This is a genomic window from Streptomyces sp. Root431 (assembly GCF_001426585.1).
Lineage (GTDB): Bacteria > Actinomycetota > Actinomycetes > Streptomycetales > Streptomycetaceae > Streptomyces > Streptomyces stackebrandtii.
Genome location: NZ_LMEI01000011.1, coordinates 1 through 57,430, shown reverse-complemented (window position 1 = coordinate 57,430; position 57,430 = coordinate 1). Strand labels below are relative to the sequence as shown.

The 57,430-nt window shown below is 74.2% G+C and carries 48 protein-coding genes (1 of these 48 cut by a window edge); 27 read left to right on the top strand and 21 right to left on the bottom strand.

All coding sequences use genetic code 11. The features are described from left to right. On the top strand, window positions 1–247 hold the 3' end of the coding sequence (locus ASC82_RS19895) for a hypothetical protein (RefSeq protein WP_056649753.1). The gene continues 890 nt to the left of window position 1, outside the view; 247 of the gene's 1,137 nt are visible here — the last part of the coding sequence; its start codon lies off the left edge, out of view; the stop codon is at window positions 245–247. A gap of 9 nt (window positions 248–256) precedes the next feature. Next, a complete protein-coding gene (locus ASC82_RS19890; protein ID WP_056649748.1) occupies window positions 257–1,348 on the top strand; it encodes a phosphotransferase family protein in 1,092 nt (363 codons plus the stop codon). Between the two features lie 41 nt (window positions 1,349–1,389). Here ASC82_RS19890 and ASC82_RS19885 read toward each other — a convergent pair whose 3' ends face one another. Then, window positions 1,390–1,758, bottom strand: coding sequence for a hypothetical protein (locus tag ASC82_RS19885; protein ID WP_037645901.1), 369 nt, complete (start codon window positions 1,756–1,758; stop codon window positions 1,390–1,392). 226 nt (window positions 1,759–1,984) lie between these two features. On the opposite strand from ASC82_RS19885, the gene ASC82_RS19880 reads away from it, so the two are divergent. The 4 genes from ASC82_RS19880 to fxsA all read left to right on the top strand — a co-directional run bounded on the left by ASC82_RS19880 (window position 1,985) and on the right by fxsA (window position 6,063). Beyond that, window positions 1,985–2,425 carry an Lrp/AsnC family transcriptional regulator gene (locus ASC82_RS19880; protein ID WP_017242178.1) on the top strand — a complete coding sequence of 147 codons (441 nt, stop codon included), beginning with the start codon at window positions 1,985–1,987 and terminating at the stop codon, window positions 2,423–2,425. Window positions 2,426–2,504: 79 nt separating this feature from the next. Then, window positions 2,505–4,157, top strand: coding sequence for an amidohydrolase (locus ASC82_RS19875; protein ID WP_056649745.1), 1,653 nt, complete (start codon window positions 2,505–2,507; stop codon window positions 4,155–4,157). A 450-nt stretch (window positions 4,158–4,607) separates the two neighbouring features. After that, window positions 4,608–5,384 carry a polyprenol monophosphomannose synthase gene (locus ASC82_RS19870; protein WP_056649742.1) on the top strand — a complete coding sequence of 259 codons (777 nt, stop codon included), beginning with the start codon at window positions 4,608–4,610 and terminating at the stop codon, window positions 5,382–5,384. Between the two features lie 85 nt (window positions 5,385–5,469). Continuing rightward, the gene (fxsA, locus tag ASC82_RS19865; protein ID WP_056649738.1) at window positions 5,470–6,063 is read left to right on the top strand and encodes an FxsA family membrane protein; all 594 of its coding nucleotides are present in this window, start codon (window positions 5,470–5,472) and stop codon (window positions 6,061–6,063) included. A 152-nt stretch (window positions 6,064–6,215) separates the two neighbouring features. On the opposite strand, the gene ASC82_RS19860 is transcribed toward fxsA, so the two are convergent. The 4 genes from ASC82_RS19860 to ASC82_RS19845 form a co-directional block, all read right to left on the bottom strand. Beyond that, complete coding sequence (locus ASC82_RS19860) at window positions 6,216–6,590, bottom strand: RNA polymerase-binding protein RbpA (RefSeq protein WP_015032218.1); 375 nt, start codon at window positions 6,588–6,590, stop codon at window positions 6,216–6,218. A gap of 255 nt (window positions 6,591–6,845) precedes the next feature. After that, on the bottom strand, window positions 6,846–8,210 hold the full coding sequence (locus ASC82_RS19855) for an MFS transporter (RefSeq protein WP_056649735.1): 1,365 nt from the start codon (window positions 8,208–8,210) through the stop codon (window positions 6,846–6,848). Between the two features lie 56 nt (window positions 8,211–8,266). Beyond that, window positions 8,267–9,031 (bottom strand): glycerophosphodiester phosphodiesterase, encoded by a 765-nt coding sequence (locus ASC82_RS19850; RefSeq protein ID WP_056649732.1) that lies wholly within the window; start codon window positions 9,029–9,031, stop codon window positions 8,267–8,269. After that, window positions 9,028–9,768, bottom strand: a complete 741-nt coding sequence (locus ASC82_RS19845) for a hypothetical protein (protein WP_242427713.1) — start codon at window positions 9,766–9,768, stop codon at window positions 9,028–9,030. The genes ASC82_RS19850 and ASC82_RS19845 overlap by 4 nt, the downstream gene beginning before the upstream one ends. 64 nt (window positions 9,769–9,832) lie before the next feature. Between ASC82_RS19845 and ASC82_RS19840 the strand changes: the two genes are divergently transcribed. After that, window positions 9,833–11,335 (top strand): PLP-dependent aminotransferase family protein, encoded by a 1,503-nt coding sequence (locus ASC82_RS19840; RefSeq protein ID WP_056649730.1) that lies wholly within the window; start codon window positions 9,833–9,835, stop codon window positions 11,333–11,335. Window positions 11,336–11,402: 67 nt separating this feature from the next. Here the strand turns inward: ASC82_RS19840 and ASC82_RS19835 are convergent, their stop codons facing one another. Then, window positions 11,403–13,124: a hypothetical protein gene (locus ASC82_RS19835; RefSeq protein WP_056649728.1), complete on the bottom strand. Its 1,722-nt coding sequence runs from the start codon at window positions 13,122–13,124 to the stop codon at window positions 11,403–11,405. Window positions 13,125–13,190: 66 nt separating this feature from the next. Next, complete coding sequence (locus ASC82_RS19830) at window positions 13,191–13,385, bottom strand: hypothetical protein (protein WP_015032212.1); 195 nt, start codon at window positions 13,383–13,385, stop codon at window positions 13,191–13,193. 305 nt (window positions 13,386–13,690) lie between these two features. Between ASC82_RS19830 and ASC82_RS19825 the strand changes: the two genes are divergently transcribed. The 6 genes from ASC82_RS19825 to ASC82_RS19800 all read left to right on the top strand — a co-directional run bounded on the left by ASC82_RS19825 (window position 13,691) and on the right by ASC82_RS19800 (window position 22,966). After that, window positions 13,691–14,083, top strand: a complete 393-nt coding sequence (locus tag ASC82_RS19825) for an ankyrin repeat domain-containing protein (RefSeq protein ID WP_056649725.1) — start codon at window positions 13,691–13,693, stop codon at window positions 14,081–14,083. A gap of 254 nt (window positions 14,084–14,337) precedes the next feature. After that, window positions 14,338–15,753, top strand: coding sequence for a HEAT repeat domain-containing protein (locus ASC82_RS19820; protein ID WP_056649722.1), 1,416 nt, complete (start codon window positions 14,338–14,340; stop codon window positions 15,751–15,753). A gap of 256 nt (window positions 15,754–16,009) precedes the next feature. After that, window positions 16,010–17,131, top strand: a complete 1,122-nt coding sequence (locus ASC82_RS19815) for a glycosyltransferase family 1 protein (protein ID WP_056649719.1) — start codon at window positions 16,010–16,012, stop codon at window positions 17,129–17,131. 17 nt (window positions 17,132–17,148) lie between these two features. Further along, window positions 17,149–18,480 (top strand): glycosyltransferase, encoded by a 1,332-nt coding sequence (locus tag ASC82_RS19810; protein WP_079039385.1) that lies wholly within the window; start codon window positions 17,149–17,151, stop codon window positions 18,478–18,480. A gap of 11 nt (window positions 18,481–18,491) precedes the next feature. Then, window positions 18,492–19,370: an SGNH/GDSL hydrolase family protein gene (locus tag ASC82_RS19805; protein WP_056650781.1), complete on the top strand. Its 879-nt coding sequence runs from the start codon at window positions 18,492–18,494 to the stop codon at window positions 19,368–19,370. Continuing rightward, window positions 19,367–22,966, top strand: coding sequence for a hydantoinase B/oxoprolinase family protein (locus tag ASC82_RS19800; protein ID WP_056649716.1), 3,600 nt, complete (start codon window positions 19,367–19,369; stop codon window positions 22,964–22,966). The genes ASC82_RS19805 and ASC82_RS19800 overlap by 4 nt, the downstream gene beginning before the upstream one ends. Window positions 22,967–22,976: 10 nt before the next feature. On the opposite strand, the gene ASC82_RS19795 is transcribed toward ASC82_RS19800, so the two are convergent. From ASC82_RS19795 to ASC82_RS19785, 3 genes are read right to left on the bottom strand one after another with little or no spacing between them, the layout of a single operon-like run. After that, window positions 22,977–23,849 (bottom strand): biotin-dependent carboxyltransferase family protein, encoded by an 873-nt coding sequence (locus ASC82_RS19795; RefSeq protein ID WP_056649714.1) that lies wholly within the window; start codon window positions 23,847–23,849, stop codon window positions 22,977–22,979. Then, window positions 23,846–24,478, bottom strand: a complete 633-nt coding sequence (locus ASC82_RS19790; RefSeq protein ID WP_056650778.1) for an allophanate hydrolase subunit 1 — start codon at window positions 24,476–24,478, stop codon at window positions 23,846–23,848. Before ASC82_RS19790 ends, ASC82_RS19795 begins: the two co-directional genes overlap by 4 nt. A gap of 2 nt (window positions 24,479–24,480) precedes the next feature. After that, window positions 24,481–25,245 carry a 5-oxoprolinase subunit PxpA gene (locus tag ASC82_RS19785; protein ID WP_056649711.1) on the bottom strand — a complete coding sequence of 255 codons (765 nt, stop codon included), beginning with the start codon at window positions 25,243–25,245 and terminating at the stop codon, window positions 24,481–24,483. Window positions 25,246–25,404: 159 nt separating this feature from the next. On the opposite strand from ASC82_RS19785, the gene ASC82_RS19780 reads away from it, so the two are divergent. The 5 genes from ASC82_RS19780 to ASC82_RS19760 all read left to right on the top strand — a co-directional run bounded on the left by ASC82_RS19780 (window position 25,405) and on the right by ASC82_RS19760 (window position 34,105). Further along, the gene (locus ASC82_RS19780; RefSeq protein ID WP_056650774.1) at window positions 25,405–26,103 is read left to right on the top strand and encodes a GntR family transcriptional regulator; all 699 of its coding nucleotides are present in this window, start codon (window positions 25,405–25,407) and stop codon (window positions 26,101–26,103) included. Window positions 26,104–26,186: 83 nt separating this feature from the next. After that, on the top strand, window positions 26,187–27,713 hold the full coding sequence (locus ASC82_RS19775; RefSeq protein WP_056649708.1) for a hypothetical protein: 1,527 nt from the start codon (window positions 26,187–26,189) through the stop codon (window positions 27,711–27,713). After that, window positions 27,710–28,423, top strand: coding sequence for a hypothetical protein (locus ASC82_RS19770; protein WP_056649706.1), 714 nt, complete (start codon window positions 27,710–27,712; stop codon window positions 28,421–28,423). The genes ASC82_RS19775 and ASC82_RS19770 overlap by 4 nt, the downstream gene beginning before the upstream one ends. Then, window positions 28,420–29,331, top strand: a complete 912-nt coding sequence (locus ASC82_RS19765; protein ID WP_024759523.1) for a hypothetical protein — start codon at window positions 28,420–28,422, stop codon at window positions 29,329–29,331. Before ASC82_RS19770 ends, ASC82_RS19765 begins: the two co-directional genes overlap by 4 nt. 67 nt (window positions 29,332–29,398) lie before the next feature. Continuing rightward, the gene (locus ASC82_RS19760) at window positions 29,399–34,105 is read left to right on the top strand and encodes a hypothetical protein (RefSeq protein WP_056649703.1); all 4,707 of its coding nucleotides are present in this window, start codon (window positions 29,399–29,401) and stop codon (window positions 34,103–34,105) included. Window positions 34,106–34,162: 57 nt separating this feature from the next. Here ASC82_RS19760 and ASC82_RS19755 read toward each other — a convergent pair whose 3' ends face one another. Next, window positions 34,163–34,531: a hypothetical protein gene (locus ASC82_RS19755; protein WP_056650772.1), complete on the bottom strand. Its 369-nt coding sequence runs from the start codon at window positions 34,529–34,531 to the stop codon at window positions 34,163–34,165. A 416-nt stretch (window positions 34,532–34,947) separates the two neighbouring features. On the opposite strand from ASC82_RS19755, the gene ASC82_RS19750 reads away from it, so the two are divergent. From ASC82_RS19750 to ASC82_RS19735, 4 genes are read left to right on the top strand one after another with little or no spacing between them, the layout of a single operon-like run. Further along, window positions 34,948–37,728: a nitrate- and nitrite sensing domain-containing protein gene (locus tag ASC82_RS19750; RefSeq protein ID WP_056649700.1), complete on the top strand. Its 2,781-nt coding sequence runs from the start codon at window positions 34,948–34,950 to the stop codon at window positions 37,726–37,728. Further along, window positions 37,725–38,174 (top strand): roadblock/LC7 domain-containing protein, encoded by a 450-nt coding sequence (locus tag ASC82_RS19745; RefSeq protein ID WP_024759210.1) that lies wholly within the window; start codon window positions 37,725–37,727, stop codon window positions 38,172–38,174. Before ASC82_RS19750 ends, ASC82_RS19745 begins: the two co-directional genes overlap by 4 nt. 11 nt (window positions 38,175–38,185) lie before the next feature. Further along, the gene (locus ASC82_RS19740; RefSeq protein WP_056649697.1) at window positions 38,186–38,611 is read left to right on the top strand and encodes a DUF742 domain-containing protein; all 426 of its coding nucleotides are present in this window, start codon (window positions 38,186–38,188) and stop codon (window positions 38,609–38,611) included. Next, window positions 38,592–39,197: an ATP/GTP-binding protein gene (locus ASC82_RS19735; protein WP_056649694.1), complete on the top strand. Its 606-nt coding sequence runs from the start codon at window positions 38,592–38,594 to the stop codon at window positions 39,195–39,197. Before ASC82_RS19740 ends, ASC82_RS19735 begins: the two co-directional genes overlap by 20 nt. Window positions 39,198–39,222: 25 nt before the next feature. Here ASC82_RS19735 and ASC82_RS19730 read toward each other — a convergent pair whose 3' ends face one another. The 3 genes from ASC82_RS19730 to ASC82_RS19720 all read right to left on the bottom strand — a co-directional run bounded on the left by ASC82_RS19730 (window position 39,223) and on the right by ASC82_RS19720 (window position 41,871). Continuing rightward, complete coding sequence (locus ASC82_RS19730) at window positions 39,223–40,380, bottom strand: lipid-transfer protein (RefSeq protein WP_056650769.1); 1,158 nt, start codon at window positions 40,378–40,380, stop codon at window positions 39,223–39,225. 26 nt (window positions 40,381–40,406) lie between these two features. Further along, entirely contained in the window at window positions 40,407–40,889 is a 483-nt protein-coding gene (locus ASC82_RS19725) for a zinc ribbon domain-containing protein (RefSeq protein ID WP_056649691.1), read from the bottom strand. Between the two features lie 160 nt (window positions 40,890–41,049). After that, complete coding sequence (locus ASC82_RS19720) at window positions 41,050–41,871, bottom strand: M15 family metallopeptidase (protein ID WP_056649688.1); 822 nt, start codon at window positions 41,869–41,871, stop codon at window positions 41,050–41,052. Between the two features lie 61 nt (window positions 41,872–41,932). On the opposite strand from ASC82_RS19720, the gene ASC82_RS19715 reads away from it, so the two are divergent. Then, window positions 41,933–42,433: an NUDIX domain-containing protein gene (locus ASC82_RS19715; protein ID WP_079039384.1), complete on the top strand. Its 501-nt coding sequence runs from the start codon at window positions 41,933–41,935 to the stop codon at window positions 42,431–42,433. 47 nt (window positions 42,434–42,480) lie between these two features. On the opposite strand, the gene ASC82_RS19710 is transcribed toward ASC82_RS19715, so the two are convergent. Further along, window positions 42,481–44,940, bottom strand: coding sequence for a glycoside hydrolase family 31 protein (locus tag ASC82_RS19710; RefSeq protein WP_056650765.1), 2,460 nt, complete (start codon window positions 44,938–44,940; stop codon window positions 42,481–42,483). A 214-nt stretch (window positions 44,941–45,154) separates the two neighbouring features. Between ASC82_RS19710 and ASC82_RS19705 the strand changes: the two genes are divergently transcribed. Continuing rightward, window positions 45,155–47,125, top strand: a complete 1,971-nt coding sequence (locus tag ASC82_RS19705; RefSeq protein ID WP_056649681.1) for an acetoacetate--CoA ligase — start codon at window positions 45,155–45,157, stop codon at window positions 47,123–47,125. Between the two features lie 65 nt (window positions 47,126–47,190). On the opposite strand, the gene ASC82_RS19700 is transcribed toward ASC82_RS19705, so the two are convergent. Then, window positions 47,191–48,279, bottom strand: a complete 1,089-nt coding sequence (locus ASC82_RS19700; RefSeq protein ID WP_056649678.1) for a CU044_5270 family protein — start codon at window positions 48,277–48,279, stop codon at window positions 47,191–47,193. Beyond that, complete coding sequence (locus ASC82_RS31175; RefSeq protein WP_079039383.1) at window positions 48,276–49,049, bottom strand: RNA polymerase sigma factor; 774 nt, start codon at window positions 49,047–49,049, stop codon at window positions 48,276–48,278. The genes ASC82_RS19700 and ASC82_RS31175 overlap by 4 nt, the downstream gene beginning before the upstream one ends. 182 nt (window positions 49,050–49,231) lie before the next feature. Here ASC82_RS31175 and ASC82_RS19690 point away from each other — a divergent pair, with 182 nt between their 5' ends. Then, complete coding sequence (locus ASC82_RS19690) at window positions 49,232–50,863, top strand: serine protease (protein ID WP_107105928.1); 1,632 nt, start codon at window positions 49,232–49,234, stop codon at window positions 50,861–50,863. Between the two features lie 119 nt (window positions 50,864–50,982). Here ASC82_RS19690 and ASC82_RS19685 read toward each other — a convergent pair whose 3' ends face one another. Beyond that, the gene (locus tag ASC82_RS19685) at window positions 50,983–52,302 is read right to left on the bottom strand and encodes an aminotransferase class I/II-fold pyridoxal phosphate-dependent enzyme (protein ID WP_056650755.1); all 1,320 of its coding nucleotides are present in this window, start codon (window positions 52,300–52,302) and stop codon (window positions 50,983–50,985) included. Between the two features lie 45 nt (window positions 52,303–52,347). Here ASC82_RS19685 and ASC82_RS19680 point away from each other — a divergent pair, with 45 nt between their 5' ends. After that, complete coding sequence (locus ASC82_RS19680) at window positions 52,348–53,634, top strand: MFS transporter (protein ID WP_277914791.1); 1,287 nt, start codon at window positions 52,348–52,350, stop codon at window positions 53,632–53,634. Window positions 53,635–53,658: 24 nt separating this feature from the next. Then, window positions 53,659–54,552, top strand: a complete 894-nt coding sequence (locus tag ASC82_RS19675; protein WP_056649674.1) for a hypothetical protein — start codon at window positions 53,659–53,661, stop codon at window positions 54,550–54,552. Window positions 54,553–54,632: 80 nt separating this feature from the next. Here ASC82_RS19675 and ptsP read toward each other — a convergent pair whose 3' ends face one another. The 3 genes from ptsP to ASC82_RS30810 all read right to left on the bottom strand — a co-directional run. After that, entirely contained in the window at window positions 54,633–56,303 is a 1,671-nt protein-coding gene (ptsP, locus tag ASC82_RS19670) for a phosphoenolpyruvate--protein phosphotransferase (RefSeq protein WP_056649672.1), read from the bottom strand. Window positions 56,304–56,383: 80 nt separating this feature from the next. Then, window positions 56,384–56,830, bottom strand: coding sequence for a PTS glucose transporter subunit IIA (locus ASC82_RS19665; RefSeq protein WP_056649668.1), 447 nt, complete (start codon window positions 56,828–56,830; stop codon window positions 56,384–56,386). A gap of 251 nt (window positions 56,831–57,081) precedes the next feature. After that, a partial coding sequence (locus tag ASC82_RS30810; RefSeq protein WP_206779220.1) for a hypothetical protein occupies window positions 57,082–57,430 on the bottom strand: 349 nt, incomplete at its 5' end.

The following is a 57,430-nucleotide window of genomic DNA, read 5'->3' as shown; positions in this document are numbered from 1 at the left end:
CGTCGGCGCGGGATATCCGCCCGCCACCGACTGGCAGCACGGCACCTGGCAGGGCCGCGGCTGGACCGACCGGCGCGTCTACGACCTCAGCGACCCGTCCGCGCACCCCATGGCCGCCTACGGCGTCACCGACCACGCCGCCCGTTTCACCCTCGACGGCCACACCGGCTACGGCATATTCGAACACGGCTCCTTCGGCCGCCACGACCCCAGCGGCTTCGCCGATCACACCTCGACGGCCACCTGAGGAGGCCCCGTGACCACGGCACCCCGTCCCCGCACCACCACCCGCGACCCCGAGGAGCTCGGGCGGCGCCTCACCGCCTGGCTCGACCGCCACCTGCCCGGCGCCCGCGTCACCGGCCTCTCCGTGCCCGGCTCCAACGGCATGTCCAGCGAGACCCTGCTCTTCGACCTGGACCACCCCGACGCCCCCGTACGCGGCTGCGCCCTGCGGCTGGCCGCCGACCCCGCCGCGTACACCGTCTTCCCCGTCTACGACATGGCCCGCCAGCACCGCGTGATGGCGCTGGTCGGCGAGCACACCGACGTCCCCGTACCGCGCGTGCTCTGGCTGGAGGAGGACCCGGAGCCGCTCGGCGCCCCCTTCTTCGTGATGGCCCGTGCCGAGGGCAGGGTGCCGCCGGACGTCATGCCCTATACGTACGAGGGGAACTGGCTGCACGCCGCCACCGACGCCGAACGCGCCCTCCTGGAGGACGAGTCCGTCTCCGTACTGGCCCGACTGCACGACCAGTTTCCGGCGAAGGAGGCCGAGTTCCTGCTGCCGGACGGCGCGGGCACTCCGCTGCGGCGCCACGTCGATGCCCAACGCGCCTACTACGCCTGGGTGGTGGAGGGACTCTCACCCTCGCCGCTCATCGAGTCGGCCTTCGCCTGGCTGGAGGAACACTGGCCGGCCGACGAGGGCCCGGCCGTCCTCGGCTGGGGCGACGCCCGCATCGGGAACATCGTCTACGACGGGTTCACGCCCGCCGCCGTCCTCGACTGGGAGATGGCGGCCTGCGTGCCGCGCGAGGTCGACCTCGGCTGGACCGTCTACCTCCACCGCTTCTTCCAGGACCTCACGGTCTCCTTCGGCCAGCCCGGCCTGCCCGACTTCCTGCGCCGCGACGCGATCGAGCGGAGGTACGCCGAACTGACCGGGCACACCCCGCGCGACATGGAGTTCCACACCCTCTACGCGGCGCTGCGGCACGCGATCGTCATGCTGAGGATCGCGTACCGGCAGGCTCACTTCGGAGAGGTCGAGGTGCCCGGAGACCCGGACGGCCTGATCCTGCACCACGCCACGCTCGCGGCGATGGTGCGGGGAAGCTACTGGTGAGACGGGTGCCCCGAGAGGGCACCCGGAGGGCCTGACGGGTCCTAGGCGGCGCGCCGCATCTGGGGCACCCGCAGGGGGCGCGAGCCCGGACCGCCGACGTGCGAGAAGGGCTGCGTCCGCCAGTCGAGACCCTGGGGGAGCGTCAGGAGCAGCGCGGTGTCCTGCTCCTGGACCTCCAGGCTGTCGTCCGCCGGGCGGGCCGCGGAGGCCGCGAGCCCCGTCCCCGGGCAGACCGTCAGGACGAAGGGGTTCCACGGCGTGGGGCAGAGGGCGTGCTCCGGCAGCACGTCCTCGTCGGCGAGCAGCGCGATCGGCTGCACGCACTCCGGGCAGACGACCCGGAACATCTCAAAGGTGTCGTACGCGTCGAGCTCGTCGAACGTGTCGACGGATTCAACAGGATCCTGCATGGAGAATCTCCCCCTCGGGTGCGTCGGCCGGGTCTGTTACGGCCTCGACCACAGCAAGCACTTCCCATGCGGAACTCCGCATAACCGTGAGCCGGTCACCCGGGCCGGGCGCAAACCTGTGGCGTTCGTCACATGCCCGGCGCAGGTGCCCCGTGACGGCCCATAGCGGCCTATACGGGTCGCCCCCGGTTGACCCCGGGCGCTCGGGGCGGACTAGGGTCACCGCATGGAGGAGCTGGATCGTCAGATCGTGGAGTTGCTCGTCAAGGACGGGCGCATGAGCTACACCGACCTGGGCAAGGCCACCGGCCTGTCCACCTCGGCAGTGCATCAGCGCGTCCGCCGCCTCGAGCAGCGCGGTGTCATCCGCGGCTATGCCGCCGTCGTCGACCCGGAGGCCGTGGGCCTGCCGCTCACCGCCTTCATCTCGGTCAAACCCTTCGACCCGAGCGCCCCCGACGACACCCCCGACCGGCTCGCCGACATCCCGGAGATCGAGGCCTGCCACAGCGTCGCGGGCGACGAGAACTACATCCTGAAGGTCCGGGTCGCCACGCCGCTGGAGCTGGAGCACCTGCTCAGCCGCATCCGCTCGCAGGCCGGGGTCTCCAGCCGTACGACGGTCGTCCTGTCCACCCCGTACGAGGCCCGTCCGCCGCGCATCTGACCGCGCGTCCGGCCGCGCGCCCGACCCGATCGGGGACCTGCCGGACAAACCGGCCTCCGGAAGGTCCTAGCCTGGGCGCATGAGTGAGTCCATGTCCGGGGCGCCCGCCGCCTCCGCCGCCGAACACCGCACCGTGCTGCTGCGCGGTGGGGAAGTCCACAGCCCCGCCGATCCCTTCGCCACGGCCATGGTGGTGGAGCGCGGGCACGTCGCCTGGGTGGGCTCGGAGGGTGCGGCCGACGCCTTCGCCTCCGGCGTGGACGACGTGGTCGACCTGGAGGGCGCGCTCGTCACGCCGGCGTTCGTCGACGCGCACGTCCACACCACGGCCACCGGCTTCGCCCTCACCGGGCTCGACCTGTCCTCCGCCGCCTCCCTCACCGAGGCGGCGGAGCTGATCCGGGCCCACGCCGCCGCCCGTCCCGCGGACCGCATCCTCATCGGCCACGGCTGGGACGCCTCCCGCTGGCCCGAGCGCCGCCCGCTCACGCGCGCCGAGCTCGACGGCCTCACCGGCGGCCGCCCGCTCTACCTGACCCGGATCGACGTCCACTCGGCCGTCGTCACGACCGCCCTGCTCGACCTCGTCCCCGGCGTCCGCGACCTGGACGGATTCCACGACGGACAGCAGCCGCTCACCGGTGACGCACATCACGCCGTCCGCGCCGCGGCCTTCGCCGCCGTCTCCCCGGCGCAGCGCACGGAGGCGCAGCGCGCCGCCCGCAGCCACGCCGCCTCCCTCGGCATCGGCACCCTCCACGAGTGCGGCGGACCCCAGATCTCCTCGGAGGAGGACTTCACCGGCCTCCTGGACCTCGCCCGCGCCGAGGCCGGGCCCCGGATCGTCGGCTACTGGGCGGACCTCGACATCGAGCGGGCCCGCGCGCTGGGTGCCCTCGGCGCGGCCGGCGACCTCTTCGCCGACGGCTCCCTCGGCTCCCACACCGCCTGCCTCCACGAGCCGTACGCCGACCACGCGGACTCCGCCCACACGGGGGCCGCCCATCTGGACGCGCCCGCCGTCGCCGCCCACGTCGTGGCCTGCACCGAGGCGGGCCTCCAGGCCGGTTTCCACGCCATCGGGGACGCCGCCGTCACCGCCGTCGTCGAGGGCGTCCGCGCCGCCGCCGAGAAGCTCGGCCTGGCGCGCATCCGGGCCGCCCGGCACCGCGTCGAGCACGCCGAGATGCTCACCCCCGAGACCGTCGCCGCCTTCGCCGAGCTGGGCCTCACCGCCTCGGTCCAGCCCGCCTTCGACGCGCTCTGGGGAGGCGAGGAGGGGATGTACGCCGACCGGCTCGGCGTCGAGCGGGCCAGGGCCCTCAACCCGTACGCGGCGCTCCTGCGTGCCGGTGTGCCCCTGGCCTTCGGCTCCGACAGCCCGGTCACCCCGCTCGACCCGTGGGGCACCGTCCGGGCCGCCGCCTTCCACCGCACCCCCGAGCACCGGATCTCCGTCCGGGCCGCCTTCACCGCCCACACCCGGGGCGGCTGGCGGGCCGTGGGCCGGGACGACGCCGGGACGCTCGTCCCCGGCGCCCCCGCCGACTACGCGATCTGGCGTACCGGCGAACTCCTCGTCCAGGCGCCCGACGACCGGGTGGCCCGCTGGTCCACCGACCCCCGCTCCGGCACGCCGGGTCTGCCCGATCTGTCGCCCGGCGCGGAGCTCCCCGTGTGCCTGCGCACGGTGGTGTACGGACAGACGGTGTTCGTACGGCCGAACGAGTGATGTAGGGATATTTCCGACCACGGATCACTGCTCCGTACGCTTGTCCCCGACCTGCGGATCTTCCCCTCCGGCCTGGCCTTTCTTGGAGTCTCCGCAGGTCAAGCGGGTGTTGACAGTCGACGGTCGGGGGCGGGTAGGTTCTCCGCGTCCACCACAGGACGTCCGACCGTGTGAAACCGCCCCGCAGTCGCCGACCGCCGCCCGCGCCTCGGCCGCGAGGGAAGGTTTCTCCGGCGGAAGGTGCGACCCGGGTGGGGCCCGGACGTTCAGTAGACAACGGCTCTCGGTCGACCCGCAGCCAGCGGATCCCAGGTCGGACCGAAGGACGTCGGGCCCCGCACCGCACGGCAACCGCCCCCATATGTCCCTTCCCCGCACGACCACCCGCGCCGGAGCACTCCGAGGACCTCGCTATGGTGGGGTTCTGCGTATGTATCCGAAGGGGCAGTAGTGAACGACGGTGGCCAGAGGCGTTACGGCCCGCTCGGCAAGGCCTTGGTGATCATTCCGACCTACAACGAGGCGGAGAACATCAAGCCGATCGTCGCGCGGGTGCGGGAGGCCGTACCCGAGGCGCACGTTCTCGTCGCCGACGACAACAGCCCTGACGGTACGGGCAAGTTCGCGGACGAGATCGCCTCCGAGGACGATCACGTCCACGTCCTGCACCGGAAGGGCAAGGAGGGGCTCGGCGCCGCCTACCTCGCCGGCTTCCGCTGGGGCATCGAGCAGGGCTACGGCGTCCTCGTCGAGATGGACGCGGACGGCTCGCACCAGCCCGAGGAGCTGCCGCGGCTGCTCACCGCGCTCAAGGGCGCGGACCTGGTCCTCGGCTCCCGCTGGGTGCCGGGCGGCCGGATCGTGAACTGGCCGAAGTCCCGCGAGTTCATCTCCCGCGGCGGCAGCCTCTACTCCCGCGTGATGCTCGACGTGCCGATCCGCGACGTCACCGGCGGCTACCGGGCCTTCCGCAAGGAGACCCTGGAGGGCCTGGGCCTGGAGGACGTGGCCTCCGCCGGCTACTGCTTCCAGGTCGACCTGGCCCGCCGCGCGGTCGCCGCCGGCTTCCACGTCGTCGAGGTCCCGATCACCTTCGTCGAGCGCGAGATCGGCGACTCCAAGATGAGCCGGAACATCGTCGTCGAGGCGCTGTGGCGGGTCACCGGCTGGGGCCTGACGGCCCGGGCGGAGAAGGTCGGCCGACTGCTCGGCCGCAAGTCCTCCTGACGGCTCCACGGCAGGCCTGCCCCCGTCGCGCGTACTGATCCTTTCTTTACGACGTTCCGGCGGGGTGCCAGGCACACTGGGAGCCATGACGACCGGCGCACCGCCTCCCCTCGCCCCCAAGCGCTCCCGCGCACGCACGTTCCTTCCCCTCGCCGTCGCCGCCTGGCTGGTCCTGGAGATCTGGCTGCTCACGGTGGTGGCGAACGCGACGGGCGCGCTGACCGTGCTCGCCCTGCTCGTCGGCGGCGCCGTCCTCGGCGCCACCGTGGTGAAGCGGGCGGGCCGGCGCGCCTTCCGGAACCTCAGGACGACCTTCCAGCAGGCCCAGGCGGCCGCGCAGGCCGGCGAGGCGCCCCCGGCGGACGCGCGGACCGGCGCGGAGGACCGCAACGGCTTCCTGATGCTCGGCGGCCTGCTCCTGATGATCCCCGGCCTCGTCTCGGACGCGGCCGGACTCCTGCTGCTGATCCCGCAGGTCCGCTCGCTCCTCGGGCGGTACGCGGAGAAGGCCGTCGAGCGGCGGATGACCGCCGCACCTCCCGGCAGCCTCCAGGACGCCTTCCAGCAGGCGCGCATCCACCGCCCGGACGGAAAGGTCGTCCAGGGTGAGGTCGTCCGCGAGGACGCGAGCCAGGGCCCCCGCCGGCCCGAGGAGCCGCGCCCGCCCCTCATGCCCTGACCGAGGCCGTACTCCGCGCATCCCTCCGGGGGTGCGCGGACGTCTGTCCGCTCCTCGGGGGTGTGCGCATCGCGTACGTACGCGAAAACGCCGCGGGGCCCGGTACACGGATCGTGTACCGGGCCCCGCGGCGTTGTTCGTCCGGCTGCCCGCTAGGCGGACTTGCGGCTGTCGCGCGGATGCACGGCGATGTTCATGGCGCCGGAGCGCAGGACGGCCAGCCTTTCGGCAAGGACCTCCTCCAGCTCCTCGCGGGTGCGTCGCTCCATGAGCATGTCCCAGTGCGTACGCGCAGGCTTGCCCTTCTTCTCCTCAGGTCCGTCCCCGTCCACCAGGAGTGCCTGGATTCCGCAGACCTTGCACTCCCACTCCGGCGGAATTTCCGCTTCCACCGAGAAGGGCATCTCAAAACGATGGCCCTTCTCGCATGCGTACTCCACGGCCTGGCGCGGGGCCAGATCGATGCCGCGGTCGGTCTCGTAGCTGGTCACCACGAGGCGCGTGCCGCGAAGAGCTCGCTCACTCATGAATCGTGCCTCCCGGGCTTGTCGCCCACAGGACAGGTGTCGCTGTCGTCGTTATCCGGTCAACGTCCGGTCGGCGGTAAAGATTCCCGTGCCGGGTCATGCGTCGCCCGTCGTGCCGCCCCTTGTTGTACCCACCAGTGCCCGTTTTGTCACATCTGACGGCAGATGTGACCCACTGTCTTCACCAAAGCAGCACGCAGTAACGGTCCGCCTGGCAGGCCAAAGGCGTACACTACCGGCCTTTCACTTCCGCGTCTAAATTCGTTCCGGCAGCGGGTTGCCCGCCTCCTCCACCGCGCGCCGCACCGGGACCCGGGCGAGCAGGGCGAAGCCGACAACGAAGAAGATCACGAGAGAGATGATGGCATCCCGATAGCTTCCGGTCAGCTGATACGCGAGACCGAACACAAGTGGACCCAGCCAGCTCAGTCCCCGATCGCTCATCTCGTACGCCGAGAAGTACTCCGCCTCCTTGCCGCGCGGCACCAGATGCGAGAACAGCGAGCGCGACAGCGCCTGGCTGCCGCCCAGCACCAGCCCGATCGCGGCCGCCAGACAGTAGAAGAACACGGGCGCGTCGGCCGGCAGGAAGTAGCCCGCCGCCAGGATCAGCGTCCAGACCGCGAGCGAGCCGAGAATCGTCCGCTTGGCGCCGTGCGTCCGGGCGAGTCGCCCCATCCCCAGGGCACCCACCACCGCGAGCACCTGGACCAGCAGCACCGCCGTGATCAGGGTCGTCTGGTCGAGGCCCAGCTCCTCCGAGCCGAACACCGAGGCCTGCGAGATCACCGTCTGCACGCCGTCGTTGTAGACCAGATAGGCCAGCAGGAAGGAGAGCGTCAGCGGATGCCGGCGCATGTCCTTCAGGGTCGCCCGCAGCTGACGCCAGCCGCTGCCGACCGAGCCGGCCCGCTCGCCCCCGTCCGCGCGGACGTGCCGGTCGCGCAGCCGCCGCAGCGGGACGAGGGTGAAGGCGCCCCACCACACACCGGCCGAGGCGAGGCAGATCCGGATCGCCTCGCCCTCGGTGAGGCCGAACGAGTCGTGACCCGAGTAGAGGACCAGGTTCAGCACGAGGACCAGCGCGCCGGAGGTGTAGCCGAAGGCCCAGCCGCGCGAGGAGACCGCGTCCCGCTCGTCCGGCTCCGCGATCTGCGGCAGATAGGCGTTGTAGAGCACCATCGACACCGCGAGCGAGGCGTTCGCCACGATCAGCAGGAAGGCGCCCAGGAGGTAGCGCTCGCCCGCGAGGAAGAACATCCCCGCCGTGGCCGCCGCCCCCAGGTACGCCGCCGCCGCGAGCAGTGGCTTCTTCCGGCCCGTACGGTCCGCCACCGCGCCCACCAGCGGCATCACCAGGACCGCGACCACGATCGAGGCCGACACGGCGTACGCGAAGAGCGAGCCGGCCCGCACGGGTATCCCGAGCGGGTGCACGAAGCCCTCCGCGTCGGACGCCGCCCGCGCCACCGAGGTCAGGTACGGGCCGAGGAACACGGTCAGCACGCTCGTCGAGTACACCGAGCACGCGAAGTCGTAGAAGTACCAGCCGCGCTGCTCGCGCCGCCGCTCGGCGGTACCGGCGGCGTACTCCTCCGGTTCGGTGGTGTCTGCGGTCAAGGCCGCGCCCCCTCGCTCGTCCCCGTGATCCGTCGCCGCGCCGGCTCGACGCGCGCTCAGACCCACGCCCCCCGCTCGGTCAGCACCGAGCGCAGCGTCTCCAGATGATCGGTCATGATGCCATCCACGCCCAGGTCCAGGAGAGAGTTCATCCGCTCGGGATCGTTCACCGTCCAGACGTGGACCTGGAGCCCGCGCGCGTGCGCCTCGCGCACGAAACGGCGGTCGACCACCGGGATGCCCGCCTGGCGCTCCGGGACCTGCGCGGCGATCGCACCGACCCGCAGGGCCGCCGGGATGCCGAACGAGCGCAGCCGCAGCCCGATCACCCCGCGCACCCCGTACGAGGTGGCCAGCCGGGGCCCGGCCATCTGCTGGGCCCGCGCCACCCTCGCCTCGGTGAAGGAACCCACGCAGACCCGGTCCCAGGCGCGCATCCTGCGGATGAGGTTCACCAGCGGGTACAGCGCCGACTCGGCCTTGAGGTCCACGTTCCAGCGGGCCTCCGGGAACTCCTCCAGGAGGTCGGCGAAGAGCGGCAGCGGTTCCTTGCCCGCCACGCGGGCCTCGCCGACCGCCGCCCACGGCAGGTCGCGGATCCGGCCCGAGGCGTCCGTGACCCGGTCGAGGGTCGCGTCGTGGAAGGCGACGAGCGCCCCGTCCGCCGTCGTGTGCACATCGGTCTCGAAGTAGCGGTAGCCCGCCGCCGCGGCCAGGCGGAAGGCGGCCGCGGTGTTCTCCAGGCCGTTCGCCGTGCCGCCGCGGTGGGCGAACGCGAGGGGGGAGGGGTGGTCGAGATAGGGGTGGCGTACGCGAGTCACGGGCGCAGTATGGCCTGTCCCGGTGTCTCGGGGGCGACCTGCGGGCGGACGGACGCCACTTCCGGCGAGGCTTCCGGGCCGACGGAATCCGGCTCGGGCACGGCGAACCAGCGCAGGAAGTACTGGGCGAGCGGCCCGATCGCCAGCGCGTACAGGACCGTGCCGACGCCGACCGAACCGCCGAGCACGAAGCCGGTCGCGACGACGGCCACCTCGATCGCCGTCCGCACCAGCCGGATCGACCGGCCGGTGAGCCGGTGCAGACCGGTCATCAGGCCGTCGCGCGGGCCGGGGCCGAACCGCGCCGCGATGTACAGGCCGGTGGCGACCCCGTTGAGGGTGATGCCGAGCACGAGGAGCGGCACCTGTCCGGCCAGGCCGTGGACGTCCGGGACGAGCGCCAGCGTGCCGTCCATGGCGATGCCGATCGCGAAGACGTTGGAGACGGTGCCCAGACCCGGCTTCTGGCGGATCGGGATCCACAGGAGCAGCACCGCCGCCCCGACGATGATCGACACCACGCCGATCGTCAGCCCGGTCTTCTCGGCGAGACCCTGGTGGAGGACGCCCCAGGGCTCCAGGCCGAGCCCGCTGCGCACCAGGAGCGCCGAGCTCACCCCGTACAGCGTCAGACCGACGTACAGCTGGACGAGCCGGCGGGTGAGGTGCCGGCCGTGGAGGCCGGAGGCGATGGACAAGGGATTGCCCCCCAGGGTGGTGGTGGTGGACTGGCTCATGTCACTCTGTGGCGGGGTATCGGGTGCCAACCATGGCCAATTCGATGAAGGTGGACTGATTTCGATGGCTCAGTGGACTTCGGCGGTGGGGCCGGCGCAGCTCGCCCGGCAGCTCCAGGCGCAGCAGCCGCGGCCCGCGGGACCCGGCGCCCGCAAGCCGCCCGCCTACCGCGCCCTCGCCGACGGCATCCGCCTCCTCGTCCTGGAGGGCCGCGTCCCCGTCGCTGCCCGCCTGCCCGCCGAGCGGGAGCTCGCCCTCGCCCTGACCGTCAGCCGCACGACGGTGGCCGCCGCCTACGAGGCGCTGCGGACCGAGGGCTTCCTGGAGTCGCGCCGCGGGGCCGGCAGCTGGACGGCCGTTCCGGCCGGGAACCCGCTGCCCGCGCGCGGCCTCGAACCCCTGCCCCCGGAGGCCCTCGGCTCCCTGATCGACCTCGGCTGCGCGGCGCTGCCCGCGCCCGAGCCCTGGCTCACCCGGGGCGTCCAGGGCGCCCTGGAGGAGCTGCCGCCCTACGCCCACACGCACGGCGACTACCCGGCCGGGCTGCCCGCGCTGCGCCAGACGCTCGCCGACCGCTACACCGCGCGCGGCATCCCCACCATGCCCGAGCAGATCATGGTGACCACCGGGGCCATGGGCGCCATCGACGCCATCTGCCACCTCTTCGCGGGGCGGGGCGAGCGCGTCGCGGTCGAGTCGCCCTCGTACGCGAACATCCTCCAGCTCATGCGGGAGGCCGGCGCCCGGCTCGTCCCCGTCGCCATGTCGGAGGGGCTCGGCAGCTGGGACATGGGCCGCTGGCGCCAGGTCCTGCGCGACGCCGCGCCCCGCCTCGCGTACGTCGTCGCCGACTTCCACAACCCGACCGGCGCGCTGGCGGACGAGGACCAGCGGCGGCAGCTCGTCGACGCGGCCCGCTCGGCCGGCACGGTCCTCGTCGTCGACGAGACCATGACCGAGCTGCACCTCGACGACGACGTGGAGATGCCCCGGCCGGTCTGCGCCTTCGACCCGGCGGGCTCGACGGTCCTGACGGTCGGTTCGGCCAGCAAGGCCTTCTGGGCGGGCATGCGGATCGGCTGGGTCCGGGCCGCGCCCGACGTCATCCGCTCGCTCGTGGCCGCGCGGGCGTACGCGGACCTCGGCACCCCCGTCCTGGAACAGCTCGGCGTGAACTGGCTGATGGGGACCGGCGGCTGGGAGGAGGCCGTGAGCCTCCGGCGCGCGCAGGCACGGGCCAACCGGGACGCGATCGTCACCGCGGTCCGCAGGGAGCTGCCGGAGTGGGAGTTCTCCGTGCCGCGCGGCGGGCTGACCCTCTGGGTCCGCACCGGCGGGCTCTCCGGTTCCCGGCTCGCGGAGGCGGGCGAGCGCGTCGGCGTCCGGGTCCCCTCGGGCCCGCGCTTCGGCGTGGACGGCGCCTTCGAGGGCTTCATCCGGCTGCCCTTCACGGTCGGCGGCCCGGTCGCCGACGAGGCCGCCGCCCGGCTGGCCGCCGCGGCGCGCCTGGTGGAGTCGGGCGCGGCGGGCGGGGGAGTGGAACCGCCCCGTTCGTTCGTCGCGTAGGACACATGCCGAGAGGCCGGTACGGACCTGGGGTCCGTACCGGCCTCTCGGCATGTGAGCGGGGCGCTCAGCCTTCGGCGGCGACCGGAGCGTGGCGGGGTGCGGGGCCCGGATCCGGCGCGAGGCGCGGGGCCGGGTCGGGGGCCGCGGCCGGGACCGCACCGACCGCCATCGTCTTCACCGTCTCGACCGACACGGTGTCGACGGCCAGGGTGCCGACCGCCAGGGTGTCGACGGCCAGGTTGCCGTCCGCCGGGGTGTCGACGGCCAGGGCCTCGACCGGCGCCCGGCGTTCGGGGAGGAGCGCGAGGACGGCCTGGCGGTGCGACTCGCTCGTGGCGTCGTCGTACGGGTCGGGCGTCGCCGGCACCTGGAGCCGCAGGACCGGGCCCGTGCCGAGGCGTGCGTAGCCCCGGCCCGGCGGCACCTGGGGCGTCGGCGTGGTGTGCGGCGCGGAGCCGAGGACCGACTCGATCTGCTCGGGGGTGGCGGGACCGAGCACGATCCGCGCGCGGGTGTGGGTCCGTACGGTCTCGCTCAGCGTGTCCGCGCTGTCGAACTGCTCCGCCACCACCACCGTGACCTGTGCCGCGCGCCCGTGCCGCAGCGGCACCTGGAGCAGCTCCTGCGGGTCGGGGCGGCCGTCGGCGGCGGCGAGGTGGCCGAGGATGCCCGGCCGGTCGAGGAGGATCCACAGCGGCCGCCGGGTGTCCTCCGGCGCGGGATGACCCGCCTGCCGGGCGCGGTTGGCGGCGATCAGCCGCCGCTCCGTCTCGTGCGCCGCCCATTCCAGGCTGGCCAGGGCGCCGGAGAGCCCGCACTCGACGGCGAGGACCCCGTCGCGGCCGGTCAGGCAGGCGTACTCGCCGGTGCCGCCGCCCTCGACGATCAGCACGTCGCCGTGCGGCAGGGCCTGGAGCGCGATCGAGCGCAGTAGGGAGGTGGTGCCGCTGCCCGGCTGGCCCACGGCCAGCAGGTGCGGCTCGGAGGAGCGGGGGCCCGTGCGCCAGACCACGGCCGGCGCGTCCTCCGTGGCGTCCGCCGCGACGACGGGCACGGTCCGCTGCACGGCGTCCTCGTCGGTGAAGCCGAGGACGGTCTCGCCCGGCACGGTCACGAAGCGCTGGGCGGCGATGGTGGTGGGCAGGGCGGGCAGGACGCTCATGACGAGCCGGTTGCCCTCCTCGTCCCAGTCGAAGTGGTACTCGCGGCCGCGCCCCGACTTGGCGTGCAGCAGCTGCTCGATGCGGGCGCGCGCGGTGGGTTCTCCGTCGGTGAAGTACGGGGGGTACGCGATCCTCAGCCGGGTGAGCCGCCCGTCGTCGTCGAAGGCGTACTCCCCGAAGGCGCCGCTCCAGTCGCCGCCGTGGGCGAAGAGCGGGGAGGGGTCGTCGGGGACGGAGAAGTACGGCACGAGGGCCTCGTACAGGCCCTTGAGCCGCGCGATCTCCGCGTCGTCGGGCCCGGTCTTCACGACCGGGCGTTCGCGCCCCTTCCACGCGGCGGCGCCCATGAGCGTGACGAGCGCGAGCAGCGGCCCGTACGGCACGAGGGCGACGACCAGGACACAGGCCGCGACCAGGAGCAGCGTGGGACCGCGCCGCTCCTTGGGGGTCGCGGCCCACTTGGCGCGCGCGGTCGCGGCCAGCTTCCGCAGACCACGGGAGACCGTGATCAGCGGCTGGAGCACGTCGGTGGCGCTGTCGGCGGCCGTGCGCGCGATCTCTCGGCTACGAGCGATCTGCGCGCTGCCGCTGCTCAGAATGCGGGGGAGTGGTCGCCGGGCCACGTCGTACTCCTGTGTGTCGTGGAAGGGGCTGGGGGAGGGGGCAGGGGCAGGAATCCCCCTCGGGCGTCAGAACTTGATTCCGCCCAGGAGACCGGCGAGGCTCTGCCCGCCCGCCGTGATGCTGGGGGCGATGGCGGTGCCCGCGAGGTAGAAGCCGAACAGAGCGCTGACGAGGGCGTGCGAGGCCTTCATCCCGTCCTTCTTGAAGAACAGGAAGCAGATGATGCCGAGCAGGACCACGCCTGAGATGGACAGGATCATTTGGTGTTCTCCTGGTTGAGGGGACAGTCACCATGAGTCCTTCCAGGTTCACAGCAAGTATCTATGTGACTAAAGGTGCATTAGAGTGAAATTCCCCCGATTTCACTGCACCGGCTCAAGGCGGATGCCTCGCCGGGTGGCGAAATCGCGGCGCTGCGCTAGGGACAGGCCGTCCGGATCGCGGTGATCTTTGCCTCAATGGGGCGCGGTCGTGTCGCCCGACGGGCAGTACCCTGTCGATTCACTCGTACGGCCGCGCTTGCCGTGCGCAGGTCATCACTGCAGGAGAGAGGCGGTTCCACCCGATGAGCGAGACTCCGGACCCCGAGGTCATCGAGCTGGCGTCCAAGGTCTTCGACCTCGCACGCACGGGGGACGCCGACGCCCTGGCCGCCTACGTCGACGCGGGCGTCCCGGCGAACCTCACCAACGACAAGGGCGACTCCCTCGTCATGCTCGCCGCCTACCACGGCCACTCCGCCGCGGTCTCGGCCCTCCTGGAGCGCGGTGCCGACGCCGACCGCGCCAACGACCGCGGCCAGACCCCGCTCGCGGGCGCCGTCTTCAAGGGTGAGGACGCCGTCATCCGCGCGCTGCTCGCCGGCGGCGCGAATCCGGAGTCCGGGACTCCGTCCGCCGTCGACACCGCCCGCATGTTCGGCAAGACCGAACTCCTGGAGCTCTTCGGATCCCGGTGAACGGGTACTGAACCCCAGGTGAGAGCAGCGTCGTAAATGTGGTCGCGGTGGCGAAATGGGTGGGTCATCATGACGTCGGGCCCGGCGGACCGGGCCACCGACGAGAGGCAGAGGAAGATGGTCACTGGCAAGCGCAGGACGACGAGCGGCCCGACATGTTGCCGCACGGCCTAGGCGTACAGAGATGTATCGCCTGACCCGGGTCATCCCGGTCTTCCCCGGTCGTGTCGACAGCTTGATGTGAGGCGTCTTCCATGTTCGATCCAGTCATAGCGCCGAGCGGCACCCTGCTCGGCCTGCTGCAGAGGGGCCGCGGCGACGGCACCCTGCACGCCCTTGCCGCACCACGCGCCGAGGCCCTCGCGGCCCTCGGCCACTGCGTTCTCTCCGACCCCCGCCACGACTGGCAGGTCGAGAACCGCTCCCTCTACTACGCCCGTCTCTACCTGGACCTCCACGGCGGTCTCGACGAGATCGAGGCGCACCTCTTCGGTGCCGAGGACCACCTCGACCCCGAGGAGTCCAGGACCGGGCTCGCGCTCGCCGTCCTGGGGCACCTCGCCTCCTACGGACGCCAGGACGCCCTGCTCATGCTCCGGCGCTACGCGGCGACCGGCGCGAACTGGGCCTGGGCCCTGGACGAGCTGGCCCTGCGTGACGACGACGCCGGGCTGCGCGGACTCGCCCTGCCCGTGCTCGCCCGTTTCCCGGCCGGCCCGGCGGGCGACGCCGAGCTGGCGGGCGTCGTCCGGGACGCCTTCGAGCCCCGGCCCTGGCGCCTGTGGGCCGAGGACCAGCGGGACGCCGTCGGCGCCCGGGTCAGGGCCGCCCAGGAACAGGGCTCCTTCGACCGCTGGCAGCGCCAGATGCGCCCCGCCGGGCCCCGCCCCGGCTGGAGCGTGCGGGCCGTCCTCGACTGGGCCCAGGAGGGGTACGAGCGAGGTGCCGTCCTCGACGGCCCCGCCGCCCGCTGCCTCGCCGCCGTGGCCGGTCCCGAGGACCGTCCCGAGCTCCTCGCCGCCGCCCGCGACGGATCGCCGGGGGCGCGTGGCGCCGCCCTCCACCACCTCGCCGCGTCACGGGACCCCGCCGTCCTCGACCTCGTGGAGGCAGCCGTCGACGGCGGTTCCCGCCCGGTCGCCGAGGCCGCCGTCGCCGCCTACCGGCGGATGTGCGGCGAGGACGCCGTCGCCCGCGCCCGCGCGTGGGTCCGGCGGACCGACGAGCTCGGCGCGGCCGCCGCCGAGGTCCTCGCCTGCCGCGGCACGGCGCAGGACGCCGGCCTCGTCCTCGGGGCGCTGCGCGGGACCATCCGCTCCGCCGGCCCCGACGCCCCCCAGCTCGCCGTCCTCGTCGACGGAGTGGGCCGGCTCGACATCGCCTGCGCGGCGCCCGTGCTCCGCCACGTCTACCGCGAGACGGCCTCCTCCCAGCTGCGCGGCCGGGTGGCGCGCGCCCTCGCGGCCACCGATCCCACCTTCGCGACCGGCTTCGCCGTCGAATGCCTCTGGGACTGCGAGGAGACCACCCGCGAGGTGGCCGCCCAGCACGCCGAGACCGGCGACGTACGGGTCGCCGAGCGACTTCGACGCCTCGCCGCCGATCCGGCCGAGGAAGCCGAGGTCCAGACCGCGGTGCGCAACCGGATAGGACCGGACCTCCAGGTCTGACCCCGTTCCCGTTCCGGTTCCTGTTCCAGACCTGACCCCTCCCCAGGCCTGACCGGACCGGACCATCCCTCCCGTCGCCCGGACCCCGGGGCGGCGCGGCCTGCGGCGGAGACCCCGCCGATCGTGGCCCCGCCCCGGGCGTCCGGAGACGGGACGGGACGCCGTGCGGCCCGCGCGGCGAAACGCTCATGGGACGTTCCCCCGCCGTCCAGATCGACGTCGGCGGGTACACGCCAAGCGGGACGACAACACCCGTATGCGTGTCGTCATCGTCACAGAATTCTTCCCTCCCGATGTCAACGGTGTGGCGCACTGCGCCCTCCAGACCGCGCGCCACCTCGTCCGCCGGGGCCACGTCCCGCTCGTCATCGCCCCCGCCGTCGCCGACCCGGCCGCGGACGCCGACGCCCCCTGCGCCGTCGTCCGCGTGCCCTCCTTGCCCCTGCCCGGCTATCCCCAGGTCAGAGTCGCCCTGCCCAGCCGCCGCGTCGCCGCCGCCATCGCCGCGCACCGCGCCGACCTCGTCCACCTCGCCGGACCCTTCGTCCTCGGGGTGCGCGGCATGACAGCCGCCGCCCGGCTCGGCATCCCCGCCGTCGCCGTCTACCAGACCGACCTCGCCGGCTACGCCCGTACGTACGTGGGCGCCGGCGAAGGCGCCGCCTGGCGCCGGCTGCGCGCCGTCCACGGCGCGGCCGACCGTACCCTCGCCCCGTCGTCCGCCGCCGTGCGCGACCTGGAGGCCCACGGCATCCGACGCATCCGGCTCTGGGGGCGCGGCGTGGACACCGACCGCTTCCGCCCCGACCTGCGCGACGACGGGCTGCGCCGCGAACTCGCCCCCGGCGGCGAACTCCTCGTCGGCTACATAGGCCGCCTCGCGCCGGAGAAGCGCGTGGACCTGCTCGCGGGCACACACGGCATACCGGGCGTCCGGACCGTCGTCGTCGGCGACGGGCCCAGCGAGGCGGGGCTGCGGGCGGCCCTGCCGGAGGCCCGGTTCCTGGGCCGCCGCACCGGCGACGACCTCGCCCGGATCTTCGCCTCGCTCGACGTCTTCGCCCACACCGGCCCGTACGAGACGTTCTGCCAGACCGTCCAGGAGGCCATGGCCAGCGGGGTCCCGGTGATCGCCCCGGCCGCCGGCGGGCCCCTGGACCTGATCGACCACGGGCGCACCGGACTCCTCGTACCGCCCGGCGACCCGGACGCCCTGCGGGAGGCCGTCACCTCGCTCGCCGCGGACCCGGAGCTGCGCGCCGCCTACGGCCTGGCCGGCCGGGCCGCCGTCGCGGGCCGCACCTGGGAGGCGCTCGGCGACGAGCTGATCGGCCACTACCAGGAGGTCCTGCGCGAGCGGACGGCGGTGGCGGCGTGAACGGCGCTGGTACGGCTATGGGAAGCGGCGAGGCCACCGGCACTCGTACGGCTCCGGGAAGCGGCGAGGCCACCGGCCCTCGTACGGCTCCGGGAAGCAGGGGCGGGCTCCGGATCGTGCGGCTCGCCAACTTCGTGACCGCCACCTCCGGCGGCCTGCGCACCGCCCTCGACCAGCTGGGCCGCGGCTACCTCGCCGCCGGGCACGACCCCGTCCTCGTCGTCCCCGGCGACGTCGCGAGCGACCACCGCACCGAGCAGGGCCGGGTCATCACCCTCCCCGGGCCCGTCCTGCCCGGCACCGGCGGCTACCGCGTCCTCGCCGACCGGCGCCGGATCGCGCGCCTCCTCGACGAGCTCGCCCCCGACCGGATCGAGGTGTCGGACCGCACGACCCTGCGCTGGACGGGGGAGTGGGCACGCCGCGCCCGGGTGCCGTCGGTGATGGTCTCGCACGAGACGGCGGACGGGGTGCTGCGTACCTGGGGCGTTCCCCCCGCGCTCGCCGCCCGCGCGGCGGACCGGCTCAACCGCCGTACGGCCTGGGCCTTCGCCCGGATCGTCTGCACCACGGAGTGGGCGGAGCGCGAGTTCGTACGGATCGGGGCGCGCAACGTCGTACGGGCTCCGCTCGGCGTGGACCTGGAACGGTGCCGGCCCGGCCGCCGCAGCACCGTGCTGCGCGCCCGGTACGCGGACGGGGAACGGGTGCTCCTGGCGCTGTGCTCGCGCCTCTCCGTCGAGAAGCGGCCCGGCACGGCCCTGGACGCCCTCGCGGAGCTCCGGGGCGCCGGGGTACGGGCGGCGCTGGTCGTCGCGGGCGACGGGCCCCTGCGGGGCGCCCTGGAGCGGCGGGCGCGCGAGCGGTGCCTCCCGGTGAGGTTCCTCGGGCACGTCGCCGACCGGGAGGCCCTCGCGGACCTCCAGGCCGCGGCGGACGTGTGCCTGGCCCCGGGGCCCGCCGAGACGTTCGGCCTCTCCGCCCTGGAGGCCCTCGCCTGCGGGACGCCGGTCGTCGTCAGCGCCTCCTCCGCCCTCCCGGAGGTCGTCGGGTCCGCGGGCGCCGTGGCCGCCGACACTCCGGAGGCCTTCGCGGAGGCGGTACGGGGGGTGCTGGCCGTTCCCGAGGCCGTCCGGCGCGCGGGCGCACGCGCGCGTGCGGAGGGATTCACCTGGGACCGGTCGGTGGCGGCCTTCCTCCAGGCCCACGACGCACTGCCCTCGGCCGGTCCGTCCCCGGTCCCGTCTCCCGGTCCGTCCCCGGTCCCGTCTCCCGTTCCGCCTCCGGTCCCGAATCCTTCCCCGTCCGGCGCCTCTTGGCTCTCGCCTCCGCAGGAGGCACGCCGATGAAGGGGGAGCCCATGGAGGCGACGGCTCCTCCGACGGCGGCCGAGGCAGCGCCCGGCCCCTTTCGGTTCGCCGTGCTCGGCGACTCGTTCAGCGAGGGCGTCGGCGACCGCGTGAACGGGACCTGGCGCGGGTGGGCGCCCCTGCTCGCGGACGGGCTCGCGGCCGGGGGACGGGAGACGGCGTTCCTGAACCTCGCCGTCGGCGGCGCCCTCAGCCGGGACGTCGACGAGGACCAGCGGCCCCGGGCCCTCGCCTTCCGGCCGCACCTCGCCTCCGTGGTCGTCGGCGTCAACGACACCCTGCGCCAATCCTTCGACATCGAGCTGCTCGCCCGCCGCCTCGACCGCGTCCTCGCGGACCTCGACGCCGCCGGAGCCGTCCTCCTGACCGCCTGCCTGCCCGACCCCGGGCGCATGCTCGGCCTGCCGCCGCCCCTGGCCCGCCCCCTCGCCCGCCGCCAGCGCTCCGTCAATTCCGTCGTCCACGCCCTGTCCGACCGGTACGACGCGGTCCACCTCCACCTCGCCGACACCGCCTGGACCAAGAACCGCGCCCTGTGGAGCGCCGACCGGCTCCACCCGGGCGAACGCGGCCACCGAGCCGTCGCCGCGGGCTTCCACCGGCTCCTGGCCGCCCGCGGGCTGGCCCACGGCAGACCGCCCGCGCGGGAGCCAGGACAACCGCCGCCGACCCGGGCGGAGGCCCTGCACTGGCTCGCCACCGCAGGGACCGGCTGGGCGCTGCGCCGCAGCCGCGACCTGCTCCCGCAGCTGCTCCTGCTCGCCGGCGCCGAACTCCGCCATTGGGCCGACGGTTCCGGCACCGGGCCCCTCGACGCGCGCGCGGATGCCGCCCTCGCCGCCGCGCTCACGGCCACAATGGGGAGATGAACGGGCGCTGGGAGTTCTGGATCGACCGGGGCGGCACCTTCACCGACGTCGTCGGACGGCGGCCCGACGGACGGCTCGTCACCCGCAAGCTGCTCTCGCACGACCCCGGGCGCCACCAGGACGCCGCCGTCGCCGGGATCCGCGCGCTCCTCGGCCTCGGCCCCGGCGAACCCGTCCCCGCCGACCGGATCGCCGTCGTCAAGATGGGCACCACCGTCGCCACCAACGCCCTCCTGGAGCGGCGCGGCGAACCGACCCTCCTCCTCGTCACCGAGGGCTTCCGCGACGCCCTGCGCATCGCCTACCAGAACCGCCCCCGCCTCTTCGACCGGCACATCGTGCTGCCCGAGGCGGTGTACGCGCGCGTGGCCGAGGTCCCGGAACGCGTCGACGCCCACGGCCGCCTCGTCCGCCCCCTGGACGCGACCGCCGTCGCCGAGGAACTCGCCGCCGCCCACCGGGACGGGTTCCGCTCCGTCGCCGTCGTCCTGCTCCACGGCTACCGCCACCCCGCCCACGAGACCCGGATCGCCGAGGCCGCGAGGGCCGCCGGATTCACACAGGTCAGCTGCTCGCACGAGGTCAGCCCGCTCATCAAACTGATCCCGCGCGGCGACACCACCGTCGTCGACGCCTACCTCTCCCCGATCCTGCGCCGGTACGTCGACGAGGTCGCCCGGGAACTGGCCGGGATCCGCCTCATGTTCATGCAGTCCAACGGCGGACTGCGCGAGGCGGCCCACTTCCGGGGCAAGGACGCCGTCCTGTCCGGACCGGCCGGCGGCGTCGTCGGTATGGCCCGCACCTCGGCGCAGACGGGACACGAGCGGGTCATCGGCTTCGACATGGGCGGCACGTCCACGGACGTCTCGCACTACGCGGGCGCCTTCGAGCGCGAACTCGGCACCCAGGTCGCCGGGGTGCGCATGCGGGCACCGATGATGAGCATCCACACCGTCGCGGCGGGCGGCGGCTCCGTCCTCCACTACGACGGCCGCCGCTACCGCGTGGGCCCCGACTCGGCGGGCGCCGTCCCCGGCCCCGCCTGCTACCGCCGCGGCGGCCCGCTCACCGTCACCGACGCCAACGTCATGCTCGGCCGCGTCCAGCCCGCCCACTTCCCCGCCGTGTTCGGCGAGAGCGGCGACCGGTCCCTGGACGCCGAGGTCGTACGGGAGCGGTTCACGGAACTCGCCGGGGAGATCGGCGGCGGGCGGACGCCTGAGGAGGTCGCCGCGGGCTTCCTGGAGATCGCCGTCCTGAACATGGCCAACGCCGTCAAGAAGATCTCCGTCCAGCGCGGCCACGACGTCACCCGCTACGCCCTCACCAGCTTCGGCGGCGCCGGCGGCCAGCACGCCTGCGCCGTCGCCGACGCCCTGGGCGTCGACACCGTCCTCGTCCCCCCGCTGGCCGGCGTGCTCTCCGCGTACGGCATCGGGCTCGCCGACGCCACGGCCATGCGGGAGCGGTCCGTCGAGGCCGAGCTCGACGCCCCCGGCACCCACGCGCGCGTGACGGCCCTCTGCGCCGAACTCGCCGAGCGGACGCGTGAGGAGCTGCGCGCCGACGGACTGCCGGACGAGGCGATCACCACGCACGCGCGCGTGCTCCTGCGCTACGCGGGGACGGACGCGAGCCTCCCCGTCGACCTCGCTCCCGCCGAATCGATGAAAACCGAGTTCACGGCCGTTCACAGGTCGCGATACGCGTTCACCATGGACAAGCCGGTCGTCGTCGAGGCGGTCTCCGTGGAGGCCGTCGGCCGCGCGGGGCCGCACGGCCCCGTCCTCGTCGACGCCGGCGAGCGGACGGGCCCCCTCGCCCCCCGGACCACCGTCCGGATGCACAGCGGCGGCACGCCCCACGACACCCCGCTCCACCGGCGCGAGGACCTGCGGCCAGGCGACACCGTCGACGGCCCCGCCCTCCTCGCCGAGGCCGACGCCACGACCGTCGTCGACAGCGGCTGGCGCGCCACCGCGACCGACGGCGGACACCTCCTCCTGCACCGCGTCACCCCGCGCCCCGCGCGCGTGGCGGCCGGGACGGACGTGGACCCGGTCCTCCTGGAAGTCTTCAACAACCTCTTCATGGCCATCGCCGAACAGATGGGCGTGCGCCTGGAGAACACCGCCCACTCGGTCAACATCAAGGAACGCCTCGACTTCTCCTGCGCGCTCTTCGACGCCGAGGGCAACCTCATCGCCAACGCGCCCCACATCCCCGTCCACCTCGGCTCCATGGGCGAGTCCATCAAGGAGGTCCTGCGGCGCCGCGGGGGCGACCTGCGGCCCGGCGACGTGTACGCCGTCAACGACCCGTACCACGGCGGCACCCATCTGCCCGACGTCACCGTCGTGACCCCGGTGTTCGGTGACACGGGCGACGACCTCCGCTTCCTGGTCGCCTCCCGCGGCCACCACGCCGAGATCGGCGGCATCACCCCCGGCTCCATGCCCGCCTTCAGCCGCACCGTCGAGGAGGAGGGCGTCCTCTTCGACAACTGGCTGCTCGTCCGGGACGGCCGGCTCCGCGAGGCCGAGACCCGGGCCCTGCTCACCGGCGCCCGCCACCCCTCCCGCGACCCCGACACCAACATCGCCGACCTGCGCGCCCAGATCGCCGCCAACGAGAAGGGCGTCGAGGAACTGCGCAGGACCGTCGACGAGTTCGGCCTCGACGTCGTCCAGGCCTACATGCGGCACGTCCGCGCCAACGCCGAGGAATCCGTCCGCCGCCTCGTCGCCCGCCTCCACGACGGCGCGTACCGCTACGAGACCGACAGCGGCGCGATCATCGCCGTCGAGGTCCGCGTCGACCGCGAACGCCGCTCCGCCGTCGTCGACTTCACCGGCACCTCCCCGCAGCTCCCCGGCAACGCCAACGCGCCCACGTCCGTCGTCATGGCCGCCGTCCTGTACGTCTTCCGCACCCTCGTCGACGAGGACATCCCGCTCAACAGCGGCTGCCTGGAGCCCCTGGAGATCCGCGTCCCGCCCGGCTCCATGCTCGCGCCCGTCCACCCCGCCGCCACCGTCGCCGGGAACGTCGAGACCTCCCAGGCCGTCACGGGCGCGCTGTACGCGGCCCTCGGCGTCCAGGCCGAGGGCTCCGGCACCATGAACAACGTCACCTTCGGCAACGCGCGCGTGCAGTACTACGAGACCGTCGCCAGCGGCTCGGGCGCGGGGGACGGCTTCGACGGAGCCGACGCCGTCCAGACCCACATGACCAACTCCCGGCTCACCGACCCCGAGGTCCTGGAGTGGCGCCACCCGGTCCGCGTCGACGCCTTCGCGGTACGGGAGGACGGCGGCGGGCGCGGCCGGTGGCACGGCGGCCACGGGGTCGAGCGCCGCATCCGCTTCCTGGAGCCGATGACGGTGGCCCTCCTCACCGGACACCGCCGGGTCCCGCCGTACGGGATGGCAGGCGGCGAGCCGGGCGCCCTCGGCGAGAACCTCGTGGAACGCGCCGACGGCACCGTCGAACACCTCGGCGGCGCCGCGACGGCCGACCTCGGCGCCGACGACGTCCTGGTCGTGCGCACCCCCGGCGGCGGTGGCTACGGCCCGCCGCCACCCGGCCCGTGAAGCCCCCCGCTCAGCGCACCGGAACGAACCGCACCGGCGTCCCCGGCACCGCCTGCGCGACCGCGCCCAGGTCGGCCTCCCGGACCACCGCCACCACCGGGTAGCCGCCCGTCGTCGGATGGTCCGCGAGGAAGACGACCGGGCGCCCGTCCGGCGGCACCTGGACCGCGCCCAGGACCATGCCCTCGCTCGCCAGCTCACCCGGCCGGGCCCGGTCGAGGGCCGGCCCTTCGAGCCGCAGCCCGATCCGGTTGCTCGCCGACGACACCCGGTACGCGCGCGTGGCGAAGGTGCGCAGCGCGTCGGCGGTGAACCAGTCGTCGCGCGGACCGAGCCGCACCCGCAGGACGAGCTCCTCCGGAGGGCCCGGCCAGGGCGGGGCGTCGACCGGCGTCCGTACGGCCGTGTCCGCGCCCAGCGGCAGCACCGCGTCCTCCGCGAGCGGCGCCGGGCCGAGCCCGGACAGCAGGTCGGTGGAGCGGCTGCCGAGCACCGGTTCGACGGCGACCCCGCCGCCGAACGCCACGTACGAGCGCAGCCCGCGCACGGCCGCGCCGATCTCCAGGAGGGACCCGGCCGGCACCCGGACCGCCGTCCCCCAGGCGGCGGGGCGCCCGTCCACCCGGACCGGGCAGGGCGCGCCGCCCACCGCGACGGTGACCGCGCACCGGGGCCGCAGGGCGCACCCGTCGACGGTGGTCTCCAGGACCGCCGCGCCCTCGGAGCCGCCGACATTGCCGACGAGCCGGTTGAGGAGCCGTACGGCACCCGGGTCGAGGGCTCCCGAGCGGGGCACGCCGAGATGGGCGTACCCCGTGCGCCCCAGGTCCTGCACGGTGGTGAGCGCCCCGGCCCGGACCACGGCGAAGGCCCGGTCCGTCATCGCCGCCCGCCCTTCGCCCCGGCCACCGTGAACCGCACCCGGGTGCCGGGCGTCAGCAGTGCGGCGGGCTCCCGCCCGGTGTCCCAGAGCACCGCGTCCGTGGTGCCGATCAGCTGCCAGCCGCCGGGGGAGGAGCGCGGGTACACGCCCGTGTACGGCCCGGCGAGGGCGACCGACCCGGCCGGGACGGCGGTGCGCGGAGTGGCCCGTCGCGGCACCCCGTACCGCTCGCCGAGACCCGTCAGATAGCCGAAGCCCGGCGCGAACCCGCAGAAGGCGACCCGGAACTCGGTCTCCGTGTGGAGGCGCACCGCCTCCTCGACGGACATCCCCCACAGCGCGGCGACCTCCGCCAGATCGGGCCCGTCGTAACGGACCGGCACCTCCACCGCCTCGCCCACGCGCGCGGGGAGGGCCCCCACCTCCCAGCCGTCCAGCTCGGCCGCGAGCCGGGCCGGGTCCGCCACCCCGTCGAGCAGCACCGTCCGCGCGGCCGGCACGATCTCCCGTACGGCGGGGAGCACCCCCGCCGCCCGCCGGCGCAGCAGCTCGGCGTGGAACGCCTCCGTCTCCGCCCCGCCGGCCAGCTCCACGAGGAGCGCCCGATCGCCCACGCGCAGCGTCCGCAGGCTCACGCGAAGGCCTCCACCCGGACCCCGGACGCCTCCAGGCCCTCCCGGACCCGGCGGGCGAGGCCCACCGCCCCGGGCGTGTCCCCGTGCAGGCACAGCGACCGGGCCCGTACGGCGACGGAGCTCCCGCAGTGCGCCGTCACGACCCCGGCCCTGGCCATCGCCACCGAGCGCTCCACGACCTCGGCCGGATCGCTGACGACGGCCCCTTCCTGCCCCCGGGGCAGCAGGGAGCCGTCCGCCCGGTAGGCCCGGTCGCCGAAGGCCTCGGGGACGACCGGGAGCCCGGCCTCCGCCGCGGCTTCGTGCAGCCGGGAGCCCGGCAGCCCCAGGACGGGCAGGGTCCGGTCGGCGAGCAGGACGCCCTCGACGACAGCCGCCGCCTGCTCCTCGTCCCGGACGACCCGGTTGTACAGCGCCCCGTGCGGCTTCACGTACGCCACGCGCGAGCCCGCCGCCCGGGCGAAGACCTCCAGGGCGCCGATCTGGTACGCCACTTCGGCGGCCAGCTCCGCCGCCGGGACGTCCATCGAGCGCCGCCCGAAGCCGGCCAGGTCCCGGTAGGACACCTGGGCCCCGATCCGCACCCCCCGCTCCGCCGCGAGCTCGCAGACGCGCCGCATCGTGGCCGCGTCCCCGGCGTGGAAACCACAGGCGACGTTGGCGCTGGTGACGACGGAGAGCAGCCGCTCGTCGTCGGTCAGCGTCCAGCGGCCGAATCCCTCGCCGAGATCGGCGTTGAGGTCGATCGAAGCCCCGGTCATGTGGCGCTTCCCTTCTCACCTGGTCGTGCGGTGTCGTCAACGTAGAGGATTGTTCAACAATCCAACAAGAGGCGTGTTGTCGCCGACCCCGTTCCTGCGGTTGACTCGGCGGCCGGCGGCCGGCGGCGGAAGGGAAGAGGCGCTGTGGACGTGAGTGGCGTGAGTGAGGCCGGAGGCCTGGCGGACGACCGTGCGCTGCTCGGGCGGACGAGCACGGCGGAACGGGTCGCGGACATCCTGCGGACCCGGATCGCGGAGGGCTACTTCCCGCCCGGCGCACGGCTCTCCGAGGAGAGCATCGGCGGCGCCCTCGGCGTGTCCCGCAACACGCTCCGCGAGGCCTTCCGGCTCCTCACCCACGAGCGCCTCCTCGTCCACGAACTCAACCGCGGGGTCTTCGTCCGCGTCCTCGCCGTGGGTGACGTCGACGACATCTACCGCACCCGGCGGCTCGTCGAATGCGCCGTCGTCCGGGGCCTCGGGCAGCCGCCGTACGCCGTCGACGGCCTCGTCGCCGCCGTCGCGGAGGGCGAGAGCGCGGCCCGCACCGACGACTGGCAGGGCGTCTCCACGGCCAACATCCACTTCCACCGCGAACTCGTCGCTCTCGCGGGCAGCCCGCGCACCGACGAACTGATGCGCGGCGTCCTCGCCGAACTCCGGCTCGCCTTCCACGTCGTGGCCGACCCGCGCGCGCTCCACGAGCCCTACCTCCTGCGGAACCGGGAGATCCTGGACGCCCTGCGCACCGGTGAGCAGGCCTCCGCCGAGCGCCTCCTCGCCCGCTACCTCGACGACTCCCGCGCCCGCGTCGCCGCCGCCTACGCCCGGGCCGTGGACGAACCGGAGGGCTCCTGACCGCCCCGGCGGCGGCCTCCAGGAGCCCGGTCGCATCTGCGCCGTTTCGACCGTTGTCAGTTCGAGGACCTAATCTGTCCACCGTGACTTCGCCTGCCTCGACGGACCTCGCTCCGCCCCAGCTCAGCGCGGCGCCGCGGCCCGCGCAGGGTCCGGCCGCCGACGAAGGGCTCGCGCGGCGCCTCCGCGCGCTCGCGTGCACCGCCCCGCTGCACGACCTCGACGCGCGCAAGGCGAACCTCGCCGGCGAGTACACGGTCTACGCGATGGCCGAGGTGGCCCTCTCCGCGATCGACCTCGTCACCCTCAACATGGACTTCGACACCGGCGCCGACCACGAGCAGATAGTGGCCAGGCTGCTGCCCCGCGTCGCCGCCCAGGCCCCCTCCCGCCCCGCCGCCGAGCACGAGCGCGTGGCCCGCTGGGTCCTGGAGAACCTGATCAACGTCGGCAGCGTCGACCGGGGCTTCCGCGCCGTCTACGGCACCTTCGGCACCGACGGGATCTACGTCCGCAGGGACTACGACTTCAAGCTCATCGAAGAGGTCCCCGGCTACGGGGGCGGCGTCTACCTCCGCACCACCGACGAAGCGGTCAACGTCCTGGTCGGCGCCCTCGACACCGACGTCACCAGCGCCCAGATCGCCGCCGAGGTGAAGCTGGAGGTCCTCATCAGCCGGGGCCGCCTCGCCGACGCCCAGCTCGCCGCCGAGCAGGCGCGGTACCGGACCGTGCAGTACGCCGAGTCCCTCCGCAAGACCCTGGAGGCCACCCGGCGCAACGTCCGTGCCGTGGACTGGCTCCAGGCGGTCCCGGACATGATCGACGAGGCGCTCGACCACGTGGCCGACCGCTACCGCCACGAGAACGCTATCCTCACCAACATCCGCAAGGCCCGCGACGAGGCCGAGGACCACGAGCACAAGCGCCGCGCCGCCGAGCTCGTCGACATCGTCAAGGACTGCATCCGGCGCCACACGCAGCTCCAGTCCCGCCTCCTTGAGGCCGGGCCGCTCTTCCGCGCCGAACAGGACCGGCAGGCCTTCGCGGCCCCCACCGCGTACACCGGCCTCGACCTGTACGGACAGCTCGTCGCCCCGATCCTGCCGCTCCCCGTCGAGCAGGCCGGCCGGGTCACCGACGCCTTCTTCGCCCACGGCACCGGACTGCGCACCCCCGCCTCCGTCCGCCTCGGCGACCTCGTCGACATGCTCCTCACCCCGCCCGTCGAGCGCGAGCACCTCGGCGCGGAGATGCCCGAGCCCGACCTCATCGCCACCCCCGACGACTCCCGCTTCAGCGAGGAGCAGCTCGCGAGCGCCATGCGCCTGCTCGACCTGGAGCACGACGCCCCGCGCCGCCTCTCCGGCCTGCTGGCCGAGGCCCGACGCCTCGACGACGACCTGCCCTACCTCGTCGCCCTGCTCGCCGTGCACGCGGCCAGCCCGCCCGTCGGCACGGCCTACCGCCAGGGCGAGGAGCGCCTCCTCTTCGCCGTCGACGACGGCACCCCGCTCGACGACCCCGAGTTCGGCGGCGCCGACCTCATCGTCGGTACGGCCCTCCTCGACGCGGTGGGCATGGCCGCCGACCGCTCGGAGGCGACGTGACCGTCACCCCGATCACCACCGGCACGACCGCACCGGAGCCGGGCGCGCGGCAGGAGCCCCCCACGGCCCCCACGGCCGCCCCCACGGTCCCGGGGGCCCGGACGGACTCGGACGGAACCTCGACCGAGCCGTCGTCGGTACGAGAGACGTCCGCGACCGAACCGTCCACGTCCTCGGTGGCCGAACCGTCCACGTCCTCGATGGCCGAGCCGGCCCCGGCCGACGGGCCGACCGGCGCCACGGCCGTACCCGGCCCCAGGCCGGAGACGGCCGCGCCCGGGAAGCAGTCCGAGCAGGACCCGCGGCCGGACCCCGGGCAGCACCCCGAGGCAGACGGCCGGCCGGAACCCGAGCCGGACCGTCCTGGCACGGGCGGGACCCGTGCCGAAGCCGGACCGCGGGTGCGGGCCGTGCTCGTGGACCGGCCCGGTGGCCCGCGCGGCGAGACCGGGGCCGAGCCCCCGAGGGAGCCCGGCACGAAGCCCCGGCTCGGAGCCGTACCGGCCGCGGAGCCGTCCCGTGCCGACGCCGCCTCCCGGCGCCGGAGCGTCCCGACCGTGCGCGCCGTGCGGCTCACGGCGGAGCCGGTCACGCCCGCCCGCCGCCCCGCGCCCGCGCAGGCGGCCGTCACGCCCGTACCGCTGCCCCTGCCCCGACCCGTCACCGACGACGTACCGCCCGAGAGCCGCACCGAGGAGCCCCAGCCGTGAGCGAAACCCACGCCGAGTACGCCGACGCGTGGAGCGAGCAGGAGCCCGCGCACCCCCAGGCTGCCCCCGCCCCCACCTCCTCGCCGGCCGTCACCCCCGCCGACGCGGCCGACGCGGCCCGGCTCGTCTCCTTCGGGCTCCAGCCCAAGCTGCTCCCGGCCCGGGACGCCGAGTACACCGAGCTGCTCCGCCGCTACCGCGAGGACCCGGCCTTCGCGCGCCTCGCCGACGCCGTCGCCACCGGCCTCGGGCTCATCGTCCTGGAGGTCTCCCCGCGCGCCGGGATGGCCGTCACCGCCGGCGAGGACTCCGTCTTCGCCGTCCGCATGGGCGACTACGCCCGCCGCGCCTCGCCYGACTCCGCCGACCGGTTCCTCCACGGCCTGGCCCACCTCGCCGTCGCCGCGATGGCCTTCCCCCGCCCCGAGGACCTCGCCGACGACGGCTACATCGGCCGCCTCACCGTCAACGGCGTCGACGCCTTCGTCCGCCAGGCCTGCCTGCGGCTGGAGCAGCGGGCCGAGGAGCAGGGCGAGAACACGGACCCGGCCTCCGACGCCCCCGGCCTGGAGGCCGGCTGGCGGATCTACGCCCGCCGCAGCGCCACCGGCGCCACGAAGGACGCCCGCCGCCTCGCCGGATCCACCACCGGCATCGTCGGCAAGGCCGCCGCCTTCCTCACCGACTCCGGTTTCCTCCAGCGCACCGGCGACGAGGGCGGCGGCTCCTACCGCACCACCGCCCGCTACCAGCTCCAGGTCCGCGACATGGCCGGCTCCGCCGCCATGGCCGAGCTCCTCGAACTCGGTGTCGTGCCGGTCAGCGACGGCTCGGCGACCCTCGTCCCGCCGCCCGAGGGCGACGACCTGGAGCTCGCCGCCGACGCGGGCCTCCCCTTCCACGCGTAGCGCCGTCGCCGCCCCCGCGCCGCGTAACCGACCTTCCTGAGCACGACGAGCACGAGAGTCCCCCGCCATGTACGAGCTGTCCCGGGTCCGCCTCTACTCCATCGGCCCCGCCGGTGCGCGCTACGCCGACACCGTCCTGGACCTGCGCGGAGTCGGCGCGCCCGTGCCCCACCCCGCTCCCACGCAGGCGGAGTTCTTCGAGGAGGAGCCGGTCGGCCCGCCGCGCCGCCCCGCGCCCGCGGGCGTGCTCTTCCTGGAGAACGGCGGCGGCAAGTCCGTCCTCCTCAAGCTGATCTTCTCGGTCATGCTCCCCGGCCACCGCAACACCCTCGGCGGCGCCAGCTCGGGCGTGCTGCGCAAGTTCCTCCTCGCCGACGACTGCGGGCACGTCGCCCTGGAGTGGCAGCACACCCTCACGGGCGAACTCGTCGTCGTCGGCAAGGCCAGCGAGTGGCGCGGCCGCCAGGTCTCCAACGACCCGCGGAAGTTCGCCGAGGCCTGGTACTCCTTCCGCCCCGGCCCCGGGCTCAGCCTGGACAACCTCCCCGTCGCCGAGGCGACCTCCGTCCGCAGGCCCGTCGAGGGCGCCTCCGGAGCCACCGGCCGCCGCCGCACGATGAAGGGCTTCCGCGACGCCCTCACCGAGGCCGGCAAGGCGTACCCGCACCTGGAAGTGGTCTGGGAGGAGATCCACGACCGCTGGAACGAGCACCTCGGCGAGCTCGGCCTCGACCCCGAACTCTTCCGCTACCAGCGCGAGATGAACGCCGACGAGGGCGAGGCCGCCGGCCTCTTCGCGGTCAAGAAGGACTCCGACTTCACCGACCTCCTCCTGCGCGCCGTCACCGACACCCGGGACACCGACGGCCTCGCCGACCTCGTGAGCGGCTTCGGCAACAAGCTCGGCCGCCGCGCCGAGCTGACCGCCGAGCGCGAGTTCACGGCCGGCTCCGTCGATCTCCTCGGCCGCATCGTCGAGGCCGCCGGGACCCGGGCCCACGCGCGCGACGTCCACACGGCCGCCGAGCGGCGCACCCGCACCCTCGCCCGCCGGCTCTCCGCCCGCGCCGACGAGGAGCGCGGCCGGGCCGCCGAACTGGCCCAGCAGGTCACCTCGGCCGCCCACGCCGTCGCCGAGGCCGAGACCGCCCGCGGCCGCAGCGCCGCCATCTCCGCCGAACTCGCCTACCGGCACGCCTCCCTGGCCCTGACCGCCGCCGAGAAGGGCGCGGCCTCCCAGCGCCGCGAGCTCACCGACGCCCGGACGATGCACTCCGCCTGGCAGGCGGCCGAGGTCGTCCTCCGCCACCGCGCCGCGGGCGACCGCTCCTCGCGCGTGGCCGCCGCCATCCGCGAGGCCGAGCGGGACGCCGCCCCGGCCCTCGCGGCCCGCGCGAAGGCCGCCGCCGATCTCGTACGGGCGCTCGCCGCCGCGGCCGAGGAGGGCGAGCGGCACGCGGCCGAGGAGGAGGAGCGCTCCACGGCCCTCCAGGACGCCGGCGAGACCGCCCACCGGGACGCCACGGCCGCCGCCACCGAGGCCCAGCGGGCCCGCAGCGAGGCCGGCCACCTGCGACAGCGGCTCGCCGAGGTCGAGCAGGAGACCGCGGAGGCGGTCCGGGCCGGCTGGCTCGACGACTCCGCGCCCGACGCCGACCCGGCCCGAGCGGCGCTCGCCGCGAGCGACGCGGAGAAGACCGCCGTCGCCGTCTGGGACACGGCCCGCGAGGCCGCCCGTACCGCCGCCGACCGCGCCCGCGAGGCCGCCGCGGGCGAGGCGCGCGCCGAACTCGCCGCCGCCCGCGCCGCGGACGCCGCCGAGGCCGCGGGGAACGCCTACGACGCCGAGCGCCGCGCCGCCGAGTCCCTCGCCTCCGAGGAACGCCTCGCCGAGCTGCTCAGCCTGCCGGCCGGCGGATCGCCCCTCCCGGGCCAGCGCGCGGGCGCCACCGGCACGTCCGACGAGCCCGCCGCGCAGGACGACACCTCCGACACGGCCACCGACGGCCCGGCCGCCGCGACCGCCCCCCAGGGGCCGCTGACCGTCACCGAGTTCGACCGGTACGCCGACGAGCTGCGCGGCATGCTCGACCAGGCCGTCACCTCGTCCGAGCGGCAGCTCTTCGACCTGCGCACCGCCGCGGCCGACGACTCCCGCATCCTCGGCGCCCTCGGCGACGGCGGTCTGCTGCCGCCGGGACCCGACGTCCTCGCCACCGTCGAGTACCTCGGCGAGCAGGGCATCCCCGCGCTCCCCGGCTGGCGCTACCTCGCCCAGGCCGTGGACCCCGCCGACCACGCCCGCGTCCTCGCCGCCCGCCCCGAGCTCGTCGACGGCGTCGTGATCACCGACCCCGTCTCGTACGGACGCGCCCGCGAGGTCCTCGGCACGGCGGCCCTGCTGCCCCGCTCCACCGTGGCCGTCGGCACGGCAGCCGCCCTGCTCGCCCCCGTACCGGCGCAGGACACCGGCGAGGACAGCGGCGTCTTCCTCGTACCGCCGAACCCCGCCATGCACGACGAGCAGGCCGCCGACGAGGAGCGGCACGCCCTGCGCGCCCGCGCGACCGCCCGAGACGAGGAGATCCGTACCCTCGCCGCCCGCCTCGCGGGCGACCGCGCCCTCGCCTCCCGGATCGGCGCCTGGCGCGCCGACTGCCCGCCCGGCATGCTCGCCGAGCTCGCGGCCGTCGCCTCGACCGCCCGCGAGACCGCCGAGGCCGCCGCCGCGACCCTCGCCGAGGCCCGTACGGCGCGCGGCGAGGCGGACGAGGTCGCCGCCGAGGCCGCCCAGCTCCGGGACGAGCGCCAGGAGGCCGCCCAGCGCGCCCGCCGCGTCGCCGACGCCCTCGCGGGCCTCGCCTTCCGGCTGCGCGAGCGCTCCGCCTGGCAGGCCAAGCTCCGTGAACTCGCCGACGACGCCGCCGAGTCCGAGGCCCGCGCCCAGACCTGTCTGGAACGCGCCCGCGCCGCGGACGAGGACCGGCGCGCCGCCCAGCGCGCCGCCGACGACGCCCACCGCACCGCCCGCGCCCTGCGCGCGGAGCGCGCCGAGATCGCCGGCGCCCCCGACACCCTCCCCGAGGCGGACCCGGCCGCGCCCCGCACCGCGCTCCCCACCCTCCGCGAGGCCTACCGGGCCGCCTCCCAGCTGTACGAGAAGGTCGGCGTCGGCGCCGACCTGCGCGCCGAGCAGGCCCGCGCCGAGAGCGACGAGTCCGCCGCCCTCGCCGAGCTCGACCGCCTCACCAACAAGGTCCGCACCCGCGCCGAGCAGCTCCTGGAGTCCACGGACGGCGCCGACGGCCCGTCCCGGCAGGCGGCCGCCGCCCGCGCCGAGTCCCTCGTGCAGATGCTGGAGTCGCGCGCCACCGAGGCGAGCGAGAAGCTCGGCCGCCTCCGGGGCGAGTCCGAGCGCCTGGCCCCCGAGGACGGCGAGGCGCACACCGAGCTCCCCGAGGACCGGGTGCCCGCCGACGCCGAACAGGCGCAGGCCCTGCTGCGTACCGCGACCGGCGAACTCGCCTCCCGTACGGACGCCCTGGAGTCGGCGCGCGCCGCGCACACCGGGCTGCTCCGGGACCACCGGGCCGCCGAGGACGCGGCGGGCGGCTTCGACGAGACCTCCGCCCTCCTGCGCGATCTGCTCCGCGACCACACCGACGAGGAGCACGATCCCTCCGAGACGTACACCGGCACGCTGGAGGAGGCCCGCACGACGGCGGGCGAGGCGCGCCGCGCCCTGCGCGGCTGCACCGCGGAACTGTCCGGCGCCGACGCCGCGGTACGCGAGGCCAGCGACATCCTCGTCCGGCACGCCAACTCCACCCGCTACGAGCAGGTCCGCACCCCGGCCCGCCAGCAGATCCGCGAACTGCCCGCGTCCGCGCTGCCCGAGCACGCCGCGAAGTGGGCCGAGGCCTTCGCGCCCCGGCTCCGGGTCCTCACGGACGAGCTGGCGCAGCTGGAGCGCAACCGGGACTCGATCGTGGACCGGCTGCGCGGCCTCGTGGAGTCCTCGCTCGCGACCCTCCGCTCCGCGCAGCGGCTCTCCCGGCTCCCCGAGGGGCTCGGCGAGTGGTCGGGCCAGGAGTTCCTGCGGATCCGCTTCGAGGAGCCCGACCAGGCGACCCTCGCGGAGCGGCTCGGCGAGGTCGTCGACGAGGCGACCCGGGCGGCCGTGAAGAAGAACTCCGACCTGCGCCGCGACGGCATGTCCCTGCTGCTCCGGGGCGTGCAGGCCGCGCTCGAACCCAAGGGCGTCTCCGTCGAGATCCTCAAGCCGGACGCCGTGCTGCGCGCCGAGCGGGTGCCCGTCGGGCAGATGGGCGACGTCTTCTCCGGTGGTCAGCTGCTCACCGCGGCCATCGCCCTGTACTGCACGATGGCGGCGCTCCGCTCCAACGACCGGGGCCGCGACAAGCACCGCCACGCGGGCACGCTGTTCCTGGACAACCCCATCGGCCGCGCCAACGCCACGTACCTGCTGGAGCTCCAGCGGGCCGTGTCGGACGCGCTGGGCGTCCAGCTGCTGTACACGACGGGTCTGTTCGACACGACGGCGCTGGCCGAGTTCCCGCTGGTGATCCGGCTGCGCAACGACGCCGACCTGCGGGCCGGACTCAAGTACATCAGCGTGGAGGAGCACCTGCGTCCGGGCCTGCCGCAGGCGGCCGGGGAGGGCGAGCCGATCCACGGCGAGATCACGGCGACGCGGATGTTCCGCCGGCACGCTTCCGACGACCCCACGGCCCCGCCGACGGCCACTGCCTGATCCACGACGGCAGAACGGCCCGGCCCCCACCGGGGACCGGGCCGTTCTGTCGTACTGTCAGGCGGCTTCGGAGAGCCGGGCCGTCTCCGACCGCCCCTCCGCGCGCCGCTCGCGACGCAGCTGACGTGCCGTGCTGCTCGGCTCGGACACGACGCCGTTGCGCTGGCGCCACACCTGCCGGGTGATCCAGACGTCGAGGACACTCCATGTGGCCACGACCGTCGACGCCACCGAACTGACCGTCATCGGGAACGCCAGCCAGGAGCCCGCGACCGTACAGAAGAAGGCCACCACCCCCTGGATGAGCGTCACCGACGTGATCATCACGGCGCGTACGGCGGCGGTACGCACCGGATCGGGCATCCGCTGCCGGCCCTTCTCGTCGTCCACCCACAACTGCCGCGCCGACCGCGACTCGTGTTCCATCGTCCTGTCACTCCCCACCACTGAACGCCTCCAGGGGTGGCTGCCCGTTGTGAGCGCCTTTACGCGGACAGGACCCTCCCCGCACTTAATGACGCTCGGGAGAGGGAAAAGGTTTCGCCTGATTCCGAGCGGAACGCACAATTCCAGCCATCTCCGCAGGCCGGAGAAATGGCACACCATCAGGTGTCCTGTGCCACAGTGGCCGATCCCAACTCCCCGAATACCAGGACATCTCATGATCAACGCTCACTCGACAGGCTGAAAAACGTCCGGACATGCCTTCGGGATGGCCGTGATGCAGTAGTAGGCTCACGCCGCCATTTGTTTGAATCCGAAGGTTGACGCCGTGTGTTGACGCGCGACGTCACGAACGTGAAGGACCTCCGTGGCGCGCGGGGGCCGAGCTGGGGGAGGCCATGCGCTTTCGCGGGAAGTCCATCCGCCGGAAGATCGTGGCGTTGCTCCTCGTACCGCTCGTCTCCCTGACCGGCCTCTGGGGCTTCGCGACGGTCCTGACGGGCCGCGAGGCCGACCAGCTCCTCGACGTCGGCTACATCGTCGACAAGGTCGGCTACCCGCTGGAGGACACCGCCCGCGTCATCCAGCTCGAACGCCGCCAGTCGCTCATCTACCTCGCTGACCCCCGGGGTTCCACGGCCCTCGCCTCCCTGCGCGAGACCCGCCGGGCCACCGACCGGCAGATATCCCGCATCCGCGCGAACGCCGACGACCCGGGCGTCCGCGAGGAGATGCGGCCCGTCACCACCCAGCGGCTGAACTCCCTCCTCGAAGCGCTCGACGACCTCGCATCGCTGCGCCGCTCCGTCGAGAAGCGCAGCATCGGCCGGATCCAGGCCCTCGAGTTCTACAACCGGCTCGTCGACCCCTGCTACAGCTTCCTCGTCACCCTCCACGCCCTCGAGAACGTGGAGATGGACAAGCAGGGTCGCGCCCTCGTCGGCATCACCCGCGCCCGCGAGGTCCTCTCCCGCGAGGACGCCCTCGTCATCTCCGCCCTCGTCGCCGACCGGATCACCGCCCCGGAGATCCGCACGATGACCGACCTCGTCGCCAACCGCGAGCAGTTCTACGAGGTCAACCTCGAACTCCTGCCGACCGCCGAGCGCGAGCGCTTCGAGAAGTACTGGGGCAGCCCCGAGACCGCCGCGCTGCGGGCCGCCGAGAAGGCGATCATCGACGAGGGCCCCACCGACGAGCCGCGCGCCGTCACCGCCGCCTACTGGCAGGAGGAGGCGAGCCCCGTCCTGGACGACCTCGCCCGCGAGAACACCGCGGCGGGCGACCGCTACCAGGACCGCGTCCAGCCCGCCGCCTACAGCGTCCTCCTCAAGGTCGGCGTCGCCGGCGTCCTCGGCTTCCTCGCCCTGCTCGCCTCGATCATCATCTCCGTCCGCATCGGCCGGTCACTCGTCCACGACCTCCGCCGCCTCCAGAAGGAGGCCCAGGAGGTCTCCGGCGTGCGCCTGCCCAGCGTCATGCGCCGCCTCGCCGCAGGCGAGCACGTCGACGTCGGGACCGAGGTGCCCCACCTCCGGTACGGAGAGGACGAGGTCGGCCAGGTCGGCCAGGCCCTCAACACGCTCCAGCGCGCCGCAGTCGAGGCCGCGGTGAAGCAGTCGGAGCTGCGCCGCGGGGTCTCGGAGGTCTTCGTCAACCTCGCCCGCCGCAACCAGGTCCTGCTCCACCGCCAGCTCACCCTCCTCGACACCATGGAGCGGCGCACGGAGGACACCGACGAGCTCGCGGACCTCTTCCGGCTCGACCACCTCACCACCCGCATGCGCCGGCACGCCGAAGGCCTCGTCATCCTGTCCGGCGCCGCACCCTCACGCCAGTGGCGCAAGCCCGTCCAGCTCATGGACGTGGTCCGCGCCGCCGTCGCCGAGGTCGAGGACTACGAGCGGATCGAGGTGCGCCGCCTGCCCCGCCTCGGCGTGGGCGGCCCCGCCGTCGCCGACCTCACCCACCTCATCGCGGAACTCCTGGAGAACGCCACGGTGTTCTCGCCCCCGCACACCGCCGTGCAGGTGCTCGGCGAGCGCGTCGCGAACGGCTTCACCCTGGAGATCCACGACCGCGGCCTCGGCATGAACGCCGACGCGCTGCTCGACGCCAACCTCCGGCTCGCCGAGACTCCCGAGTTCGAGCTCTCGGACACCGACCGCCTCGGCCTCTTCGTGGTCAGCCGGCTCGCCCAGCGGCAGAACGTCCGCGTCTCGCTCCAGACCTCTCCGTACGGCGGGACCACCGCGGTCGTCTTCATCCCGGCGGCGCTGCTCACCGACGCGCCCGAGACCCAGGGCGCCGGATTCCGGCTGGACCGCAAGTCCCTGGACCCGACCGCCTCCGACCGCGCCGGCACCGCCGACCGCCTCGACGGCGCCCCCGCCGGTCCCACCCCGCTGCCCACCCGCCGTCCCGTGCTCGCCCGCGTCCCGGACGTGACCGAGGCCCCCGGCGTCCTGGACGGCCCCGTCGAGCTGGAGGCGCCGCTCGACGCCGACGAGTTCGACGTGCTCTTCGACCGGTCCGCGGACCTCCTCGACACCGAGAGCGAGCGCGGCGGCCTCTTCCGGCCCCGCGACCGCCGCCGCTCCGGCCTCGCCCCGGCCGGCGAGCAGCACCAGCAGGCCCCCGACCAGACGACCGGCCGCGGCGAGGACGACGCGCACGCCGACGGCGCCGCGCGCGGCCCCGTACCGCTGCCGCGCCGCTCCACCCCCACGCTCGTCGTGGACCGCGGCCGCCGCGTCGACGAGCCGGGCAGGTCGCACCCCGCGCCTGGCCCCGACGCCGCACCGGGCGGCCGCGGACCCGGACCCGCCCCCGTCCCGGGGCCCACCCTCGTCCCCGTACCACCGGAGGGTTCCGTGGCGGCGGACGCCCCCGAGGCCTTCGGCGGGCTGCCCCGCCGCGTCCGCCAGGCCAACCTCGCGCCCCAGCTGCGCGAGCCCGCCCCGCAGGACGCGCCGGCCGAGCGCGGCACCGGAGCGGGCACCGACGACCGTACGACCGTCGGCGCCCCCGGGCCCGACTCCTTCGAGCGCGACGCCGAGGAGGTACGCGCCCGCATGGCCGCCATGCAGCGCGGCTGGCAGCGCGGACGACGGCACACCACGGACCCGGACGACGACACGTCAGCACCAGGAACGACACCCGAGGGGGACGGTCGATGACCGCACCGAACGCCGCAGCACCCAGCACCACCTCCGCATTCGGCCACGGAAACGGCGAGCTGAACTGGCTCCTCGACGAGCTCGTCCAGCGCGTCGGGTCCATCCGCAAGGCCCTGGTGCTGTCCAGCGACGGACTGCCCACCGGCGCCTCGCAGCAGCTCACCCGCGAGGACGGCGAGCACCTCGCCGCCGTGGCGTCCGGCTTCCACAGCCTCGCCAAGGGCGTCGGCCGCCACTTCGAGGCGGGCAAGGTCCGCCAGACGGTCGTCGAGCTGGAGGACGCCTTCCTTTTCGTCACGGCCGCCGGCGACGGCAGCTGCCTGGCCGTCCTCGCCGATGCCGACTCCGACGTCGGCCAGGTGGCCTACGAGATGACCCTGATGGTGAAGCGGGTCGGGGCCCACCTCACGACGGCCCCCCGGACCGGCCTGCCCTCCGGAGGGTGAGTGGGACGGGCATGAGTGACGCAGCCGAGCCGAACCAGGCGACCGAGGGCCGGCCGACGGGCCGGCACCACTGGTTCGACGCCGACGCCGGGCCGGTGGTCCGTCCGTACGCGATGACGCGCGGCCGGACCAGCGCCGCGACCCGTCACCGGCTCGACCTGATCGCGCTGGTGGTCCCCGAGCCCGCAGCCGACGACCCCGGCCGTGACCAGACGCTCTCCCCGGAACACGTGGAGATCGTCGAACGCTGCTCCGAGCAGCCCCAGTCGATCGCCGAGCTCGCCGCAGGACTCGACCTCCCCGTAGGGGTGGTCCGGGTCCTCGTCGGCGACCTCGTCGAGGACGAACTCGTCCATGTGACCCGCCCCGTTCCGCCGGCCGAACTGCCGGACGTGAGCATCCTTCGCGAGGTGATCAATGGCCTTCGGGCGCTCTAGCCGCAAGAAGCCGCTCGTCGAGCCGGTGACCCTGAAGATCCTCGTCGCGGGCGGGTTCGGGGTCGGCAAGACGACGCTGGTGGGCGCGGTCAGCGAGATCAGGCCCCTGCGCACCGAGGAGATCCTCAGTGAGGCGGGGCGGCCCGTCGACGACCTTCACGGCGTCGAGAACAAGACCACCACCACGGTCGCCATGGACTTCGGCCGGATCACCCTCCGCGAGGACCTCGTCCTGTACTTGTTCGGGACCCCCGGCCAGGACCGCTTCTGGTTCCTGTGGGACGAGCTCGCCCAGGGCGCGCTGGGCGCGGTCGTCCTCGCGGACACCCGCCGCCTGGAGGACAGCTTCGCGGCCATCGACTACTTCGAGCGGCGCGGCATCCCGTTCACGGTCGCCGTCAACTGCTTCGAGGGCGCGCGGCGGTTCCCCGCCGAGAGCGTGCGCGGTGCACTCGACCTGGATCCCGAGGTCGAGCTCCTGATGTGCGACGCGCGGGACCGCGAGTCCGTGAAGAACGTCCTCGTGGCGGTCGTCCAGCACGCCCTCGTCCTGGCGGACAGGAGCCACGCGCCGGCGGCCACCTGAGGAACCCCCTCCTGACGGAGGGGGTTCAGCGTACCGCCACCACCGCCGACCCGTGCCCGAACAGGCCCTGGTTCGCGGTGATGCCCACCCGCGCCCCGGGCACCTGCCGGTCGCCCGCCGTGCCCCGCAACTGCCAGGTCAGCTCGCAGACCTGGGCGATGGCCTGCGCGGGCACGGCCTCCCCGAAGGAACCCAGGCCGCCGCTGGTGTTGACCGGCAGCCGTCCGCCGAGCGCCGTGACGCCCTCGCGCAGCAGCTTGGCGCCCTCGCCCGTCCCGCACAGCCCGATGTCCTCGTACCACTCCAGCTCCAGCGCGGTGGACAGGTCGTACACCTCCGCGAGCGACAGGTCCTCCGGCCCGAGCCCCGCCTCCTCGTACGCGGCCCGGGCGATCGAGGCGCGGAAGCCGTGCGGCGCGGGGGAGACCGCGGCCGCCGAGTCGGTCGCGATGTCGGGCAGGTCGAGCACGGCCTTGGGATACGTGGGGGAGACCGTGGACACGGCCCGGACCCGCACCGGATCGGGCCGTCCGTACCGGCGTGCGAACTCCATGCTGGACAGGACCAGCGCGGCACCCCCGTCCGAGGTCGCGCAGATGTCGAGGAGCCGCAGCGGATCGGCGACGACGGCGGAGGCCGCGATCTCCTCGGCGGTCACGCGCGCCCGGTAGCGGGCGAGTGGATTGAGCGCGCCGGCCGCCGCGTTCTTCACCTTCACCTGGGCGAAGTCCTCGGCCGTGTCGCCGTACAGGGCCATCCTGCGGCGGGCGTAGAGCGCGAAGTACGCGGGGTTGGTCGCCCCAAGCACCCGGAAGCGCAGCCAGTCCGGATCGTCCGGCCGCTCGCCGCCGGCCGGGGCGAGGAACCCCTTGGGCGTCGCGTCCGCGCCGACGACCAGGACCACGTCCGCGAGCCCGGCCAGGATCTGGGCCCGGGCGGTCGCGATGGCCTGCGCGCCCGAGGCGCAGGCCGCGTACACGCTGGTGACCCGCGCGCCCTGCCAGCCGAGGGCCTGGGCGAAGGTCGCCCCCGCCACGTATCCCGGGTAGCCGCACCGCATGGTGTCCGCCCCGACGATCGAGCCGACGTCCTCCCAGCCCAGACCGGCGTCGGCGAGCGCGGCGCGGGCGGCGGCCGTTCCGTAGCTCACGAAACTCCGGCCCCACTTGCCCCAGGGGTGCATGCCCGCCCCGAGTACGGCGATGTCGTTCACGACCGCTCCTCCCCTTCCCGCCGCTGCTCCCCGGCGACGGGCCGCCAGTTCCAGGTGGTCCAGGTGTGCACGTCGTCCTCGTTCAGGACGCCCGGCACCACCTCGACCTCCGTGCCCACCGCGAGATCGGCCGGCCGCACCCCGGGAGCCGCCTGCCCGAGGACCACCATCGCCTCGGCCGCCAGCTCCACGGCCACGAGGGTGTACGGCTCCCAGGGCGCGTCCGGGTCGGAGACGTACGGGGCGGGCGGCCGGTACCGGCCGTCGGTGTACGACCAGACCCGGCCGCGCGGCGAGAGCGGCACCTCGGCGAGCTCGCCGCCGCCGGGGCACCCCGGATTGCGGCACCAATCGTCCTCGCGCGGGAAGAAGACCGAGGCGCAGGCCGTGCAGCGGGTCCCGAGCAGCCGGAACTCCGCCTCCGGCACCGTGTCGTCGGTGAACCAGCGGGCCACCACCGGTCTGCGTGTCCGTGCCATCGAGGCCTCCCGTACCACCGATCACCACACACCACTGATCTGACGAACCGTCAGGAGTGTGGCACGGGTGCCCGGGACGGGGAAGACCACGGGTGCACCGGCCGGGGAAGACCACGAGTACCCCGGACGGGGAAGACCACGACTGACCGGACGGGAAGACTCAGTGCCCGGCCACCGACCTCCGCGCCACCGGGAAGTCGAAGAACGTGCTCGGGAACGGCTCCGGCTTGAAGGTGAAGTGCCACCACTCCTCCGGCAGGTTCACGAACCCCTGCTCGCCGAGCGCGTCCTTGAGCAGCTGCCGGTTGGCCCGCTGCTCGCCCTGGATCCGGGGATCGTCCGTGTGCGAGCGCGTGTCGAAGCAGTCGTACCCCGTGCCCATGTCCACGGAGTTGTCCGGAAACCGCTCCTCCCGGGGCGCGTAGCACTCGGTCAGCGACTCACCCGGCACGTACGCGCGCGTGCGCACCGCCGGCAGCCGCACGATCGTCAGGTCCACCGTCGAACCCCGGCTGTGCCCGGACTTCTCGGCGATGTAACCGTCCGCGAACAGCCTCGACTTGTCGACGAGCGGATAGAACTCCTCCTTCATCCGCTCGTCCTCCAGGTCCTTCGCCCAGCGCACGAAGTGATCGACCGCCCGCTGCGGCCGGTAGCAGTCGTACACCTTCAGCGTGTAACCCCGGGCGAGCAGCCGCGCCTGCGCACGATGCAGCGCCTCGGCCGCCGGCCGGGTCAGGATGCAGAGCGGCTGCCGGTAGCCGTCGATCGGCTCGCCCACGAAATTGTGCGCGGTCGTATAGCGCATCTCCTGGACGATCGTCCGGTCCACCGAACTCAGGGCCACGAACTCCCGAGGGGCCTTGGGCTCCGGCGCGGCGGAGGCCGGGGGAGCGGGCGCGGCGACGGCGCCCGTCACGGCGAGCAGACCGGCCGCGGCGGTGACGGCGAGGGCACGGAGAGCGGAAGCGAGTCGTGTCATGCGCACCGTCTATCAGTAACGGCAGCGCCGGGAAAGGGTGATCGCATACGGTCGGCCCGTGATGGACTCCCACTGCTCCGCCTGCGGCGCCCCCTACGGGCCCGGCGCCGGCTGGCCCCGCACCTGCCCCGCCTGCGGCCACACCGCCTACCGCAACCCGCTGCCCGTCGCCGTCGCCCTCCTCCCCGTGACGGACGGGGACCGGGGAACGGGACTCGTCGTCATCACCCGCACCATCGAGCCCCAGCGCGGCGGAGTCGCCCTGCCCGGCGGCTTCATCGACCACACCGAGGACTGGCGCGCCGCCGTCGCCCGCGAACTGCGCGAGGAGACCGGCATCCAGGCCTCCGCCGCAGACGTCCGCCTCGCCGACGCCCTCAGCTCCCCGGCCGGCCACCTCCTCCTCTTCGGCCTCCTCCCCGTCCGCCCGGCCTCCGCCCTGCCACCCTCGGCACCGACGAACGAGACCAGCGGCCACCACCTGCTCCACACCCCCGAGGAGCTGGCCTTCCCGCTCCACACGGAGGCGGTACGGAAGTGGTTCGCGGGGGAGTACGGCTGAGGTTCCGTCACCTCGGCCCCCCGGAACCCCCGGCTGCTTCAGTCGCCTCACAGCCCCCGCACACGCACCGGCAGCCCCACCGGCTCCACCCCGTCGTCCGTCACCCGCTCGACCACCACCCGGCCGTCGACGAGCCGCGACTGGTACCGCTCGATCTCGGCCGGCTCCCAGCCGTCCCCGGTGTCCCGGACGACGAGCCCGCCTCCCGTGCGACCGGCGGCGGGCGCCCACACCTCCAGGGACGGGCCGTCCCCGTCGCCGCGCACCGGGAGCACCGCGCCCGCCCGGGCGAGGACCGGCACCCGTGACAGGGGGGCGTCGAGCAGTACCTGCCCCGGGCCCTCGTACGCCTGCCCCGTCGCCGTGTCGTACCAGCGGCCGCGCGGCAGCCGCACCGCCCGCCGGTCCGCGCCCCGTGTCAGCACCGGCGCCACCAGCAGCGCGTCGCCCAGCAGGAACGCGTCCTCGCAGTCGCGCAGCGCCCGGTCCTCCGGCGTCCCCCACCACACCGGACGGACGTACGGCGCGCCCGTCATCCGGGCGAGCCGGGCCAGCGTCTCGAAGTACGGCCGCAGCCGTTCCCGTTCGGCCAGGGCCGCGCGCGCGTGCTCCAGGACGGCGGGGCCGAACTCCCAGGGTTCGCGCCGCCCCGCGTCGATCGCCGAGTGGGTACGGAAGAACGGCAGCCAGGCCCCCAGCTGGAACCAGCGCAGATACAGCTCAGGAGACGGACTCCCGTCGAAACCGCCCACGTCCGGACCCGAGTACGGCACCCCGCACAGCCCGAGCCCCAGGACCAGGGAGAGCGAGGCCCGCAGCCCCGGCCACCCGGTCGACACGTCGCCCGACCAGGTCCCGCCGTACCGCTGCATGCCCGCCCAGCCGGAGCGGGAGAAGAGGAAGGGGCGCTCGTCGGGCCGCAGCCGGCGCAGCCCGTCGTACCCGGCCCGGGCCATCGTGAGCCCGTACACGTTGTGCGCCTCCCGGTGGTCGCCGCCCCGCCCGTCCAGCGCGTGCCGGGCCGAGCGCGGCAGCGTCGAGTCACCGAAGGGCGCGAAGGACACCGGCTCGTTCATGTCGTGCCACACCCCGGAGAAGCCCTGCCGGAGCCGCTCCTCGTACAGGCCGCCCCACCACTCCCGTACCGCCGGATCGGTGAAGTCCGGATACGCGCACTCGCCGGGCCACACCTCGCCGCGGACCTCCCGCCCCCGGCCGTCCTTGACGAAGGCCCCGGCCGCCCGGCCGCCGTCGTACACGGCGTTCCCCGGCTCGGCCTTCACCGCCGGGTCCACGATCGACACCAGCCGGACGCCCTGCTCCCGCAGCTCCGCCGCCAGGCCCGGCAGGTCCGGGAACCGCTCCCGGTCGACCGTGAACACCCGGTGCCCGTCGTAGTGGTCGATGTCGAGGTGTACGGCGGACAGGGGGAGCCCCCGCTCGCGGTACCCGGCGACCACCCGGCGCACCTCCCGCGCGCTGCCGAACCCCCAGCGCGCGTGCTGGGCCCCGAGCGCCCAGGACGGCGGCAGCGCGGGCGCGCCCATCAGCGCCGCCCAGCCGTGCAGCACGCGCGCGGGGGTGCCCACCACCACCCAGCAGCGCAGCGGCCCGCCGCCCATCCGGACCTCGCTGGTCCCCGGCCGGTCGTGCCCCGACCCGGCACCCTCCTCGCCCTCGGCGAGGGTGACCCGCCCGTCCCAGGAGTTGTCGTGGAACGCGAGGTGCGTGCCCGCGTCCGCGACCACGAACTGCACGGGCATGGTGAGGTACAGCGGATCGTCACCGGGGACGAAGCCCCCCTTGGGGTCGGTGTTCCACAGCCGGTACGACCCGTCCCGCAGGCGCGGGCCCGCCGCCCGCCCGCCGAGACCGAAGAAGCGCGCGTCCGCCGGCACCTCGCTCCGCTGCACCCACCGGACGGCCGCACCGGAGGCCGCCGTACCGGCGGGCTCACTCGAGGCCGTACGCGCGGCGGCCGCACCGGAGGCCGTACCGACAGGCTCATCCGAGGCCGTACGCGCGGCGGCCGCACCGGCGGCCTCCACCGGCTCCCACCAGCGCGGCGGCAGATCCCTGCGCAGCATCACCCCGCCCGGCGTCCGGATCTCCACCGCCCCGTGCCGCGAGACCGCCACCGTCACCCGCTCCGACACGATCCGCCACCCGCCGTCCGTGTCCGGCTCCAGGGCCGCCCGCGGATCGGGCTCCGGCGCCTCGCCGGCCAGCGCGTACGACGGCAGGGGCTCGGCCCCGTCCCACCCCCAGAACACGGCGCCGCCCACCGACACGCGGATCCGCAGCGAGGAACGCGCGAACCGGACGATCCCCCCGCCCGGCAGCCCCTCCGCCCCCGTCGCGAGCCCCGGCACCCGCGCCCGCTCCGCCCCCTTCGGCGGCAGCCCCCACGCGTCCGTACGCCGCTGCCGCCACGCCGCCCGTACCGTCCGCAAGCCCCGCACCGAACCGAACACCTTGATCGAACGCACCAGTTCACGACCGTCCATGGTGATCACCCTGCCACCCACCAGGGGCGATACGAGCTCCGTTCAACTTCCGTTCACCCGTGGTGGGAGCACATATTCAACTAGCCGACCATGGGCGGGCAGACCTGGTGCGAAAGACGATCACATGGCATCGTCCTGTCAGCCGCGTCGCGCGCACACCCCAGCACGTGCGCGGGACACACGCCGACCCCGCGTACAGCCAGGGAGCAGCCCCATGACATCGCCGCAGACCGAACCGCTCTGGCAGCCGGACGACGAACGCATCGCCTCAGCCGCCGTCACCCGCTTCCAGGCCTGGGCGGCCGAACACCACGGCGCCCCCGCCGAGGGCGGCTACCCGGCGCTCCACCGCTGGTCGGTCGAGGAGCTCGAAGCCTTCTGGCAGGCCGTCGCCGAATGGTTCGACCTCCGCTTCTCCACCCCGTACGAGCGGGTCCTCGGCGACCGCTCGATGCCGGGCGCCGAGTGGTTCCCCGGCGCCACCCTCAACTACGCCGAGCACGCGCTGCGCGCCGCCGACGAGCGACCCCATGACACGGCCCTGCTCCATGTGGACGAGACACATGAGCCCGCGCCGACCACCTGGGCCGAGCTCCGCCGCCAGGTCGGCTCCCTCGCCGCCGAACTGCGCACCCTCGGCGTACGCCCCGGCGACCGCGTCAGCGGCTACCTGCCGAACGTCCCGCAGTCCGTCGTGGCCCTCCTCGCCACCGCCGCCGTCGGCGCCGTGTGGACCTCCTGCGCCCCGGACTTCGGTGCCCGCAGCGTCCTCGACCGCTTCCAGCAGGTCGAGCCGGTCGTCCTCTTCACCGTCGACGGCTACCGCTACGGCGGCAAGGAGCACGACCGCCGCGAGACCGTCGCCGAACTCCGCGCCGAGCTCCCCACCCTCCGCGCGGTCGTCCACATCCCGCTCCTCGGCACCCCGGCCCCCGAAGGGACCCTGGCCTGGGACGACCTCGTCGCCGCCGACGTCGAGCCGGTCTACGAGCAGGTCCCCTTCGCGCACCCGCTGTGGGTCCTGTACTCCTCCGGCACGACCGGCCTGCCGAAGGCGATCGTCCAGTCCCAGGGCGGCATCCTCGTCGAGCACGTCAAGCAGCTGGGCCTCCACTGCGACCTCGGCCCGGACGACGTGTTCTTCTGGTACACCTCCACCGGCTGGATGATGTGGAACTTCCTCGTCTCCGGCCTGCTCACCGGCACGACCGTCGTCCTGTACGACGGCAGCCCCGGCTACCCCGACACCGGCGCCCAGTGGCGCGTCGCCGAACGCACCGGCGCCACCCTGTACGGCACCTCCGCCGCGTACGTCATGGCCTGCGCCAAGGCGGACGTGCACCCCGGCCGTGACTTCGACCTGTCGGCCGTGAAGTGCGTGGCCACCACCGGCTCCCCGCTGCCCCCCGACGGTTTCCGCTGGCTCCACGACGAGGTCCGCGAGGACCTGTGGATCGCCTCCGTCAGCGGCGGCACGGACGTGTGCTCCTGCTTTGCGGGCGCCGTCCCCACGCTCCCCGTCCACATCGGCGAGCTCCAGGCGGCGGGCCTCGGCACCGACCTCCAGGCCTGGGACCCCTCCGGCAAGCCGGTGATCGGCGAGGTCGGAGAGCTCGTCGTCACCAACCCCATGCCGTCCATGCCGATCCACTTCTGGAACGACCCCGACGGCAGCCGCTACCGCGACAGCTACTTCGAGATGTTCCCGGGCGCCTGGCGCCACGGCGACTGGATCACGATCACCGAGCACGGCTCCGTCGTCATCCACGGCCGCTCCGACTCCACCCTCAACCGGCAGGGCGTCCGGATGGGGAGCGCCGATATCTACGAGGCCGTCGAACGCCTCCCCGAGATCCGCGAGTCCCTGGTGATCGGCCTGGAGGAGCCGGACGGCGGCTACTGGATGCCGCTCTTCGTCCACCTCGTCGAGGGCGCCACCCTGGACGAGGAGCTCATCGGCAAGATCAAGCGGACGATTCGCAGCGAGCTCTCCCCGCGCCACGTCCCCGACGACATCATCGAGGTGCCGGGCGTCCCGCACACCCTCACCGGCAAGCGCATCGAGGTCCCCGTGAAGCGCCTGCTCCAGGGCACCCCGCTGGCCAAGGCCGTCAACGCCGGTTCGGTCGACAACCTCGGTCTCCTCCACTTCTACGAGACCCTGGCGGCCACCCGCAGGTCCTGACGCACATCGAGAAGAGGCCGGTCCCCGGGAAAGGGGACCGGCCTCTTCGTCTCCGCTTACGGGGATCAGGCGCCCGCGCCGCCCGGCTGCTCGCCGGTCCCGGCCACGGCCGCCTTGACGAGGACGGCGGACACGCCGAGGACGGAGCCCTTCGTACCCGCGGCAGTGGTCTCCGTCAGCACCGTGCGCTCGCCGAGGAAGCCCGACGTCGCCCGGTCGAAGATCCACTGCGTCTGCTCGCCGTCGGCGGTACGGGCGACGGCGACGCCCTCGCGCCCGGCGGCGTCCTTCGCGGACGGCAGGACGGTGACTCCGGGGATGCGCGCGGCGGCCTCGTACAGCGCGGACGTGACCTTGGGAGGAGCCCAGGTCTCGGCGAGGAGGGTCCCGATCGCCCGGAAGGCCCGCTGATCGGCATCGCCCCCGTCCCCGCGGGTCTCCTCCCGGATCAGCCGCAGCAGAGCCTCGGGATCCGTCGGCAGGGTGGCCACGTACGCGTGGGTCGGGTGGGTGACGGAGGGTGCCGCCGCCTCCAGGGTGGTCGGCCGCGGCGACGCGCCCCGGTGTTCCAGCTCGTACACGGGCAGGCTCGGGGAGAGTACGGAGTCGGCGGCGCCGGCCTCCCGCAGCAGCCCGCCGCGACTCCCGTCGGCGGAGAGCCACACCTCACGCTGGTGGGCGGGCGGCAGCGTGGCGACGCCCCCGGCGGCGCTGCGCCCCGCATGGGCGACCAGGCTCTTGACGTAGACGAAGTCCTGGGGCCGGGCGTTCGGCGCCGGAGCCGTGGCGGCGGCGAGCGCGGCGCGGGAGAGCACCTGCTCGGCGCCGGGCGCCGTCGACTCCCCGGCCGTCACCCGGCCCGAGGGCCCGGCCGGAGCCTCCCCGGGCGCGAGGACGACGACACCGGCCACCAGCGCGCACGCGGCGACGGGCGCGGCGATCCAGGTGAGGCGGGGGAGCGGACGGCGGACCGCGCGGGGTGCACGCGGGCGCGTGGCGGGCTCCGAGCCCAGGGCGTCACGCAGGACGGCGTACCGGAGGGCGTGTTCCCGCTCGGGTTCGAGTTCGGGCACGGGCGGGGGCGGGAGGAGCTCCGTCAGCTCGCCGCGCAGGAGGTCGTCGGAGGACGAGTGCGTCTTTCGGGAGGCGTTCATGCCTGGGTCTCCGGGGTGGTTCGGGGCACGAGGGCGGGGCGGACGGTGGGCTGCACGGCGGACTGGACGGTGGGATGACCGGCGGGCGGAACGGCCGACTGACCGGCTGGTTGCACGGCGGGCCGAACGCCGGAGGGGACCGCCTGCTGAACGGCGGACCGGACGGCGCTCCGGTCGCCCGGCCGCTCGGCGGGACCGCCGCCGCGAGGCACACCGGCCCGCTGTCGCCTCCGCAGCGCGCGCAGTTCGGCGTCGGCGAGCTTGCGGAGCCGCTCACGGGCCCGGGACAGCCGGGACCGGACGGTCCCGACCGGTATCCCCAGCGCCTCCCCGGCCGCGACGTAGTCCAGGCCGGCCCACACGACGAGCGTGAAGACCTCCCGCTCGCGGCGCCGCAGCTTGGCGAGCGCGGCGCGGGCGGCCCGCACCTGCTCCCCGTCCGTCATCCGGGCGAGGACCTCGTCGGCGAAGTCGGGCAGCACACCCCGCTCGGGGAGCCGGGCCAGCGCGGCGTCCCGCCGCCGGGCCTCCCGAGCGGCGCCGCGCATGATGTTGGTCGCGATGCCCAGCAGCCACGGCCGCAGGGTCCCGCCGTCGGCGTGCACCTTCCCGCGGCAGCGCCACGCCTCGAGGAACGTGGCGGAGACGACGTCCTCAGCCGCCGCCCGGTCGCCGCACACCCGGAACGCGTAGTGGTACAGGACCCGCGCGTGCTCGTCGTACGCCTCGCCCAGCGCCGCCGGGTCTCCGGCGCGGAAACGATCTCTCATAGGTGATTCCACATCAGGCACTGGGCGCTGGTTCGCCGGAGTTCCCGTGACCTGGACCACACCACGGGCCGCCCGGCCCGCGACGGGTCCCCGCGACCCCCGCGACGTGCCCCCGCCCCGGAGCCGCCCTCGATGTGACTCAGGTCACGGGAACGCCCCGCCCGTCACGAGCAGTGCTGAGCATGAACGACCCCACGACACCTCAGTCCGTACCCCGGTCCACGCTCCGCCCCACGCCCGGCCGCACGACCAGGCGCTCGGTCCTGCGCACCCTGGCCCTGGCCGGAGTCCTCGCCGGCACGTCCCTCTCCACGCTGAACCCCACCGCGGTCGCCGCCGACGGCGCCCCCGAGACGTACGCGCTGACCATCCGGCACCTCGATCGCGCGGGGGCCGCCACCAGCGGGTACCGGACGAACGTCACCGGCATCTCCGGCCCCGGCGCCGACGCATCGGCCGCCCCCTACGACGAGTCCGGCACGGTCACGGTCCGGCTGCCCAAGGGCCGCTACCTGCTCGACTCCACCCTGCTCGGCGCGGACCCGGCCGCCGGCACCGACTGGGTCGTCCAGCCCCGTCTGGACCTGGACCGCGACACGGCGGTCACCGTCGACGCCCGCACCACGGCCCCGGTGAGCGTCCGTCCGCAGGAGAGCGGCGCCCGCTACCTCCACAGCATGGCCTTCGTCGAGGCCACCCACGAGGGGACGACCCGCTCGGCGAACATCATGATGGCGAGCGACGGCCTGCGCGTGGCCCACCTCGGCCCCGCCGCCGAATCCGGCTCGGTCAAGGAATGGATCGACACCTACTGGTCCGGCGAGCGCGCCGACTACGCGCTCGGCTACACCTTCACCTCCGACCGTGCCCTGACCGGTCTCGTCAGGAACCCCGCGCCCGCCGCGCTGGCCACCGTGAAGGTCCGCGCCGCCAACCCGAGCGGAGTCACCGGGACCGGCTTCGTCGACATCCAGCCCAGCGCCGGCCCCACCGTCGGCCTCGTGCAGCCCGTCGCCCCGCTCGCCACTGCGACCTTCCTGGTGACCCCGGAGCGAGGCAAGTGGGACGTCGGCTACGCCGCGCCCGCCGCCCCCGAGACCCCGCCCAACCGCTACTCCGCGAACGGCTTCGCGGTGCGCGCGGGCGCCACCACCACCCACACCTTCGACAACGCGGTCTTCGGCCCCGCCCTCGACCCGGCCCCCGGCGCCCGTCCCGCGGGCCTCCGCACCGGCGACACCCTCGCCCTCGACATCCCGTTCCTCGCCGACGGGGAGGGCCACGCGCCGTCCGCGCCGCGCTTCCACGCCGCCACCACCACGCTCCACCGCGACGGCGTCCTCATCGGCACCCGGAACGGCGCCCCCGGCCGCGCGGAGTTCACCACCACGCCCGGCCGCGCCGCGTACAAGCTCACGGCCACGGCGACCCACGGCAGCGGCCCGACCGCCGGCGGACGCGTCACCGCGTCCTGGACCTTCACCTCGGCCGCGGCCTCCCGCCCCGCCGAACTCCCGCTCGGCACGGTCCGCTTCACCCCGGCCCTCGCCCTCGACGGCACCGCCCCTGCGGGCGCCCTCGTGCGCGTCCCGGTGACCGTGGGCGGCGCGGCGGCCCAGGCCGGCGTCCGGTCCCTCACCGTGTCGATGTCGACCGACGGCGGCACCACCTGGACCAAGGTGCCCGTCGTCGACGGCCAGGCCGGGTTCCGCACCCCCGGCGCCGGCGGGACGGTCTCGCTCCGCGCCGAACTCACCGACACCGCAGGCAACACCCTCACCCAGACCCAGCGGAACGCGTTCCGGACCCGATAGACCGACACCCGATAAGCCGACACCCGATGAACTGAAATCAAGGCGTGGCGCCCGTGCTCCGGGGGAGGAAGAGAACTCCCCCGGAGCACGGGCGCGTCACCACCCCCACCGCTTCCCCCTCACCCCCCGTACGTGGCCTGCGAGTCGCCGAGCACCCCCGCGAAGTCCGCCGCGAGCCGCACCGCGTCCGCCGGCGCGAGCGTCGCCGTCGTGATCCGGACGGCCGGCGGCGCGGCGATTCGGAACCGCGCGCCCGCGGCGACCCACCAGCCCTGCGTCCGCAACCCGTTGACCACGGCGGACTCGTCCCGCACGGGCACCCACACGTTCAGCCCGCTCGCCCCCACGGCACGGATCCGGTACGCGCCGAGCCCGCCGATCAGCGCGGCGCGCCGCTCGGCGTACGCGGCCTCGCCCGCGGCGACCAGCTCCCGCACCGTGGCGTCGCCGAGCAGGCCGGTCACCGTCTCCTGGAGTACGTGACTGACCCAGCCCGAGGTCATCAGCATCCGTCCGTCGTGCCGCGCGAGCGTCACCGCGTCGCACGCGACCCCGGCCCACCGCAGGTCGATCCCGAGGTGCTTGGACGCGGTCCGCACCTGCGCCCACCGGTCGAGCCCCGCCGCCGCGAGCGTGTACGCCGCGGCCCCGCCGACCTCCGCGTTGTGATCGTCCTCGACGACGAGCACCTCGGGGAACTCCCGCAGCACCGCGACCAGTTCGTCCCGCCGCGACCGGGTGAAGAACGCCCCGGTCGGACACTGCCCGCGCGGACTGCACACCACCGCGCGCACCCCGCCCCGCAGCGCCGTCCGCAGCGATTCCGGTACGAGCCCCTCGCCGTCCACCGCGACGGGCACCATCCGCAGCCCGAGCGCGGGGACGAGGTCGAGCAGGTGGTGGAAGCCGGGGTCCTCGACGGCGACCGCGTCGCCGGGCCGCAGCTCCGTCGAGAGGAGCCGCGCGATGCAGTCCAGGGCGCCGTGCGCGAACGTCACGTGCTCCGCGGGCACCCCGTCCCGTTCGAACCAGTCCCTGGTCAGCGCTTCGAGTGCCGGGAGCCGCGGGGCCGCGCGATGGGAGCCGTACACCGGGGCGACCGCCGAAGGCGGCCGCAGTACGGGCAGGAAGGCCGGGTCCGGATGACCGCCGGCGAGGTCGACGAGCCCGGCCGGCACGCGCGGGGGCCGCCGGGAGGCGACCGACGGCACGTCCGCGACCACCGTGCCGCCCCGGCCGCGCGTGACGATCAGTCCCCGCTGCCGCAACTCCTTGTAGGCCGTCGCCACCGTCCCCGGACTCACGCCCAGGTCGTCGGCGAGCCGCCGTACGGGAGGCAGGGCGTCGCCCGGGGCGAGCCCGCCCTCGGCCACGCCCCGCTCCACGGATGCGGCGATCCCCTTGGCCGAAGCCCCTTCGATCACATATTGTGCTGCCACGTAACACATTATGTATCAATACAAAGGAACATGCAAGGGGGACCCATGAGCCGCACCACCCGTCCGACCCGCCCACCCCACAAGGACCGCATCCCCGGTGGCCGCGACGGCCGCCGCATGCTCCTCGTCGGCTTCATCGACAAGTGCGGCACCGGCCTCTGGTCCACCGCCATGGCCCTCTACTTCACCTACGTCACCGGACTCGGCCTCGGCCAGGTCGGCCTCCTCATCGCCGTCTCCGGCGCCGCCGGCATCGCGGGCGCCCCCCTCGGCGGCCGCCTCGCCGACCGCTTCCCCCTCGTCCGCGTCATCGTCTGCACCCAACTCCTCCGCGCGGCGGCCCTCCTGGCCCTCCTCACCACCGACGACTACGTGCTCCTCGTCCTGCTCTCCGCCGTCGGCGCCCTCCCCGACCGCGCCACCAACGTCCTCACGAAGCTCTACGCGGCCCGCGTCGCAGGCCCCGACCGCGTCCGCTACCAGGCCATCAACCGCACGACCTCCAACCTCGGCTGGACCCTCGGCGGCCTCGGCGCGGCAGCGGCCCTGGCCGTCGGCTCCACCACCGCCTTCCAACTCCTCCTCATCGGCGACGCGCTCTCCTACCTCGTCATGGCCGCGCTCACCCTCCGCTGCGCCGAGCCCCCGGCCCCCGAGGCCTCCCGCGTCGTCGCCGCCTCCACCGACGCGACCCCCGCAGCCAAGTGCTCCAACCCCTGGCGCGACCGCGGATTCCTGGCCTTCACCGCCGGAGACGGCGTCTTCTTCCTCCACGACTCGATCCTCCAGGTCGCCCTGCCCCTCTGGATCGTCCACGCCACCGAAGCCCCCGTCGGTCTCGCACCGCTCCTGCTGGTCCTCAACAGCGCCCTCGTCGTGGTCTTCCAGGTCCCGCTCTCCCGCTTCGGCGCGACCACCGAGGCCGCCCGCCGCCTCTACACCCCGCTGGCAGCCCTCTTCGCGACGGGCACCCTCGCCGTCGCCGCGTCGGCCCTCACCGGCCCCAACCTCTCCATCACCGCCCTGGTCACCGCGGCCGTCGTCCTCACGTTCGCCGAGATGATCCACACCATCGCCTCCTGGGAGCTCTCCGTCGCCCTCGCCCCGGACGACGCCCAAGGCGCCTACCTCGGCGTCCACGGACTCGCCCAGTCCACCCAGCGCTTCGCCGGACCCCTCCTCATGACGGGACTGGTCTCCACGGGCCCGCTCGGCTGGCCCTTCCTCGGCGCGGCCCTCGTCGCCACCTGTGCCGCCCAGAACCGCCTGGTCCGCCGACGCCTCACCGAACCGTCACTGTCAGTGGCGAAGGTTACGGTGAGTGAGAACTGATCGGAGCAGTCACCAGGGGGAGACATGACCAGGACCGACACCACCACCACGACCCGCCTCCGCCGCGCCCTGCGCCGCGAAGTCCCCAGCACCGTCGGCCTCCTCGCCGACGCACAGGACTTCGCTGCCATGCGCCGCTACCGCACCTTCGCCTTCGACGACCACACGACCTACCTCCAGCAGATCGAAGCCCTCCTCAAAACCCTCGCCACCCAGGGCGGACACACGACGGTCACCCTCTTCGACCCCGAGGAGTACGAGGTCTACTGCGCCGAGACGGCCATCGACCCCGACCACCCGACGAGCCGCAGCCGCTTCACCGCGCACCTCGCCACCACCGGAGCCCGCGTCACCTACACAGGGCAGCCCCTCAGCACCCTGCTGCCCGAGCTCGTCGACACCGCCGTCCGTCACGCCACCTGGGAGTACGCGACCACGGTCCTCGCCACAGCGGGCGACTGCGCGACCTGCGGCAAGGACATCGGCAAGGCCGCCTTCGCCCAGGCCTCCCGCCTCCTGGCACGCCTCCTCGAAGCGGCCGGCCCCGGCGCACACCACCTCGTCTGCAGCGTCCCCGCCGCGGACGACCAACTCCTCGCCGTCCTCCACGCCCACGGCACGACCCACCCCGAAGGCGCCGAGGCCGCCGAGTTCACGGCCGTCCTCGCCGCGGGCATCGCCCTCGCCGCACCCGGCGGCCTCGTCCTCCGCACGACCGACCCCGCCACCCGCGACCACCTCCACGGCTGGCGCCTCACCGACGGCACCCTGACCCCCCTCACCGAGGCAGAGGTCTTCGCCGCCTACTGCACCGACGCCCGCACCGGAGAGCCCCTCTCCCCGGAGCCGGGCGTCGACTACCGCGCCGGCTTCCCCCTCGCCCCCGACCCCGACGAGGAATGGCCCGCCCACCACTGACCACGGACACCGAAAAGGGGCTCCCCGCCACCGAAGTGACGGGAAGCCCCTTCCCTCCAAACGTCAGCGACCGCCAGGGATCACTCCCCGGACAGCACCGCCTGCGCGGCAAGACGCGCCTCGTGCGCCGTGTCGGCGGCACGCGCCGCGGCAGCGGCCCGCTCGCACTGCGCCAGTGTGTACTTCGCCAGCGTCGCCCGCACGTACGGAATCGACGCGGCGCCCATCGACAGGGAGGTGACCCCCAGACCCGTCAGGACACAGGCGAGCAGCGGGTCCGAAGCGGCCTCGCCACAGACACCACAGCTCTTGCCCTCGGCCTTGGCGGCGTCGGCGGACAGCGCCACCAGGTCGAGCAGCGCGGGCTGCCACGGGTCCTGGAGCCGCGACACCGCACCGACCTGACGGTCGGCGGCGAAGGTGTACTGCGCGAGGTCGTTCGTGCCCAGCGACAGGAACTCGACCTCCTGGAGGATCGAGCGCGCCCGCAGCGCGGCCGAGGGAATCTCGACCATCGCACCGAACTTCGCCCGCAGCCCCGCCTCACGGCACGCGTCGGCGAAGGCCTTCGCGTCCGTACGGTCGGCCACCATCGGCGCCATGACCTCGAGGTACACGGGCAGACCCTCGGCCGCCTTCGCCAGCGCGGTCAGCTGCGTCCGCAGCACCTCCGGGTGGTCCAGCAGCGACCGCAGCCCGCGCACGCCGAGCGCCGGGTTCGGCTCGTCGACCGGCGTCAGGAACTCCAGCGGCTTGTCCGCACCCGCGTCGAGCACCCGCACGACCACACGGCCCTCGGGGAAGGCCTCGAGCACCTTGCGGTAGGCCTCGATCTGCTTCTCCTCGGACGGAGCGTGCTTGCTGTCGTCCAGGAAGAGGAACTCCGTACGGAACAGACCGACGCCCTCGGCACCCGCCTCCACCGCGGCCGGCACGTCCGCAGGACCGCCGACATTGGCGAGCAGCGGCACCTTGTGCCCGTCCGAGGTCGCACCCGGACCGCTGGACGAGGCCAGCGCGGCCTTCCGCGCGGCGGCGGCCTGCGTCAGCTCCGCCTTCTTCTCCTCGCTCGGATCCACGAAGAGCTCACCGGTCGAACCGTCGACGGCGATGAGCGTGCCCTCGGCCAGCTCACCCGCGCCCGGCAGGGCGACGATGGCCGGCACACCGAGCGCCCGCGCGAGAATCGCGCTGTGGCTGGTCGGCCCGCCCTCCTCCGTCACGAAACCGAGCACCAGCGCCGGGTCGAGCAGCGCGGTGTCGGCGGGCGCGAGGTCCCGCGCGATCAACACGTACGGCTCGTCACTGTCCGGCACACCCGGCATCGGGACACCGAGCAGCCGGGCGACGATCCGGTTCCGCACGTCGTCGAGGTCGGCGACGCGCCCGGCCATGTACTCACCGGCACCCGCGAGCAGCTCCCGGTAGTGCGAGAACGCGTCGTAGATACCGCGCTCCGCGGTGCTGCCGACCACGATCCGGCGGTCGACGTCGGCGATGAGCTCCGGGTCCTGGGCGATCATCGCCTGGGCCTCGAGCACCGCCTGCGCCTCGCCGCCGGCCAGGTTGCCCCGCGCGATCAGGTCCGCGGCCACAGCTTCCACCGCCTGACGGGCGCGCCCCTGTTCGCGCTCCGCCTCGTCGGCCGGAATCTGCTTGGCCGGCGGCTCGAGAACCGCCGTGCCCATGTGCCGGACCTCGCCGATCGCCACACCGTGGCTGACCCCGACGCCTCGCAGCGTTGTCTCCATCTCACCCGTCTCCGATTGAGCGACGGCCCCGGCCGCCGCGTTGAATGTCGAACTCGCGGTCGTCACGAGGACGAACGGACTCAGCTCCAGTGGAAGAGCTGGTCGCCGGCCTTCACGTCGCCTTCGACGATGTCGGACAGCGAGTCCGCAGTGGCCTCGAGGGCCACGATGGGACAGATGGGGGACTTGCCGGCGGCTTCGACGGCGGCGGGGTCCCAACGCACGACGGCCTGGCCGCGCGTCACGGTGTCACCCTTGTTGACGAGGAGCTCGAAGCCCTCGCCATTGAGCTGAACGGTGTCGATGCCCAGATGGGTGAGCACACCGTGCCCTTCGTCGTCGACGACGACGAAGGCGTGCGGGTGCATGGAGACGACGACCCCGTCGATGGGGGACACCGCCTCCGAGGGCTCACGCACGGGATCGATGGCGGTACCGGGACCGACCATCGCACCGGAGAAGACCGGGTCGGGAACTGCGGCGAGACCGATGGCGCGTCCAGCAAGCGGCGACGTCACGGTTGTCATGGGAAGCCTCCCAGGGGCGGAGATTGTGTGGCGCCGTCACTACCTGTCCTGGACGGCGTACTGTTCAGAAGCGTAAGTCATAAGAAGTCCTAGTTCCGCACGAGACGTACCACTTGGTGGAGCTAGGACTACCCCGAAACGATTTGCCTCTACTGACGGTGGGATGTACTGTCGTACTCCTGCCTGACCCCAACGCGGCCTTGAGTCGCGGGTCGGCAGCACCTATCAAGCCAGATCCTAACCCCAGTGGTCTACACCTCTGCGTGCGTCAGCTCGCCGGGGGAGTGGTCAGGGGGACCGAGAAAGCCTGGTAATGTTTGACCCCGCCGGGAACGGAAAGCGCGAAAGCGAATTCCATGTCCGGCAGCCCGCTCCAGCGGGTGGCAGAAACGGGAAATCGGGTCTGCTAAGCTGGAAACACGAAATACCGAAGGGAAGCCCGGAGGAAAGCCCGAGAGGGTGAGTACAAAGGAAGCGTCCGTTCCTTGAGAACTCAACAGCGTGCCAAAAATCAACGCCAGATTAGTTGATACCCCGTCCATCTTCGGATGGTCGAGGTTCCTTTGAAAAAGTCCACCYTTCGGGGTGGCAATTACACAG

Bases quoted from the DNA above. Each gene is read 5' to 3' on its own strand.
- ASC82_RS19880 (WP_017242178.1), top strand. From the start codon at position 1,985: ATGGAGGAGCTGGATCGTCAGATCGTGGAGTTGCTCGTCAAGGACGGG.
- ASC82_RS19885 (WP_037645901.1), bottom strand. From the start codon at position 1,758: ATGCAGGATCCTGTTGAATCCGTCGACACGTTCGACGAGCTCGACGCG.
- ASC82_RS19680 (WP_277914791.1), top strand. From the start codon at position 52,348: ATGAGCCGCACCACCCGTCCGACCCGCCCACCCCACAAGGACCGCATC.
- ASC82_RS19705 (WP_056649681.1), top strand. From the start codon at position 45,155: ATGACATCGCCGCAGACCGAACCGCTCTGGCAGCCGGACGACGAACGC.
- ASC82_RS19840 (WP_056649730.1), top strand. From the start codon at position 9,833: ATGGCTCAGTGGACTTCGGCGGTGGGGCCGGCGCAGCTCGCCCGGCAG.
- ASC82_RS19750 (WP_056649700.1), top strand. From the start codon at position 34,948: ATGCGCTTTCGCGGGAAGTCCATCCGCCGGAAGATCGTGGCGTTGCTC.
- ASC82_RS19690 (WP_107105928.1), top strand. From the start codon at position 49,232: ATGAACGACCCCACGACACCTCAGTCCGTACCCCGGTCCACGCTCCGC.
- ASC82_RS19710 (WP_056650765.1), bottom strand. From the start codon at position 44,940: ATGGACGGTCGTGAACTGGTGCGTTCGATCAAGGTGTTCGGTTCGGTG.
- ASC82_RS19665 (WP_056649668.1), bottom strand. From the start codon at position 56,830: ATGACAACCGTGACGTCGCCGCTTGCTGGACGCGCCATCGGTCTCGCC.
- ASC82_RS19700 (WP_056649678.1), bottom strand. From the start codon at position 48,279: ATGAACGCCTCCCGAAAGACGCACTCGTCCTCCGACGACCTCCTGCGC.
- ASC82_RS19820 (WP_056649722.1), top strand. From the start codon at position 14,338: ATGTTCGATCCAGTCATAGCGCCGAGCGGCACCCTGCTCGGCCTGCTG.
- ASC82_RS19875 (WP_056649745.1), top strand. From the start codon at position 2,505: ATGAGTGAGTCCATGTCCGGGGCGCCCGCCGCCTCCGCCGCCGAACAC.
- ASC82_RS19825 (WP_056649725.1), top strand. From the start codon at position 13,691: ATGAGCGAGACTCCGGACCCCGAGGTCATCGAGCTGGCGTCCAAGGTC.
- ASC82_RS19810 (WP_079039385.1), top strand. From the start codon at position 17,149: ATGGGAAGCGGCGAGGCCACCGGCACTCGTACGGCTCCGGGAAGCGGC.
- ASC82_RS19755 (WP_056650772.1), bottom strand. From the start codon at position 34,531: ATGGAACACGAGTCGCGGTCGGCGCGGCAGTTGTGGGTGGACGACGAG.
- ASC82_RS19735 (WP_056649694.1), top strand. From the start codon at position 38,592: ATGGCCTTCGGGCGCTCTAGCCGCAAGAAGCCGCTCGTCGAGCCGGTG.
- ASC82_RS19805 (WP_056650781.1), top strand. From the start codon at position 18,492: ATGGAGGCGACGGCTCCTCCGACGGCGGCCGAGGCAGCGCCCGGCCCC.
- ASC82_RS19830 (WP_015032212.1), bottom strand. From the start codon at position 13,385: ATGATCCTGTCCATCTCAGGCGTGGTCCTGCTCGGCATCATCTGCTTC.
- ASC82_RS19745 (WP_024759210.1), top strand. From the start codon at position 37,725: ATGACCGCACCGAACGCCGCAGCACCCAGCACCACCTCCGCATTCGGC.
- ASC82_RS19845 (WP_242427713.1), bottom strand. From the start codon at position 9,768: ATGAGCCAGTCCACCACCACCACCCTGGGGGGCAATCCCTTGTCCATC.
- ASC82_RS19720 (WP_056649688.1), bottom strand. From the start codon at position 41,871: ATGACACGACTCGCTTCCGCTCTCCGTGCCCTCGCCGTCACCGCCGCG.
- ASC82_RS19785 (WP_056649711.1), bottom strand. From the start codon at position 25,245: ATGACCGGGGCTTCGATCGACCTCAACGCCGATCTCGGCGAGGGATTC.
- ASC82_RS19715 (WP_079039384.1), top strand. From the start codon at position 41,933: ATGGACTCCCACTGCTCCGCCTGCGGCGCCCCCTACGGGCCCGGCGCC.
- ASC82_RS31175 (WP_079039383.1), bottom strand. From the start codon at position 49,049: ATGAGAGATCGTTTCCGCGCCGGAGACCCGGCGGCGCTGGGCGAGGCG.
- fxsA (WP_056649738.1), top strand. From the start codon at position 5,470: ATGACGACCGGCGCACCGCCTCCCCTCGCCCCCAAGCGCTCCCGCGCA.
- ASC82_RS19740 (WP_056649697.1), top strand. From the start codon at position 38,186: ATGAGTGACGCAGCCGAGCCGAACCAGGCGACCGAGGGCCGGCCGACG.
- ASC82_RS19800 (WP_056649716.1), top strand. From the start codon at position 19,367: ATGAACGGGCGCTGGGAGTTCTGGATCGACCGGGGCGGCACCTTCACC.
- ASC82_RS19815 (WP_056649719.1), top strand. From the start codon at position 16,010: ATGCGTGTCGTCATCGTCACAGAATTCTTCCCTCCCGATGTCAACGGT.
- ASC82_RS19795 (WP_056649714.1), bottom strand. From the start codon at position 23,849: ATGACGGACCGGGCCTTCGCCGTGGTCCGGGCCGGGGCGCTCACCACC.
- ASC82_RS19760 (WP_056649703.1), top strand. From the start codon at position 29,399: ATGTACGAGCTGTCCCGGGTCCGCCTCTACTCCATCGGCCCCGCCGGT.
- ASC82_RS19860 (WP_015032218.1), bottom strand. From the start codon at position 6,590: ATGAGTGAGCGAGCTCTTCGCGGCACGCGCCTCGTGGTGACCAGCTAC.
- ptsP (WP_056649672.1), bottom strand. From the start codon at position 56,303: ATGGAGACAACGCTGCGAGGCGTCGGGGTCAGCCACGGTGTGGCGATC.
- ASC82_RS19675 (WP_056649674.1), top strand. From the start codon at position 53,659: ATGACCAGGACCGACACCACCACCACGACCCGCCTCCGCCGCGCCCTG.
- ASC82_RS19730 (WP_056650769.1), bottom strand. From the start codon at position 40,380: ATGCACCCCTGGGGCAAGTGGGGCCGGAGTTTCGTGAGCTACGGAACG.
- ASC82_RS19725 (WP_056649691.1), bottom strand. From the start codon at position 40,889: ATGGCACGGACACGCAGACCGGTGGTGGCCCGCTGGTTCACCGACGAC.